At 69.3% G+C, this 54,364-nt stretch carries 59 protein-coding genes, 1 tRNA gene and 1 pseudogene; 25 read left to right on the forward strand and 36 right to left on the reverse strand.

The window, feature by feature from the left end; all coding sequences use genetic code 11:
* Positions 1-228: 228 nt before the first annotated feature.
* Positions 229-1,875, reverse strand: a complete 1,647-nt coding sequence (locus P1K89_RS30840) for a magnesium transporter CorA family protein (RefSeq protein ID WP_284620392.1) — start codon at positions 1,873-1,875, stop codon at positions 229-231.
* An 88-nt stretch (positions 1,876-1,963) separates the two neighbouring features.
* Here P1K89_RS30840 and P1K89_RS30845 point away from each other — a divergent pair, with 88 nt between their 5' ends.
* Positions 1,964-2,695 carry a type 1 glutamine amidotransferase gene (locus tag P1K89_RS30845; RefSeq protein ID WP_284620393.1) on the forward strand — a complete coding sequence of 244 codons (732 nt, stop codon included), beginning with the start codon at positions 1,964-1,966 and terminating at the stop codon, positions 2,693-2,695.
* A gap of 241 nt (positions 2,696-2,936) precedes the next feature.
* On the forward strand, positions 2,937-4,235 hold the full coding sequence (gene aceA / locus P1K89_RS30850; protein WP_439898060.1) for an isocitrate lyase: 1,299 nt from the start codon (positions 2,937-2,939) through the stop codon (positions 4,233-4,235).
* Positions 4,236-4,311: 76 nt separating this feature from the next.
* Here aceA and P1K89_RS30855 read toward each other — a convergent pair whose 3' ends face one another.
* Positions 4,312-4,989 (reverse strand): helix-turn-helix transcriptional regulator, encoded by a 678-nt coding sequence (locus tag P1K89_RS30855; RefSeq protein WP_284620394.1) that lies wholly within the window; start codon positions 4,987-4,989, stop codon positions 4,312-4,314.
* A gap of 140 nt (positions 4,990-5,129) precedes the next feature.
* On the opposite strand from P1K89_RS30855, the gene P1K89_RS30860 reads away from it, so the two are divergent.
* On the forward strand, positions 5,130-6,218 hold the full coding sequence (locus P1K89_RS30860) for a response regulator transcription factor (protein WP_284620395.1): 1,089 nt from the start codon (positions 5,130-5,132) through the stop codon (positions 6,216-6,218).
* Between the two features lie 27 nt (positions 6,219-6,245).
* Here P1K89_RS30860 and P1K89_RS30865 read toward each other — a convergent pair whose 3' ends face one another.
* From P1K89_RS30865 to gbd, 4 genes are all read right to left on the reverse strand, one after another.
* Positions 6,246-7,172 carry a hypothetical protein gene (locus P1K89_RS30865; RefSeq protein WP_284620396.1) on the reverse strand — a complete coding sequence of 309 codons (927 nt, stop codon included), beginning with the start codon at positions 7,170-7,172 and terminating at the stop codon, positions 6,246-6,248.
* Between the two features lie 13 nt (positions 7,173-7,185).
* Positions 7,186-8,061: an ABC transporter ATP-binding protein gene (locus tag P1K89_RS30870; RefSeq protein WP_284620397.1), complete on the reverse strand. Its 876-nt coding sequence runs from the start codon at positions 8,059-8,061 to the stop codon at positions 7,186-7,188.
* A complete protein-coding gene (locus P1K89_RS30875; RefSeq protein ID WP_284620398.1) occupies positions 8,061-8,411 on the reverse strand; it encodes a GntR family transcriptional regulator in 351 nt (116 codons plus the stop codon). Before P1K89_RS30875 ends, P1K89_RS30870 begins: the two co-directional genes overlap by 1 nt.
* Before the next feature lie 139 nt (positions 8,412-8,550).
* Complete coding sequence (gene gbd / locus P1K89_RS30880; RefSeq protein ID WP_284620399.1) at positions 8,551-9,699, reverse strand: 4-hydroxybutyrate dehydrogenase; 1,149 nt, start codon at positions 9,697-9,699, stop codon at positions 8,551-8,553.
* 165 nt (positions 9,700-9,864) lie between these two features.
* Between gbd and P1K89_RS30885 the strand changes: the two genes are divergently transcribed.
* Complete coding sequence (locus tag P1K89_RS30885) at positions 9,865-10,791, forward strand: alpha/beta hydrolase (RefSeq protein WP_284620506.1); 927 nt, start codon at positions 9,865-9,867, stop codon at positions 10,789-10,791.
* Entirely contained in the window at positions 10,788-11,648 is an 861-nt protein-coding gene (locus tag P1K89_RS30890) for a YbgC/FadM family acyl-CoA thioesterase (RefSeq protein ID WP_284620400.1), read from the forward strand. Before P1K89_RS30885 ends, P1K89_RS30890 begins: the two co-directional genes overlap by 4 nt.
* Positions 11,649-11,656: 8 nt before the next feature.
* Here the strand turns inward: P1K89_RS30890 and P1K89_RS30895 are convergent, their stop codons facing one another.
* The gene (locus P1K89_RS30895; RefSeq protein ID WP_284620401.1) at positions 11,657-11,953 is read right to left on the reverse strand and encodes a DUF4936 family protein; all 297 of its coding nucleotides are present in this window, start codon (positions 11,951-11,953) and stop codon (positions 11,657-11,659) included.
* Entirely contained in the window at positions 11,950-12,891 is a 942-nt protein-coding gene (gene ygfZ / locus P1K89_RS30900) for a CAF17-like 4Fe-4S cluster assembly/insertion protein YgfZ (RefSeq protein ID WP_284620402.1), read from the reverse strand. The genes P1K89_RS30895 and ygfZ overlap by 4 nt, the downstream gene beginning before the upstream one ends.
* 72 nt (positions 12,892-12,963) lie before the next feature.
* Here ygfZ and mltG point away from each other — a divergent pair, with 72 nt between their 5' ends.
* The 8 genes from mltG to P1K89_RS30940 all read left to right on the forward strand — a co-directional run bounded on the left by mltG (position 12,964) and on the right by P1K89_RS30940 (position 19,225).
* On the forward strand, positions 12,964-13,959 hold the full coding sequence (mltG, locus tag P1K89_RS30905; RefSeq protein ID WP_284620403.1) for an endolytic transglycosylase MltG: 996 nt from the start codon (positions 12,964-12,966) through the stop codon (positions 13,957-13,959).
* Between the two features lie 7 nt (positions 13,960-13,966).
* Positions 13,967-14,587 (forward strand): dTMP kinase, encoded by a 621-nt coding sequence (gene tmk, locus P1K89_RS30910; protein ID WP_284620404.1) that lies wholly within the window; start codon positions 13,967-13,969, stop codon positions 14,585-14,587.
* Between the two features lie 2 nt (positions 14,588-14,589).
* Positions 14,590-15,657 (forward strand): DNA polymerase III subunit delta', encoded by a 1,068-nt coding sequence (gene holB / locus P1K89_RS30915; protein WP_284620405.1) that lies wholly within the window; start codon positions 14,590-14,592, stop codon positions 15,655-15,657.
* A complete protein-coding gene (locus P1K89_RS30920) occupies positions 15,654-16,049 on the forward strand; it encodes a PilZ domain-containing protein (RefSeq protein ID WP_284620406.1) in 396 nt (131 codons plus the stop codon). Before holB ends, P1K89_RS30920 begins: the two co-directional genes overlap by 4 nt.
* A gap of 52 nt (positions 16,050-16,101) precedes the next feature.
* Positions 16,102-16,908, forward strand: a complete 807-nt coding sequence (locus P1K89_RS30925) for a TatD family hydrolase (RefSeq protein ID WP_284620407.1) — start codon at positions 16,102-16,104, stop codon at positions 16,906-16,908.
* Positions 16,905-17,549, forward strand: coding sequence for an ankyrin repeat domain-containing protein (locus tag P1K89_RS30930; RefSeq protein WP_284620408.1), 645 nt, complete (start codon positions 16,905-16,907; stop codon positions 17,547-17,549). Before P1K89_RS30925 ends, P1K89_RS30930 begins: the two co-directional genes overlap by 4 nt.
* A gap of 160 nt (positions 17,550-17,709) precedes the next feature.
* On the forward strand, positions 17,710-17,946 hold the full coding sequence (locus P1K89_RS30935; protein WP_284620409.1) for a hypothetical protein: 237 nt from the start codon (positions 17,710-17,712) through the stop codon (positions 17,944-17,946).
* A 205-nt stretch (positions 17,947-18,151) separates the two neighbouring features.
* Positions 18,152-19,225, forward strand: a complete 1,074-nt coding sequence (locus P1K89_RS30940) for an asparaginase (protein ID WP_284620410.1) — start codon at positions 18,152-18,154, stop codon at positions 19,223-19,225.
* A 228-nt stretch (positions 19,226-19,453) separates the two neighbouring features.
* Here P1K89_RS30940 and P1K89_RS30945 read toward each other — a convergent pair whose 3' ends face one another.
* The gene (locus P1K89_RS30945) at positions 19,454-19,723 is read right to left on the reverse strand and encodes a hypothetical protein (RefSeq protein WP_284620510.1); all 270 of its coding nucleotides are present in this window, start codon (positions 19,721-19,723) and stop codon (positions 19,454-19,456) included.
* A 31-nt stretch (positions 19,724-19,754) separates the two neighbouring features.
* Positions 19,755-20,102 (reverse strand): annotated as a pseudogene (locus P1K89_RS30950) (helix-turn-helix domain-containing protein); the annotation flags it as partial.
* 165 nt (positions 20,103-20,267) lie between these two features.
* On the opposite strand from P1K89_RS30950, the gene P1K89_RS30955 reads away from it, so the two are divergent.
* From P1K89_RS30955 to P1K89_RS30965, 3 genes are all read left to right on the forward strand, one after another.
* Positions 20,268-21,197 (forward strand): nucleoside hydrolase, encoded by a 930-nt coding sequence (locus P1K89_RS30955; RefSeq protein WP_284620411.1) that lies wholly within the window; start codon positions 20,268-20,270, stop codon positions 21,195-21,197.
* A 110-nt stretch (positions 21,198-21,307) separates the two neighbouring features.
* Positions 21,308-23,854, forward strand: a complete 2,547-nt coding sequence (locus tag P1K89_RS30960) for an Ig-like domain-containing protein (protein WP_284620412.1) — start codon at positions 21,308-21,310, stop codon at positions 23,852-23,854.
* A 114-nt stretch (positions 23,855-23,968) separates the two neighbouring features.
* On the forward strand, positions 23,969-24,202 hold the full coding sequence (locus P1K89_RS30965) for a hypothetical protein (protein ID WP_284620413.1): 234 nt from the start codon (positions 23,969-23,971) through the stop codon (positions 24,200-24,202).
* Between the two features lie 21 nt (positions 24,203-24,223).
* Here the strand turns inward: P1K89_RS30965 and P1K89_RS30970 are convergent, their stop codons facing one another.
* The 18 genes from P1K89_RS30970 to cysS all read right to left on the reverse strand — a co-directional run bounded on the left by P1K89_RS30970 (position 24,224) and on the right by cysS (position 40,628).
* Positions 24,224-24,772 (reverse strand): GNAT family N-acetyltransferase, encoded by a 549-nt coding sequence (locus tag P1K89_RS30970; protein ID WP_284620414.1) that lies wholly within the window; start codon positions 24,770-24,772, stop codon positions 24,224-24,226.
* The gene (locus P1K89_RS30975) at positions 24,769-25,374 is read right to left on the reverse strand and encodes a helix-turn-helix domain-containing protein (RefSeq protein ID WP_284620415.1); all 606 of its coding nucleotides are present in this window, start codon (positions 25,372-25,374) and stop codon (positions 24,769-24,771) included. The genes P1K89_RS30970 and P1K89_RS30975 overlap by 4 nt, the downstream gene beginning before the upstream one ends.
* A 62-nt stretch (positions 25,375-25,436) precedes the next feature.
* Positions 25,437-26,396, reverse strand: a complete 960-nt coding sequence (locus P1K89_RS30980) for a Gfo/Idh/MocA family oxidoreductase (RefSeq protein ID WP_284620416.1) — start codon at positions 26,394-26,396, stop codon at positions 25,437-25,439.
* Positions 26,396-27,241: a class III extradiol dioxygenase subunit beta gene (locus P1K89_RS30985; RefSeq protein ID WP_284620417.1), complete on the reverse strand. Its 846-nt coding sequence runs from the start codon at positions 27,239-27,241 to the stop codon at positions 26,396-26,398. The genes P1K89_RS30980 and P1K89_RS30985 overlap by 1 nt, the downstream gene beginning before the upstream one ends.
* Positions 27,241-27,654: a protocatechuate 4,5-dioxygenase subunit alpha gene (gene ligA / locus P1K89_RS30990; RefSeq protein WP_284620418.1), complete on the reverse strand. Its 414-nt coding sequence runs from the start codon at positions 27,652-27,654 to the stop codon at positions 27,241-27,243. The genes P1K89_RS30985 and ligA overlap by 1 nt, the downstream gene beginning before the upstream one ends.
* Before the next feature lie 3 nt (positions 27,655-27,657).
* Entirely contained in the window at positions 27,658-28,572 is a 915-nt protein-coding gene (locus P1K89_RS30995; RefSeq protein WP_284620419.1) for an amidohydrolase family protein, read from the reverse strand.
* A gap of 1 nt (position 28,573) precedes the next feature.
* Positions 28,574-29,488, reverse strand: a complete 915-nt coding sequence (locus P1K89_RS31000; protein WP_284620420.1) for an NAD(P)-dependent oxidoreductase — start codon at positions 29,486-29,488, stop codon at positions 28,574-28,576.
* Between the two features lie 95 nt (positions 29,489-29,583).
* Complete coding sequence (ligK, locus tag P1K89_RS31005; RefSeq protein ID WP_284620421.1) at positions 29,584-30,267, reverse strand: 4-carboxy-4-hydroxy-2-oxoadipate aldolase/oxaloacetate decarboxylase; 684 nt, start codon at positions 30,265-30,267, stop codon at positions 29,584-29,586.
* Position 30,268: 1 nt separating this feature from the next.
* The gene (locus P1K89_RS31010) at positions 30,269-31,297 is read right to left on the reverse strand and encodes an amidohydrolase family protein (protein WP_284620422.1); all 1,029 of its coding nucleotides are present in this window, start codon (positions 31,295-31,297) and stop codon (positions 30,269-30,271) included.
* 19 nt (positions 31,298-31,316) lie between these two features.
* Positions 31,317-32,006 carry a substrate-binding domain-containing protein gene (locus P1K89_RS31015; protein ID WP_284620423.1) on the reverse strand — a complete coding sequence of 230 codons (690 nt, stop codon included), beginning with the start codon at positions 32,004-32,006 and terminating at the stop codon, positions 31,317-31,319.
* 101 nt (positions 32,007-32,107) lie between these two features.
* Positions 32,108-33,028: a LysR family transcriptional regulator gene (locus tag P1K89_RS31020; RefSeq protein ID WP_284620424.1), complete on the reverse strand. Its 921-nt coding sequence runs from the start codon at positions 33,026-33,028 to the stop codon at positions 32,108-32,110.
* A 29-nt stretch (positions 33,029-33,057) separates the two neighbouring features.
* Positions 33,058-34,665 (reverse strand): MFS transporter, encoded by a 1,608-nt coding sequence (locus tag P1K89_RS31025; RefSeq protein ID WP_284620425.1) that lies wholly within the window; start codon positions 34,663-34,665, stop codon positions 33,058-33,060.
* Positions 34,666-34,742: 77 nt separating this feature from the next.
* Positions 34,743-34,835 (reverse strand) — tRNA-Ser (locus tag P1K89_RS31030).
* A 65-nt stretch (positions 34,836-34,900) separates the two neighbouring features.
* Positions 34,901-36,178 (reverse strand): aspartate kinase, encoded by a 1,278-nt coding sequence (locus tag P1K89_RS31035; RefSeq protein WP_284620426.1) that lies wholly within the window; start codon positions 36,176-36,178, stop codon positions 34,901-34,903.
* 59 nt (positions 36,179-36,237) lie between these two features.
* The gene (gene tilS / locus P1K89_RS31040) at positions 36,238-37,539 is read right to left on the reverse strand and encodes a tRNA lysidine(34) synthetase TilS (protein WP_284620427.1); all 1,302 of its coding nucleotides are present in this window, start codon (positions 37,537-37,539) and stop codon (positions 36,238-36,240) included.
* Positions 37,536-38,507 carry an acetyl-CoA carboxylase carboxyltransferase subunit alpha gene (locus P1K89_RS31045; protein ID WP_284620428.1) on the reverse strand — a complete coding sequence of 324 codons (972 nt, stop codon included), beginning with the start codon at positions 38,505-38,507 and terminating at the stop codon, positions 37,536-37,538. The genes tilS and P1K89_RS31045 overlap by 4 nt, the downstream gene beginning before the upstream one ends.
* 76 nt (positions 38,508-38,583) lie before the next feature.
* Positions 38,584-39,240, reverse strand: a complete 657-nt coding sequence (locus P1K89_RS31050) for a DNA-3-methyladenine glycosylase family protein (protein WP_284620429.1) — start codon at positions 39,238-39,240, stop codon at positions 38,584-38,586.
* Between the two features lie 5 nt (positions 39,241-39,245).
* Positions 39,246-40,628 carry a cysteine--tRNA ligase gene (gene cysS, locus P1K89_RS31055; RefSeq protein WP_284620430.1) on the reverse strand — a complete coding sequence of 461 codons (1,383 nt, stop codon included), beginning with the start codon at positions 40,626-40,628 and terminating at the stop codon, positions 39,246-39,248.
* A 200-nt stretch (positions 40,629-40,828) separates the two neighbouring features.
* On the opposite strand from cysS, the gene P1K89_RS31060 reads away from it, so the two are divergent.
* Genes P1K89_RS31060 through P1K89_RS31080 form a run of 5 tightly spaced genes read left to right on the forward strand, consistent with a single transcriptional unit; the run spans position 40,829 to position 44,029 of the window.
* Positions 40,829-41,353: a tetratricopeptide repeat protein gene (locus tag P1K89_RS31060; RefSeq protein WP_284620431.1), complete on the forward strand. Its 525-nt coding sequence runs from the start codon at positions 40,829-40,831 to the stop codon at positions 41,351-41,353.
* 40 nt (positions 41,354-41,393) lie between these two features.
* Complete coding sequence (locus P1K89_RS31065) at positions 41,394-41,963, forward strand: peptidylprolyl isomerase (protein ID WP_284620432.1); 570 nt, start codon at positions 41,394-41,396, stop codon at positions 41,961-41,963.
* 1 nt (position 41,964) lies between these two features.
* Complete coding sequence (locus P1K89_RS31070) at positions 41,965-42,468, forward strand: peptidylprolyl isomerase (protein ID WP_284620433.1); 504 nt, start codon at positions 41,965-41,967, stop codon at positions 42,466-42,468.
* Between the two features lie 14 nt (positions 42,469-42,482).
* Positions 42,483-43,250 (forward strand): UDP-2,3-diacylglucosamine diphosphatase, encoded by a 768-nt coding sequence (locus tag P1K89_RS31075; protein ID WP_284620434.1) that lies wholly within the window; start codon positions 42,483-42,485, stop codon positions 43,248-43,250.
* Positions 43,247-44,029: a M90 family metallopeptidase gene (locus P1K89_RS31080; RefSeq protein WP_284620435.1), complete on the forward strand. Its 783-nt coding sequence runs from the start codon at positions 43,247-43,249 to the stop codon at positions 44,027-44,029. The genes P1K89_RS31075 and P1K89_RS31080 overlap by 4 nt, the downstream gene beginning before the upstream one ends.
* Positions 44,030-44,035: 6 nt before the next feature.
* Here the strand turns inward: P1K89_RS31080 and clpA are convergent, their stop codons facing one another.
* Together clpA and clpS are read right to left on the reverse strand one after the other, a co-directional pair.
* Entirely contained in the window at positions 44,036-46,336 is a 2,301-nt protein-coding gene (gene clpA, locus P1K89_RS31085; protein ID WP_284620436.1) for an ATP-dependent Clp protease ATP-binding subunit ClpA, read from the reverse strand.
* Positions 46,333-46,686 (reverse strand): ATP-dependent Clp protease adapter ClpS, encoded by a 354-nt coding sequence (gene clpS, locus P1K89_RS31090; protein WP_284620437.1) that lies wholly within the window; start codon positions 46,684-46,686, stop codon positions 46,333-46,335. Before clpS ends, clpA begins: the two co-directional genes overlap by 4 nt.
* Positions 46,687-46,937: 251 nt before the next feature.
* On the opposite strand from clpS, the gene P1K89_RS31095 reads away from it, so the two are divergent.
* Positions 46,938-47,174: a cold shock domain-containing protein gene (locus P1K89_RS31095; RefSeq protein WP_284620438.1), complete on the forward strand. Its 237-nt coding sequence runs from the start codon at positions 46,938-46,940 to the stop codon at positions 47,172-47,174.
* Positions 47,175-47,274: 100 nt separating this feature from the next.
* Here P1K89_RS31095 and icd read toward each other — a convergent pair whose 3' ends face one another.
* A complete protein-coding gene (gene icd, locus P1K89_RS31100) occupies positions 47,275-48,528 on the reverse strand; it encodes an NADP-dependent isocitrate dehydrogenase (RefSeq protein WP_284620439.1) in 1,254 nt (417 codons plus the stop codon).
* A 150-nt stretch (positions 48,529-48,678) separates the two neighbouring features.
* Between icd and P1K89_RS31105 the strand changes: the two genes are divergently transcribed.
* Together P1K89_RS31105 and P1K89_RS31110 are read left to right on the forward strand one after the other, a co-directional pair.
* The gene (locus tag P1K89_RS31105) at positions 48,679-48,864 is read left to right on the forward strand and encodes a hypothetical protein (protein ID WP_284620440.1); all 186 of its coding nucleotides are present in this window, start codon (positions 48,679-48,681) and stop codon (positions 48,862-48,864) included.
* Between the two features lie 128 nt (positions 48,865-48,992).
* The gene (locus P1K89_RS31110) at positions 48,993-49,445 is read left to right on the forward strand and encodes a DUF192 domain-containing protein (RefSeq protein WP_284620441.1); all 453 of its coding nucleotides are present in this window, start codon (positions 48,993-48,995) and stop codon (positions 49,443-49,445) included.
* A 24-nt stretch (positions 49,446-49,469) separates the two neighbouring features.
* Here P1K89_RS31110 and P1K89_RS31115 read toward each other — a convergent pair whose 3' ends face one another.
* The 5 genes from P1K89_RS31115 to P1K89_RS31135 form a co-directional block, all read right to left on the reverse strand.
* Positions 49,470-50,897, reverse strand: coding sequence for a sensor histidine kinase (locus P1K89_RS31115; protein WP_284620442.1), 1,428 nt, complete (start codon positions 50,895-50,897; stop codon positions 49,470-49,472).
* A gap of 28 nt (positions 50,898-50,925) precedes the next feature.
* Positions 50,926-51,612 carry a response regulator gene (locus P1K89_RS31120; protein WP_284620443.1) on the reverse strand — a complete coding sequence of 229 codons (687 nt, stop codon included), beginning with the start codon at positions 51,610-51,612 and terminating at the stop codon, positions 50,926-50,928.
* A gap of 130 nt (positions 51,613-51,742) precedes the next feature.
* On the reverse strand, positions 51,743-51,940 hold the full coding sequence (locus P1K89_RS31125) for a hypothetical protein (protein ID WP_284620444.1): 198 nt from the start codon (positions 51,938-51,940) through the stop codon (positions 51,743-51,745).
* Between the two features lie 149 nt (positions 51,941-52,089).
* The gene (locus P1K89_RS31130; RefSeq protein ID WP_284620445.1) at positions 52,090-52,578 is read right to left on the reverse strand and encodes a DUF7931 domain-containing protein; all 489 of its coding nucleotides are present in this window, start codon (positions 52,576-52,578) and stop codon (positions 52,090-52,092) included.
* Between the two features lie 31 nt (positions 52,579-52,609).
* Positions 52,610-53,737 (reverse strand): JmjC domain-containing protein, encoded by a 1,128-nt coding sequence (locus P1K89_RS31135; RefSeq protein ID WP_284620446.1) that lies wholly within the window; start codon positions 53,735-53,737, stop codon positions 52,610-52,612.
* 65 nt (positions 53,738-53,802) lie between these two features.
* Here P1K89_RS31135 and P1K89_RS31140 point away from each other — a divergent pair, with 65 nt between their 5' ends.
* On the forward strand, positions 53,803-54,324 hold the full coding sequence (locus P1K89_RS31140) for an FKBP-type peptidyl-prolyl cis-trans isomerase (protein ID WP_284620447.1): 522 nt from the start codon (positions 53,803-53,805) through the stop codon (positions 54,322-54,324).
* Positions 54,325-54,364: the final 40 nt, after the last annotated feature.

Below are 54,364 nucleotides of genomic sequence, written 5' to 3' on the forward strand. Positions count from 1 at the left end.
CTCGCCGGCGCTGTGCGCAGTGAGCGAAGCGAACGAAGCTAAATGGACGGCGCGGCCCCGGGCTGAGGACCGCAACGGAGTCGGCCCCCCAGGGGCCGACCGCCGGACTCGGCCCGACGTGCCCGCACCCCGGGCCGCTCGGGCGCTCCACACCTTGCAGGTCCAGTGGCTCCCCGCCCAACGGCCGCAACGGGCCGGCAGCGGTCACGCACCGCAGGGCGGTTCTGCTCAGTCCCGCGGCCCCGGCCGCCAGATCGCCGCGAAGATCTTCATGCGCGTCCAGAACGACATGCGTTCGTCGCTCAATGCGTCGAGGAAATCCGACAGGCCCTTGGACTTGTTGATCGTGTAGGCGGTCAGCAGCATGGTCGCGACGAAGGTGACCGCAAAGATGGTCAGCCGGCGCCCCAGCGGCGCATCGGCTTCGGCGAGCAGGTTCATGCCGAGGAAGCCGGTCGTCACGGTGCCGATCAGGCCGAAGATCGTCACCACCGTCAGGCGCACGACGGTGTTGGCCTGTCGGCGCAGCGAGTCGGCGTCGAGGTAGTCGTTCATCTCGGCGATGCGCTGCTTGACCTCCTCGTACAGCGGATCGATCTCGAGGTGGCGAACGCACATCTGGAAGAGGGCGCGCACCTGCGCCTGTTCGGAGATCTCGTGGAACCAGTAGCGGTGGGTGAAGCGCAGGAAGACCTCGAAGCACGAGCGGATCGCGCGCTTGAACTGGCGGATGCTGTCCGGCCGCGTGATGTCCAGGCGGCGCAGGGCATCGGAGAGGCGGTCGGAGAACATCAGCAGCGCCGCCTTCTGGAAGTGCGCGATCAGGAAGAGCATGAAATGCTGGTGGCGGAACTGCGCCAGCACGCCGCGGTCGCGGCAGCCGAAGAAGGTGGAATCGGCGCGGCCGATGACCACCAGCGCGTGGCCGCAGCAGAGATAACGCGTATCGGGTGCGGCCCCGCCGCCGTGCCAGAAGCGGTCGTAGCAGAAGCGGGCCTCGAAGTCGGACAGGTGCTGCTCGCCGTAGGGCAGCGCCGCGTCGGCCTCTCCGGCGCCGGTGACCAGGCCCAGGCGCACCAGGTCCGCGCGGCTCAATCCGCGTGGCTCGTCGAGCGCCAGGTAGGCCATCATCGGCATGCGGTAGTACTCGATCTGGCGGAAGCGCAGCAGGCCGGGCTCGGCCGAATGGTGGGACACCAGGGGGCGCATCAGCCAGGCCCAGTGGGCCGAGATGCGCGGCGCCCGGTGTTCGCTGACGTGCAGCAGGAAGGCCTCGCGGTCGCGCGCGTCGGACGCGGCGAGCACTTGGCCGTCGCGCCCCAGCCATTCGACCAGCGCCAGGCTGTGCAGCGGCAGGCCGTTCGCATCCCAGCCGGCCGGATAACCTCGGCCGAAGCGGTACAGCAGTTCCTGCGCGACGTTCAGCGGCAGGTCGGCGGCCGAGACCTCCAGGTTCAGCAGCACGACGTCGACATCGAGGAAGAAATAGAGGTCGACGTGCACGATGTCCAGCCGCAGCGGCTCGTCTCCGGGCCAAGCCGCGACGCGCACCGCCGCGACGTCGCCGCGCCGGAACACCCGCATCGGCGAACCGCCGCCGGCGGCGCGTTGCGCTCGCCCGTCGCCGTAGAGAAAGCGCTGCACGTAGGGCAGGAAGGTGACGAACTCGTTGTAGTGGCGTTCGTGGAAGGTGCCGGCGGCGCCGTCGAATTCGTCGATGACCTCGCGCCACGGCGACGGCTCAGTGCCGGGTTCCCGCAGCGCCCGCCAGGGTTCGCGGGCGAACGGGCCGTCGTGGGGGGCGATCAGCCGCAGCGGCCACAGCAGCACCTGGCGCAGGTGGCGGACGGTCGGGGCCGCAGCGGTCGTGGTCATCGATGCACCCCTGAACCTCGGTTCTTACAGTGCGCTGCCTGGGTCACACTGGCGGCCATCATAGAGGGGGCTCGGACCGAGAGACAGCATGAAACCGGTACTGGTGCTGCAGCATCTTCACGACGACGGGCCGGCGTACTTCGGCGACTGGCTGGCACGCGAGGGCGTGCCGATGGACCTGCGCTGCACTGAAGCAGGACAGGACTTCCCGACGGACCTGTCGGCGCACGCGGGGCTGGCGATCCTCGGCGGCTCGATGAGCGCGAACGACGATCTGCCGTCGTTGCGGCGAGCCGAGTCGCTGATCCGCGAAGCCGTGGCGAACGGCCAGCCGGTGATCGGGCACTGCCTGGGCGGTCAATTGATGGCCCGCGCCCTGGGTGGCCAGGTGCGTCGCTCGATCGCCCCGGAGATCGGCTGGCAGGCGATCTCGCCCGACGTCGACGCCGAGGCGATGGCGGCTGCGGCCAGCGATGACTGGTTCGGGCCGGCTCCCTGGCCCAAGGTGTTCCAGTGGCACTTCGAGGCCTTCAGCCTGCCGACCGGCGCCGTGTCGCTGGCCACCAGTCCCGCCTGCCGGCACCAGGCCTTCGCGCTGGGTCCGCACCTGGCGATGCAGTTCCATGTCGAGCTCGACGCAGCCAAGCTGGCGGCGTGGTCGGCGGCGATCGGCCAGGCCTATGTCGAGGCGCACGCCCGGCATCCGGGCTGCGTGCAGAGCGTGGCTGCCATGCACGCGCAGGCGGCGACGGGCCTGCCGGATCAGCATCGCTTCGCCGAACGGATCTACCGGCGGTGGCTCGCCGGCTTCATGGTTTGATTTTCATATCGAGAAATCTGCATTTCGTAATGTGGATTGCAGCGGTGCTGCATCGCAGCAAGATTTTTCATCGTGAAGGAAGCAATTTCTCATCATGGAATCTGAAACGTAAGTCGTTGAAATCAAAAGAGAAAGTTTTTAGTCTTCTATAAGACATAAGTCTCCACAGAAGCGGGCGGCGTCGGTAGGCTTGAGCCATCCCGGTTCGCAACCGATTCCCACCGCAACGCAAGGAGCTTCCATGAGCCAGCTGACCCGCGAACAACAGATCGCCGCCCTCGAGAAGGACTGGGCAGAGAACCCGCGCTGGAAAGGCATCAAGCGCGGCTACACCGCGGCCGACGTCGTGCGCCTGCGCGGTTCGCTGCAGATCGAGCACACGCTGGCCAAGCGCGGCGCCGAGAAGCTTTGGAACCTGATCAACACCGAGCCCTTCGTCAATTCGCTCGGCGCGCTGACCGGCAATCAGGCGATGCAGCAGGTCAAGGCCGGCCTGAAGGCGATCTACCTGTCGGGCTGGCAGGTCGCGGGCGACGCCAACAGCAATGGCGAGATGTATCCCGACCAGTCGCTGTACTCGGTGGACTCGGTGCCGAAGGTGGTCAAGAAGATCAACGCCACGTTCCAGCGTGCCGACCAGATCCAGTGGAGCGAAGGCAAGAACGACACCGACTACTTCGCGCCGATCGTGGCCGACGCCGAAGCCGGCTTCGGCGGCGTGCTGAACGCCTTCGAGCTGATGAAGGCCATGATCGAAGCGGGCGCCGCCGGCGTGCACTTCGAAGACCAGCTGGCCGCCGCGAAGAAGTGCGGCCACATGGGCGGCAAGGTGCTGGTGCCGACGCGTGAAGCGGTGAGCAAGCTGGTCGCCGCGCGCCTGGCCGCCGACGTGATGGGCACGCCGACGATCCTGCTGGCCCGCACCGACGCCGAAGCCGCCGACCTCGTGACGAGCGACGTCGACGAGAACGACAAGCCCTTCTTCACCGGCGAGCGCACGGTCGAAGGCTTCTATCGCAGCCGCAACGGCATCGACCAGGCGATCAGCCGCGGCCTGGCCTACGCCGAGTACGCCGACCTGATCTGGTGCGAGACCGGCACGCCGGACCTGGCCTTCGCGAAGAAGTTCGCCGACGCGATCCACGCCAAGTTCCCCGGCAAGCTGCTGGCCTACAACTGCTCGCCGTCGTTCAACTGGAAGAAGAACCTCGACGACGCGACGATCGCCAAGTTCCAGCGCGAACTGGGCGCGATGGGCTACAAGTTCCAGTTCATCACGCTGGCCGGCTTCCACAGCCTGAACTACTCGATGTTCGACCTGGCCTACGGTTATGCGCGCAACAACATGAGCGCATTCGTCGAGCTGCAGGAGAAGGAGTTCGCCGCCGCCGAGCGGGGCTTCACCGCCGTGAAGCACCAGCGCGAGGTCGGCACCGGCTACTTCGACGCGGTGACGACGACCATCGAAGCGCAAGCCTCGACCGCCGCGCTGAAGGGCTCGACCGAGGACGAGCAGTTCTTCGACAAGAAGCACGGCTGATCCCGCTTCACACGCTGCGGTCCATCAGAAGGGGCGCGACCCGCGAGGGTCGCGCCCCTTCTTTTCATGAGGGCCGTCAGTGCGTGTTCGGCTGGAGCATCAGTCCGGCCATCGGCGGCAACGCGGCGATCCGGCGCAGCAGCTCGCGCAGGCTGGACGCGCCGGTCTTCGCGCGCACGCTGGCTATGTGCGTGCGGATGGTCGACACGCGCAGCCCGAGGCTGCGCGCCATGTCGGCGGGCGAGGCGCCCTGGCACAGCAGTTCCAGCAGGCGCGCTTCGGCCAGCGTCAGCCCGTAGACGCTCGCGAAGCACTGGATCGCCAGCGGCGAGCACACCGACGAACGCTCCAACAGCAGCAGCGCGGCGCGCACGCCTTGCCACGGCACGGGCACCACGGCGACGACCGTGCTGCGGCCCGCGCGCTTCAAGGGCACGTAGCCATGGCCGGCGCGCTCGATCGCGGTCTCGATGGCGCCTGCGAGCCTGGCCCTGCCGTCGGCCACTTCAAGGCAGCCGTCGCGGACCGACAGCGGGTGGCCTTCGCTCATCGCCGCGCGCGCCGCGATGTTGGCGAACAGCACGTTGAACCGGCCGTCGACGAGCGCCAGCGCCTGGTCGATCCGGTCGAGCACGCGCGTCAGGTCGTCGCGCACCGGCACCCGCGTCGGAGCACCCTCTGCCGGCGGGCGGTCGAGCCACTCGGGCAGCGCGCGCCGCCGGGCGCCCGCCTCGGAAAAGCCATCGGTCGACATAAACGCACGCCGTGCCCCGCCGTCAGGGCCGACGCGTCCTCCTTGCCGTTGTCGTTGGCGCCACTCTAGGACGCCTCAAGGCCGGATTCGCCCTCCCGGGAGGGGGTGACCAGGCGTGTGGTCGATGTCAAGATGCGACGATGAAGCGCGCTGCGGACCTGGCCAGGCTGCGCACCCTGGCGTCGATGGGCCTGACCGCCGAGGCCTTCATCCCGGCCTTGCTCGAGGCCTTGCACGCCATCATCCCGTCGGACCGCAACCTGTTCGACTGGACCGACAGCACCGGCCGGCTCGTGCGCTACTACTTCGAAGGCACGGTCGACCACGAGATCAACCAGCACTACTTCGAAACCTTCCACAACACGCGCGAAGCTGAGGTGATGCCCTCGTTCCGCGATGCGGTGATGGGCCGAGCCGTCGTGCACAGTGCCGAGCAGCTCGACCGGCCCGAGTTCTTCCGCTCGGCGCTCTACAACGAGATCTGGCGCCCGCAGCGCCTGCACACCCGCACCGAGGCCATCGTGCGCGGCGTGCGCGGCGAGCCGCTGGGTTCGCTGGTGCTGTACCGCGGCCCCGGCGAGCGCAAGTTCACGCGGGCCGAAGAAGCGCTGCTGGCGCAGATCGCGCCGTACGTCGCCCGCGGGCTGCAGGCGCCGACCGCCGAGCTGAACCATGCGGAGTTCGTGCCGCGCCGCGGCCGCCGGGCGTTCGCATGCATCGACGACGCGGGCGTGCTGGTCCACCTGTCGCCGGACGCCTTGAAGGTGCTGCTGCTGGCCCATGGCGGCGTGACGCCCGAGCGCGCGGCGCGCGTGCCGCAGCGCGACGACTTCCCGACGCTCACCGCGATCTGGCAGCACCACCAGCGCTCGGCCGGCCTGAGCCAGGAGAACCTGGTGCTGACCGTCGACAACGCCTGGGGCCGGTTCTCGTTCGAGAGCTGCTCGCTGAAGGGGCTGGCACCGGGGCGGCCGATGCTGCACGTGACCATCCAGCACCATGAGCCGATGGAGGTGGCCCTGCGCCGGGCGCTCGACAACCTGGCGCTGACGCCGGCGCAGAAGGAGGTCTGCCTGCTGCTGCGCACCGGCCACTCGCAGGCCGAAATCGCCGGCCTGCTCGGCGTCTCGGCGTCGACGGTGGCCGACCACGTCCGCAAGATCTACGCGCGCCTGGACGTGCACTCGGTGCAGGAGCTCGGCAGCCTGATCCTGCGGCTGGCGGCCTGAAGCCGCCGGATGGGCTTCGGAAGGTCTTCAGGCGCCGCGGGCGCGGCGCATCACCAGCAGCGCGAAACCGGCAGCGGCGACAGCGAGCGCGGCGACGAACGTCGGCGACGCCAGCTGCTGCAGCGCGTCGAGCAGGTCGCCGAAGCCCATGGCCGGCATGTTCTGCAACAGCGCGAGCGCATCGTCCGGAGACTTCAGCTGGATGCGCACCGGTCCGTCGCGATCGACCCCGATCAGCGCGCCGCCGGCCTTCTTCACCAGCCCCTGCAACGTGGCGGTGACGATCTTGCTGTCGAAGAGCTTCTCCATCACCACGCCGGCCAGCACCACCGCCGCGATCAGCGCCGGCACGCCCCAGCGCTTGAACCAGGCTGATGCCGCCATCGCGATCAGGATCAGCGGCGACAGCCACAGCGTGGCCAGCACGACGCCGACGCCGACGCGCAGCGCGAACACCGCGGCGGCCGCGAACAGCGTGCGCCAGGGCAGCGACCACCAGGCGTCGAGCCCCCATTCCTTGAGCACCAGCACCAGCCCGACGACGAAGCCGCCGGCCAGGCCGACGCCCAGCGCCAGCAGCGGCACCAGCACCAGGTGGGCGAGCAAGGTCGTGGCCAGGCTCTGCGAATGGCCGATCGGCAGCGACAGCCAGAACTCGATCGAGCGGTCCTGGTGATCGCGGCGGGCGAGACCCGGCGCCAGGAACAGCGAGGTGATCCAGGTCAGCGCCAGCGAGCCCATGCCGATCGCGGCGATGCTGCCGGCGGCAATGAGGATCGGATGCGGCACATGCTGGATCACCGTCTCCATCTCCTTGTCGGTGTCGACATCGAACATCACGGTGCCGAACGATGCCGCGGCGATGATCAGCGCCAGCGGGATCAGCATCAGCGCGAGCCAGCCGCGGCGGTGCTGCATCCATTCGCGCAGCAGCAAGGTGTTGAAGCGGTCCATCGAGGGTTCTCCTTCAGCCCTGGGTGCGGTTCATCTCGGGCGCGCGGGTCAGCGCGACGAACAGGTCGACCAGGCTCGGCCGCACGCGCTGGCCGAGCGCCGCGACGCCTTCCGGCGGCGGCCCGTCGAACAGTGCGGCCGAGCCGCCCTGCACGCGGTAGCGCAGCAGCGGGTGCGCGGCGGCGATCGCCTCGGCCTGCGCCGGGTCGTGGCTCAGCGCGACGAAGCGGCGGTCCATCTCCTCGAGGCTGATCGACAGCACCAGCTTGCCCTCGTTGAGCATCATCACGTCCGACAGCAGCGTCTCGATCTCCTCGACCTGGTGGGTCGAGATCAGCACGCTGCGCTCGCCGTCGCACCACTCGTCGATCAGCATCTCGTAAAAGGCCTTGCGCGACAGCACGTCCAGGCCCAGCGTCGGCTCGTCGAGGACCATCACCTGCGCGTCGATCGACGCGATCAGCGCCAGGTGAACCTGCACCACCATGCCCTTGGACAGCGACTTGACTCGGTCCTTCAGGCCGACGCTGGTGCGCCTGAGCAGCGCCCGCGCGCGGTCGGCCGAGAAGCGCGGATGCAGTCCGCTCATCAGGGTGATCAGCTCGTCCACCCGCGCCCAGCGCGGCAGGATCGCGACGTCGGGGATGTACGACAGGCGCTCGAGCAGCGCGACGCGCTGCTTCGCCGGGTCCATGCCCAGCACGCTGAGCCGCCCACCCTCGGCACCCTTCAGGCCGACCAGCGCCTTCATCAACGTGGTCTTGCCGGCGCCGTTGTGGCCGAGCAGCCCGACGACGCGGCCCTTGGGGACCGTGAAGCTGACCTCGTCGATCGCCACCTTCTTGCCGTAGCGCAGCGTCAGGCCTTCCGCCTGGATCAGGGCGTCCATCAGTTGTCCTCCCACTTCAGTTGTTCGGCCGTGATGCCCAGCCGGCGCAGGCGGGCGCGCAGCTGCGGCCATTCGTCGTTCAGGAAGCGGTCACGCTCGGCGCTGCGCAGGCGTTCGCGCGCGCCTGGCCGCACGTAGATGCCGAGGCCGCGTCGCGTCTCGATCAGGCCTTCCTCGCCCAGCGCCTGCAGCGCGCGGGTGACGGTCAGCGGGTTGATCAGGTAGCGGTTGGCGAGCGTGCGCACCGACGGCAGCGGCTGGCCTTCGGCCGGTTCGCCGTCGAGCAGCTGCGCGGCCAGCTGGTCGGCGAGCTGCTGGTAGATCGGCAGCTTGTGGTCCCAGGTCTGCATGGGCGGATCCGGTGTGTTGCTGATGTAGCACACCATATCAAGCCCGGCCGGGGCGGTCGCGGCCGGTGCGACCAACTGCAGGAGCGGACGACGAACTGCAGGCGACCCCGAGCTCGCTGCGCCCGCGTGCCGCCGCGTCCTACATCGACGCTTCCAGCATGCGCCGGTAGTCGCCGCGTGTCGCGATGCGCGGGTTGGTCTTGTGGCAATGGTCGGCCATCGCGCCGTCGATGATGCGTTCGAAGAGCTCGGGCGTGACCCCCATCTCGGCCAGGCCGGACGGCAGGCCGAGGCGCGCATTCATCGCCCGGATCGCGTCGACCACCTCGGTGCCCCGATCGTCGCAGCCGGGCAGGCCCATCGCGTGCGCGATGCGCTGCAGGCGGCGCTCGCGGCGGATCGATTCGGCCTCGGCATTGAAGGCGATCACCGCCGGCAGGAACACCGCGTTCAAGGTGCCGTGGTGAAGCTTCGGGTTCACCCCACCCAGGCTGTGGCTCAGGGAGTGCACGCAGCCCAGGCCCTTCTGGAAGGCCATCGCGCCCTGCATGCTGGCGCTCATCATCGCCCAGCGGGCGTCGCGGTCCTGGCCATCGCGGGTGGCGCGTTCGATGTGCGCCCAGCCGCGCTCCAGGCCGTCGAGCGCGATGCCATCGGCCGGCGGATTGATCGCCGGCGCCATGAAGGTTTCCAGGCAATGCGCGATCGCGTCCATGCCGGTCGCGGCGGTCAGCAGCGGCGGCAAGCCGGCCGTCAGCGCCGGGTCCAGGATGGCCGCCTTGGGCATCAGGTGCCAGCTGTGGAAACCGAGCTTGCGGCCGTCGTCGACGATGACGATCGCGCCGCGCGCGACCTCGCTGCCGGTGCCGGCGGTGGTCGGCACGGCGATCAGCGGCGCCACGGCTTCGCTGATCTTCGGGCTGCCGCCTTCGATCGTCGCGTAGGTCCTCAGCGGGCCGGGATGGGTGGCGAGGATCGCGACGCCCTTGGCCAGGTCGATGCTCGAGCCGCCGCCGACGGCGATCAGCCCGTCGCAGTCGTTCGCGCGGTAGACCTCGACCGCCGCGCGCACCGCGGCTTCGGTCGGGTTGCTGGGCGTGCCGTCGAAGACCGCATGCGGCATGTCGGCCAGCGGCGCCAGCGCCTGCGCCAGCACGCCGGCCGCCCGCACGCCGGCGTCGGTCACCACCAGCGGGCGGCGCATGCCGATGCGCTGGCATTCCTGCGGCAGCACGGCGATCGCGCCGTGGTCGATCTCGATCTGGGTCAGGTAGAGGATGCGGGCCATGGCGGATGTCCGGAGTGGGCGCGAAGGAAGCCACAGTATCCTTGCCGACCCGCCTTTGCCAACAGCGCCTGCGCGACATCTCTTGAAGCCCCCCGATCCGTTCCCGTCGAGCCGCCGAAGGCCCAAGGGGGCGACATGACCTCTGGCCGACTGCTGACGCCCCAGATGGCCGGCCTGCTGCAGCGCATCCAGCGCGCGAAGCGCACCCCGTTCCATGCGATGACGCCGGCCGAGGCGCGCAAGCTCTATGAAGCCGGCGCCGAGGTGCTGGAGCCGCCGCGCGCGCCGCTCAAACGCGTCGAGAACCTGACGCTGCGCGGTGCCGACGGCCAGGCGCTGGCGGCGCGCCTGTATTGCGATGCGCCCGGCACGCCACCGGCGCTGCTGTACCTGCATGGGGGCGGCTTCACGATCGGCAGCCTGGAGACGCACGACAGCCTGTGCCGCCAGCTCGCCTTGCGTTCGGCCGGCGCGGTGATCGCGCTGGACTACCGTCTCGCGCCGGAACACCGCTTTCCGACCGCCGTCGACGATGCCTGGGCGGTGATGCGCTGGCTGGCCGGGCAGGGCGGGGCGGCGCTGGGTCTCGATGCGAGGCGCCTGGCGGTCGGCGGCGACAGCGCCGGCGGCACCCTGGCCGCGGTGTGCGCGCTGCATGCCCGCGACATCGGCCTGCCGCTTGCGCTGCAGCTGCTGATCACGCCCGGCACGGTGGCGCACGCGGACACGCCGTCGCACAAGCTGTTCGCGAACGGCTTCCTGCTCGAGGCCGCGGACATCCAGTGGTTCTTCGACCACTACATCGATCATCACCACCGCCGCGACTGGCGCTTCGCGCCGATCGAGGCCGACGTCGACGACGTGGCGCCGGCCTGCGTCATCCTGGCCGAATGCGATCCGCTGGTCGACGAGGGCCTCGCCTACGCGGACAAGCTGCGCGCGGCCGGCGTCGCGGTCGAGCTGGAGCTCTACCGCGGCATGACGCACGACTTCATCAAGATGGGACGCGCGCTGAAGGAGGCCGGCCATGCCCAGGCCGCCGCTGGCGCCGCCCTGAAGGCCGCCTGGGCGCGGATGCAGGACACACCATGAGCAAACGAGAAGACTTCCGCTTCGCCGAACGCCTGCGCGTGCGCTGGGCGGAAGTGGACATGCAGAAGATCGTCTTCAACGGCCACTACCTGATGTACTTCGACACCGCCGTCGGCGGCTACTGGCGCGCGATGGCGCTGCCCTACCAGGCGACGATGGCGTACCTGGGCGGCGACCTCTACGTGCGCAAGTCGACGCTCGAGTACCACGCGTCCGCGCATTACGACGACCTCCTGGACATCGGCGTGCGCACCGCGCGCATCGGCAACTCGTCGATGGTGCTGGAGGCCTGCGCCTTCCGCGGCGACGAGCCGCTGGTCGGCGCCGAGCTGGTCTATGTCTACGCCGACCCGGCGACGCAGACCAGCCAGCCGGTGCCGCAGCAGCTGCGCGACGTGCTGCAGGCCTTCGAGGCCGGCAAGCCGATGGTCGAGGTGCGCGTCGGCGGTTGGGATCAACTCGGCAAGGAGGCCGGCGCGATCCGCACGCAGGTCTTCGTCGAGGAGCAGAAGATCCCCGCCGACATGGAATGGGACGCGGCCGACGCCGGCTGCGTGCATGCGGTGGCCTACAACCGCTTCGGCGCCCCGCTGGCCACCGGCCGGCTGCTGGAGCATGTGCCGGGTGTCGCGAAGATCGGCCGCATGGCGGTGCTGTCGTCGATGCGCGGCAGCCGCATCGGCCGCGCGGTGCTCGATGCGCTGATGCAGGCCGCGCGCGAGCGCGGCGACCGGGAAGCGCTGCTGCATGCGCAGATGTCGGCGGCGCCGTTCTATCTGCGCGCGGGCTTCCAGACACGCGGGCCGGTCTTCGAGGAGGCGGGCATCCCGCACGTCGAGATGGTGCGGGCGCTCTAGGCTCCGGATCAGGCGAGCGGTTCGAAGCGCTCGACGTGGCGCGGACTGCGAAGGCAGCCTGCCAAGGCGGCGAACGCGGCGGCCGCGCTGCCTTCGATGCGCGCCTGCAGCGCCGCATCGATCCCGCCCGGCGCCGCGTACGTCTCCATCAGCGTGATCTCGCCGTCCTTCGCTTCCGGCCGCCGCAGCAGCGCGGCCTCCAGCGTCGGCTGTTCGCTGCGCAGCGCCGCCTGCATCGCCATCACCGCCTCGCGCACCGCGGCGAGCGCGCCCGCATCGATGCGGTAGTAGACGTACAGCCTCACGCGTCCTGCGCCGGGATCGGGTAGGGCGGGGGCACCGGCCGCAGCGGCGGGCCATCGGCGCTGCCGGCATGCCAGCTGCCGCCCGCGCCGTCGGCCAGCGCCGCCAGCTTGACCTCGATCAGCGCGCTGCTCGCACCCTGCGGGCCGCGCGCCGCGTTGGCGACCTGGCCGGATGGCTGGCCCGGGTCGGCGCTGTGGAAGACCTCTTGCCCCGGCTGCAGCTCGGTCTCGCTGTCGAAGAGCCAGGCGCGTCGCTTCAAGGTGCCGCGGTACTGGCTGCGCGCGACGATCTCCTGGCCCGGGTAGCAGCCCTTCTGGAAGTTCACGCCGCCCACCAGTTCCAGGTTCACCATCTGCGGCACGAAGTGCTCGACGGTGCCGGCAACGATGCGCGGGATCGCGCTGCGCACCTCGAGCCAGGCCCAGTCCGAGGCATCGATCGCCGGCAGCGCAGGCGCTGCCGCCCCGGCCGGCTGCACCAGCAGATAACGTGCAATCGACTCGGCATCGGGCAGTCGGACGACCGTCGCCGCATCCTGCTGCGCCAGGCCCCACGCCGCGGCGGGCGAGGCCTGCCCCAGCCACGCGGACGCGGCATCGCCGGCCAGTCCGAAGACCGCCAGCTCGGCGCTGGCGTCGCTCAGCTTGCACTGCGCGCGCAGCACGAACATCGACAGCCGCTTCAGGGTCGGCGCCAGCAGGTCGGCGCTGCAGGCGAGCAGGATCTCGTCGGGCGCCGACCGCCAGACCACGAAACTGGCCAGCAGCCGGCCTTTCGCGCTGCAGTAGCCCGCGAGCCTGGCCCGGCCGTCCGGCAGGCCTTCGATGTCCTGCGTGAGCTGGCCGTGCAGGAATTTCGCGGCATCGGCGCCGCGGGCACGGATCAGGCCCCAGTCGTTCAGGCGCACGGCGCCCGAGATCGTGCGAGTCATGGTCATGCCCAATTATCATCACGCCCCCTATGACCGTTCGTGCCGGGCGGCCTTCCCGAAGCGACCGCGACCGATCGAATGAGATTCCTGCGCCGACTGTTCCTGCTGCTTGTCGTGCTGGCCCTCGCGGCCGGTGCCGCGGTGGCCTGGTGGCTGAACCGGCCGCTGCCGCTGTCCGGGCCGTCGGTGGAACTGTCGATCGAGTCCGGCATGTCGCCGCGCGAGGTCGCGCAGGGCTGGGTCACGGCCGGCGTGCAGAGCGAGCCGCTGCTGCTGTACGAATGGTTCCGCTGGTCGGGCGATGCCCGCCGCATCCGCGCCGGCAGCTACCAGGTCGGCCCCGGCACGACGCCGCGCACGCTGCTGGCGAAGATGGTGCAGGGCGACGAGGCCTACGAACGCGTGCGCCTGATCGAGGGCTGGACCTTCCGCCAGTTCCGCACCGCGCTCGCGCAGGCGCCGCACCTGAAGCCCGCGACGGCGGCGATGGACGACGCGCAGCTGATGGCCGCGCTGGGCCGCCCGGGCATCGCGCCCGAAGGCCGCTTCTTCCCCGACACCTACACCTACAGCCGCGGCGTCAGCGACTTGACGGTGTTGAAGCGCGCGCTGGCCACGATGCAGCAGCGGCTCGATGCGGTGTGGGCCGAACGTGCCCCGGGCCTGCCGCTGAAGACCGCGGACGAGGCCCTGGTGCTGGCCTCGATCGTCGAGAAGGAAACCGGCCGCGGCGAGGACCGCGCGCGCATCGCCGCGGTGTTCGTGAACCGCCTGCGCATCGGCATGCCGCTGCAGACCGATCCGACCGTGATCTACGGCCTCGGCAGCGGTTTCGACGGCAACCTGCGCAAGCGCGATCTGCAGGCCGACGGTCCTTACAACACCTACTTGCGCGCCGGCCTGCCGCCGACGCCGATCGCGATGCCCGGCCTCGCGTCGTTGCGCGCCGCCGTGCAGCCCGAAGCGAGCAAGGCGCTGTACTTCGTCGCACGCGGCGACGGCACCAGCGTCTTCAGCGACGACCTGGCCGCGCACAATCGCGCGGTGAACGAATACCAGCGCAAGACCCGGTGAGAACCTGATGCGAAGAGGGCGCTTCATCACCATCGAGGGCATCGACGGCGCGGGCAAGTCCTCGCACATCGCCGCCCTGGCGCACTGGGTGCGCCAGCAGCAGCGCGAGGTCGTGCTGACGCGCGAGCCTGGCGGCACGCGCCTGGCCGAGTCGGTGCGCGAGCTGTTCCTGCACCGCGACGACATGGACGCGCTGACCGAGGCGCTGCTGGTCTTCGCCGGCCGCCGCGACCACCTGCGCCAGGTGATCGAGCCGGCGCTGGCGCGCGGCGCGGTGGTGATCTGCGACCGCTTCACCGACGCCACGTTCGCCTACCAGGGCGCGGGCCGCGGCTTCGACCTGAGCGTGCTGGCGCAGCTCGAACAGTGGGTGCAGGAGGGCCGCCAGCCCGACCTGACGCTGTGGTTCGATTTGCCGGCCGATGTGGCCGCCGCGCGGCGCGGGGCCGCGCGCGATGCCGATCGCCTGGAGCGGGAGACGCTGGACTTCTTCGAGCGTGTGCGCAGTGGTTACGCCGCCCGGGCCGCGCAGTCGCCGCAGCGCTTCGTGCGCATCGATGCCGACCACGAGCGCGAGGCGGTGTGGCAGCAGGTCGAGGCCGCCCTGGCCGCTCATTCCTGGTGGTAGGCATGGCGACCACGAACCCCCGCCGCAACGACCCGCTGCTGCTCGGCGCCGACGAGCAGGGCGCCTGGCCGCTGCCGTGGCTCGTCGAGCCGATGAAGCGCGCGAAGGCGCTGCAGAAGGCGCACGCGCTGCTGCTGGTTGGCCAGGCCGGTGTGGGACAGCTGGAGCTGGCGGGTCTGCTCGCGCAGGCGCACCTGTGCGAGGACCCGACGCCGCGGGGACCTTGCGGTCGCTGCGCGGCCTGCCACCTGGTGCGCCGCCGCGCGCATCCGGACCTGCTGGCCGTCGTGCCCGAGGCCTGGCGCGTGCGGCTGAACTGGCTGTCGGAGGACGAGGGCGGTTCGAAGTCCGACGCCAAGCCGAGCAAGGACATCCGCATCGAGCAGGTGCGGCAGGCGATCGACTGGTCGCACCAGACCAGCGGCCGCGGCCGCGGCAAGGTGCTGCTGCTGCACCCGGCGGATGCGCTTAACGGGCCGTCGGCGAACGCGCTGCTGAAGACGCTGGAAGAGCCGGCGCCCGGGCTGAAGCTGCTGCTGACCAGCACCGATGCCGAGCGCCTGCTGCCGACGATCCGCAGCCGCTGCCAACGCGTGCAGCTGGCCGCGCCGCCGTCGGACCAGGCGGTCGCCTGGCTGCAGGCGCAGGGCGTGGCCGACGCACCGCTGCTGCTGGCGCTGGCCGGCGGCAGCCCGCTGGAAGCGCTGGACCTGGCGGCCGAAGGCTTCGAGTCGCGCCTGCTGGCGGAGCTGCCGATGCTGGTGGCCGCCGGTGAGGCCGCACCCTTCGTCGGCCGGCCGCTGCCGCGGGTGATCGACCTGCTGCTCAAGCTCGCGCACGACCTCCAGGCACGCGCCGCGGGCGGCGCGCCGCGCTTCTTCGTCGCCAGCCGCTGGCCCGCCGCGCCGGACATCGGGCGGCTCGTGGACTGGCAGAAGGCGCTGCTGCGCGCCGCGCGGCACGACGAACATCCGTGGAACGCCGCGCTGCTGATCGAGTCCTTGGTCACGCAGGCTGAGGCCTTGTGGGCTGAAACAGGCACGGCGCCTGCCCTACACTCGGCGCGATGACGATCAATCCCGGCCGCCCTCCCGCCCCCGCAGCGCCCGCCGCCGCGGCGGCCGCGCGGCCGAGCGTCATCCAGCTGGTGTTCCGCGAGAAGGGCGCGCTCTACGCCGCCTACATCCCGCTGCTCAGCGACGGCGGTCTGTTCGTGCCGACGACACGCGAGTACCGCCTCGGTGAGGACATCTACCTGCTGCTGTCGCTGCCGGACGATCCGCAGCGTTATCCCGTCGCCGGCAAGGTCGCGTGGATCACGCCGGCCAATGCCTCCGGCGGCCGCACCCAGGGTGTCGGCGTGCGCTTTCCGGCCGACGAGAAGACGCGCCTGCTGAAGCTGAAGATCGAGGAGATCCTCGGCACGTCGATCCAGTCGTCGAAGCCGACGCAGACCGTCTGACGCCTGCTGCCGGCGGGCGCCTCGCCCGCCGCGACACCGTTGCCCGCCTTCCATGTTCGTCGACTCCCATTGCCACCTGAGCTTCCCTGAGCTGCACGGGAACATCGACCACATTCGTGCCGAGATGGCCGCAGCGAAGGTCGACCGCGCGCTGGTCATCTGCACGACGCTGGAGGAATTCCCGGCGGTGCACGGCCTCGCCACGCGCTTCGACAACTTCTGGTGCTCCGCCGGCGTGCACCCGGACAACGAGGGCATCGAGGAGCCGACGCTCGACCGCCTGCTGCAGCTGGCACGCGAGCCGAGGGTGGTGGCGATCGGCGAGACCGGCCTCGACTACTACCGCCTGAACGGCCGCAGCGTCGACGACATGGCCTGGCAGCGCGAGCGTTTCCGGGTGCACATCCGCGCCGCGCGCGAGAGCCGGCTGCCGCTGATCATCCACACCCGCAGCGCGTCGGCCGATACGCTGGCGATCCTGCGCGAGGAGCAGGGCGGGGCGACAGACGGCGGGCCCGGCGGCGTCTTCCACTGTTTCACGGAGACCGCCGAGGTCGCCCGCGCCGCGCTGGACCTGGGCTTCATGATCTCGTTCTCCGGCATCCTGACCTTCCGGAATGCCGAGGACCTGCGCGAGGTAGCGCGCTTCGTGCCGCTGGACCGCTGCCTGATCGAGACCGACAGCCCCTACCTCGCGCCGGTGCCGTACCGCGGCAAGACCAACTCGCCGGCCTACGTGCCGCACGTCGCGAAGCAGGTGGCGGCGGTGAAGGGCCTGGACCTGGAGGCCGTGGCCGCCGCGACCAGCCGCAACTTCGAGCGCCTGTTCGGGCTGCCGACACCGGAGACCCTGTCATGAACCGTCGTCGCCGTTCGCTGCTCATCGCCACGCTGCCGGCAGGGCTGATGGCCACCCGCGCCGCCCGCGCCGGTTCCTACGAGGACTTCTTCAAGGCCGTGCAGCTCGACGACGCCGATGCCGTGCGGGCGCTGCTCCAGCGCGGCTTCGACCCGAATTCGCGCGCAGAGGACGGCAACGTCGCGCTGTACCTGAGCCTGCGCGACGGTGCGATGAAGGTCGCCGAGCTGCTGATGCAGGCGCCGCAGGTGCAGGTCGACGCCGCCAACGCTACCGGCGAGACGCCGCTGATGATGGCCGCGATGCGCGGCCACCTGGACTGGCTGCCGAAGCTGGTCGAACGGGGCGCCCAGGTGAACCGCGACGGCTGGACGCCGCTGCACTACGCGGCCACCGGCCCCGAGCCGAAGGCGGTGGAATGGCTGCTGGCGCGCGGGGCCCGCATCGACGCCCGCTCGCCCAACGGCACCACGCCGCTGATGATGGCCGCGCGCTACGGCAACGAGCAGTCTGCGCAACTGCTGCTGCAGCGCGGCGCCAATGCGACGCTGCGCAACCAGCTCGACCTGGCGGCCGCCGACTTCGCGAAACTGGGCGGACGCGACAAGCTCGCCGCGCAACTGGGGCAGGTGGCCCGCTGACGAAAGTCATTGCGGACCGCCGACGCGGCTGTCAGCGGAAATCCGACACGGTTCTCAGGCCGCGGCCGACTACAGCTTCTTCGCAACAACTCCTAAAGTTTCGGTACACCGTCGCCACCGGTCTTGCAGCCGACGCGACGCCCCGAGCCAAGGAGCCGCCATGTCGACGCTGCAACCGATTGCCAACCCGTTTGCCCTGCTGCTGGACCCGGAACAGGTCCTCGCCAGCATCGAGCACTCGGATCGCCTCGAACGCCTGCAGCGCCGCATCTGCCGGCCGCTGGACAAGCCGATGATTCCCGCCGCCAAGCCGGTGCGCGGCCGCGAGCTGGCCGACTTCGACGACGCGATCGATGCCGACATCGACGAGCCGGACGTCGGCGACGGCCTGAACTGATCCCCGATCTCGCGTCGCGGCCGCCTCGGCCGCGACGAGGGTGGTGTATCGCTTTCCACCCATGCGCACCGCCGCTTCTGGCGGATTTCCGCGCAAGCGCCGGTCGTCCGATCGCGCCGTTTCCTCTGAAGGCGCCTGCCGATCGTTGCCGAGTGCCGATTGGCATGGTCCCTGCACTTGATCGGGTCCCTACACAGGAGACCCCATGTTCGAGTTGCGTTCCTTCGCCGCCCGCAGTGCCGCCACGCTGCTGCTCGCCCTGTCTGCATCGATCGCCGCCGCGCAGGCCGCCAAGCCGCGCGTCGTCGTGCTCGCCACCGGCGGCACGATCGCCGGAGCGGGCGCGTCGGTGGTCAACAGCGCGACCTACCAGGCGGCCAAGGTGCCGGTCGACAAGCTGATCGCCGGCGTGCCGGAGCTGGCCGAGGTGGCCCAGGTGCGCGGCGAACAGGTGTTCCAGATCGCCAGCGAGAGCTTCACCAACGACAAGCTGCTGGCGCTGGGAAAACGTGTCGCGGCGCTGGCGAAGGACCCGGCGGTCGACGGCATCGTCATCACGCACGGCACCGACACGCTGGAGGAAACCTCGTACTTCCTGAACCTCGTCGTGCGCAGCGACAAGCCGGTGGTGGTGGTCGGCTCGATGCGCCCGGGCACCGCGATGAGCGCCGACGGCATGCTGAACCTGTACAACGCGGTGGTCGTCGCCGGCAGCGCCGACGCCCGCGGCAAGGGCGTTCTGGTGGCGATGAACGACGAGATCCACAGCGGCCGCGACGTCGCCAAGCGCATCAACATCAAGACCAGCGCCTTCGGCAGCCAGTGGGGACCGCTCGGCATGGTGGTCGAGGGCCGCACGTACTGGTTCCGCCTGCCGGCCAAGCGCCACACGGCCACGAGCGAGTTCGACATCGAGAAGATCGACAGCCTGCCGGATGTCCAGATCGTCTACGGCGCCGGCAACATGGCGCTCGAGCTCTACGACGCCGTGCAGCGCAGCGGCGCCAAGGCCGTGATCCACGCCGGCACCGGCAACGGCTCGGTGGCGAACTACGCGGTCGACAAGCTGCGCAGCCTGCGCAGCCAGGGCCTGCAGGTGATCCGGTCGTCCCGCGTCGGCGATGGTTTCGTGCTGCGCAACTCGGAGCAGCCCGACGACAAGTACGACTGGGTCGTCGCACACGACCTGAATCCGCAGAAGGCGAAGATCCTGGCGGCCGTCGCGCTGACACGCACGGCCGATCCGAAGGAACTGCAGCGCATCTTCTGGGAGTATTGAGGGGCGCAGGCGCAGGCCGTCTCGTTCGGGTGGCGTCGAGCAATCGGCGTCGTCCGTCGGCGGCCGGCCACGGCGGCCTGGCCATATGTCAAGGCCAAGTCGAAATGTCGCCCCGCTGGCTAAGTTGAAGTGTCGCATCGGGGCTGAGCGCAGCGCTCGGTGCAGGACCTTGTCCACCGGCGGCGTGGCGGTCCGCCACGCAAACGCCGACGGTGGGCAAGTCCGTGTTCAGTGCGCGGTGAGGGCAGGGCTCGGCTTTCGCGGTGCAAACGTCGGTTTCGGCTTCTTGCCCGAGCACACCTCTTCGACGACAGCGCGGATGTCCTGCGCGGTAAAGGCGCGTTGCGTCTTGGTGCCGGGGCGCCGCTCGGCGTGGTTCGCATTGGCCGGCTCGCCGCGGTGCGTTCGAGACACCACGCTGCGCCGCCAGTCGTCACGCTGCTCCTGAATGGCCTTGGCGACTTCGAGCGTCATGGCCAGGCGCTTGTTCTCGACCACAGCGCCGGAATCCAGGGTCGACAGCCGGTCGTAATTTCCGGACGGTCTCCTTGCTCAGCACCAAGCCGTGGCACTCGCGCAGCTTCTCGCACGCCAAGGTCGGCCCGAAGTCTTCGTAACGCTGCCGGATCAAGCTCAGAGCGCGCTGCGCGAGGCCAGGCTCGAGCTGGTTGTGGCTCGGCCGCCCACGGTTGCGTGAAACCACGCCCATGGGGCCTTCGGCCCGGTACCGCAACAACAGCCGCTCAAGCTGCCTGCGACTTAACCGAAGCCGCCGCGCCGCTTGGCCCACTCGAAGCATGCGGTCCTCGACCGCCTGGATCGTCTTGAGCCGATCCACTTCACGCATGCTCATCGTGATCGTCGCCACTGCCGTCATCGCCGCTCCCGCCGAGCTCCCGATGCGACAGTTCTACTTGGCGAAAACACGACATTACTAATCGGCGCCTACAACATAACAATCGACAATGATTGTTATGTCAAATTAGATTGGTCGCCATCGGAACGGCCGTCGGAACGGCCATCCAGGCGTTAGCCTTGCCGGATGACCGTTCCGACACCCATCCCCGTCCTGATCGACTGCGACCCCGGCATCGATGATGCGCTGGCCTTGCTGCTGGCGGCCGGGACGCCGGCGCTGCACATTCGCGCGGTGACCACGGTCGCCGGGAACCGCCCCGCGGCGCAGACCGCGGTGAACGCGCGCCGCGTGATGGACCTCGCCGGCGCCGATGACGTTCCGGTCTACGCCGGCTGCGCGAGATCCCTGGCACAAGCCGCCGACCGGAACAACCTCGTGCATGGCGACGACGGCCTCGGAGGCGCCGTGTTGCCGCTGCGCGGCGCGATCGCGCCCGGTCACGCGGTGGAGGTGCTGCTGCAGACGCTGGGCGCGGACGACTCGGCCGGCCTGCGGCTGATCGCCCTCGGCCCGCTGACGAACCTGGCCTGTGCCGAGCTGCAGGCGCCCGGCATCCTGCGTCGTGCGGCGCAGATCGACATCATGGGCGGCGCCGCCTTCTGTCCGGGCAACGTCACGCCGCAGGCGGAGTTCAACTTCTGGGCCGATCCGTTGGCCGCGCAGATCGTGCTCGCCAGCGGCGCTCGGCTGCGCATCTTCGGGCTCGACGTGACGAACCAGGCGCGCATGAGCGCCGAGTGGATTCACTCGCTCGCCGCGCTGCCCGGCGCCGCGGCCGCTGCCGCCCACACGATGCTGCGCGCCTACAGCGGCGTCGATCCGTTGCTGCACGATGTCTGTCCGGTGGCCGCGGTCTTCGCGCCGGAACTCTTCGGCGGCAGCCGGCACCGGGTGGGCGTCGAATGGCGCGACCGCACCGCCGAGGGACGGCTGCTCGTCGACGAGGCCGCCTCCGCGTCCGGCGAGAGCGGCGAAGCCGACGTCATCACCCGGGTCGATGCGCCGGCGCTGCTGGCGCGGGTCGCGGGCGCGCTGCGACGACTCGGGGAATGAAACACGGCACGGCCGCCGGCCGTGCAAGGCGTCGCGCGGACGACGGTCAAGCTGCCGCGTCGCGGGGTCGATAGGACGAAGAATCCCGCCATCCCCTTCCCGCGCGCAACATGCCTACCGTTTCCGAAGCCCTCAACGTCCAGACCTCCGGCGACTACCGCGCCGATGCCCTGTTCGGCACGTTCGCGAACTGGAACTACCTGACGCCGGACATCACGCCGGCGGCTAACACGCTCTACTTCACCTTCACGATCGGCTCGCAGATCAACGCCGCGGCGCCGGATGGCTCGCCGATGGCCTTCAACGCCGACCAGGCGGCCGCGGCGCGCGCGATCCTGAGCTACTGCGCCGGCATCACCGGCATCAACTTCGTCGAGACCAGCGATCCGACGAAGGCCGACTTCCATTTCGCCAATGCCAATCTGACTGGCGCGACGACGGTCGGCCTGTGCCAGACGAGCCGCAGCTACGGCCAGAGCGGCCAGAACCTGACCTCGTTCAGCGCCGAGGCGTACATCTACCTCGACGACGCCGAATGGGCGGCGACCAACGTCGATCCGGACGCAGGTGAAGAGGCCTACGAGTACCTGCTGCACGAGATCGGCCATGCGCTCGGCCTCGACCATCCCTTCTCGGGCAACAACAACCTGCCTGCGGCCGAGGACAACACCAACAACACGGTGATGTCCTATACCCACGCCGGCGCCAACAAAAGCACATTCCAGGCTTATGACCTGCTGGCGCTGGCCTGGATCTACGGGGGCGACGGGCTCGGCGGCACCTGGGGCTACAACAGCACGAATGGCCTGACGCTGACACCCGCGCCGGCACCGGCGCCCAGTCCCAGCCCGAGCCCCAGCCCAAGCCCAAGCCCGAGTCCGAGCCCCAGTCCGAGTCCGAGTCCTTCGCCCGCTCCCAGCCCGAGCCCTGCCCCAGCGCCGGCACCGTCTGACACGACCGCGCCGCGCCTGGTCGCGGTCAGCCCCTCCGATGGCGCGACCGGCGTGTCGACGTCGTCGGCCATCACGTTGCGCTTCGACGAAAGCGTCTACGCGAACAGCGGCTCGATCGTGCTGAAGACAGCCAGTGGGGTCACGGTCGAGACCTTCGCCGTGGCCAACTCGCCGCGCGTCAGCTTCGACGGCCTCCTGCTGACCATCACGCCCAGCGTGGCGCTGTCCTACGACACCGCCTACCGGCTCGAGCTGCCGGCGGGCGCGGTGCGAGACGCCGCCGGCAATGCCTATGGCGGCCTGGCCGACTACGACTTCGTCACCGCGCCGCCGCCCGACCTCGTCGCGCCGACGGCGATCAGCTTCTCGCCCAGCGCCAATGCGCTGGGTTTCGCGATCGCCGACAACCTGCAGATCGTCTTCAGCGAATCGGTGCGCGCGGGCAGCGGCCGCATCGAGCTCAAGAAGGCCGATGGCACGCTGGTGCAGGCCTTCGACGCCGCCAGCAGTTCCCGCCTGGTCTTTTCCGGCGCGACGTTGACGATCGATCCCAACAATGCGCTGGCCTACGGGACGACGTACCGGCTCGACCTGCCGGCAGGCAGCGTGCTCGACCAGGCCGGCAATGCCTACGCCGGCGTGGTGTCGCACACTTTCACGACCGTTGCCGCGCCGGACAAGACGGCCCCGGTGCTGGTCGAGGCGTCGCCGGCCAACGGCAGCAGCGGTGCCGCCGTCGGCGCCGATCTGCAGCTGCGTTTCAGCGAGTCGGTGGTCGCCGGCAGCGGGACGATCTACCTGAAGGCGAACGACGGCCGCACCATCGAGCAGTTCGCCGTCGCTTCGAGCCCGCGCGTGCACTTCGATGGCGATAAGCTGGTCATCGACCCGACCGCGGATCTGCTGCTCGGGACGACCTACCGCCTCGAGCTCGGCGCCGGCACGCTGAAGGACCTCGCAGGCAACGGCACGTCGACGCTGGTAAAGGTGCAGTTCACGACGGTCGCGCCGCCGGCCGCGCTGGATCTGCGCGGGACCGCAGGCGCCGACGACCTGCTGGGCGGCCAGGGCAACGATCGGCTGGACGGCGTCGGTGGCGCGGATCGTCTGCGCGGCGCCCAGGGTGACGACGACCTGCGCGGCGGCGATGGTGTCGACACGGCGGCCTACAGCCTCGATCGCGCGAAGTACCAGATCACGGCCGACGGTGCCGCATGGCGCATCAAGGCGCTGACGGGCGACGAGGGCAACGACCTCACCACCGGCATCGAGCGCCTGGACTTCACCGACCAGGGGCTCGCGCTCGACCTGGGCGGTGCCGCCGGCACCGTCGCGAAGATCGTCGGCGCCGTGTTCGGCAAGGCGGCGCTCGCCGACAAGACCATCGTCGGCATCGGCCTGGCGTTCGCCGACAGCGGCATGGCGCCCGATGCGCTCGCGGGGCTCGCGGTGTCCACCGCCGAGTTCACCGCGCTGGCCGGCGGCAGCAGCCATGCGGCCCTGGTGACCGAGCTCTGGGGCAACGTCATCGGCGGCACGCCGGATGCCGCCTCGCTCGCTCATTTTGTCGGCCTGCTGGACCGCGGGGAGTTGTCGCCGGGCGCGCTGACCTGGCTCGCCGCGGAATCGGCGCAGAACGTCGCGCAGATCGATCTCGCCGGCCTCGCGCTCACCGGTCTGGCCTATCTCCCGTTCGAGGGCTGAACCGATCCGGGACTCGTTATGTCAAATTTTTCGACAACTGGCATAATGTGCACCGGTCGGTCTTTGCCTGCTTGAAGCGCCCTGCTTCGACGGACCGCGCCTCAGCACCCGCCCATGTCCAAAGCCGACACCAAGACCTCCATCGACGCCGACGGTCTGCGCTATCGCAGCAAGACGCCCGGTTCCCCGTTCACGGCGGCCGGCGCGTTCGGCGCGGCCACCATGTCCTGTTTCCTCTGCGGCAAGCATCGGCCGCGCAGCGCACTGAAATCGCGCCGCCTGCTGGGCAAGGCGCAGTTCGTCTGTTCGCCGAGCTGCAAGGAAGCGGACAACCCGGCCAAGGGTTGAAGCCGGCCTCGGGCGGCGCGCTCAGTCGATCGCGCCCTCACCCACCGTCTTGAAGTACAGCGTCGTGCCGCAGCGCCCCCCGCGCGGCCACAAGGCGTAGCCGGGAATCTCGCCGACGCGCTGCCAGCCGAGCCGGCCATACAGACGCTCCGCGTCGCCGCCGGTGACCGTGTCGAGCACCAGCAGGTCCTTGCCGGCGAGGGCCGCGGCCTCTTCGGCCGCCGTCATCAAGGCCGCGCCCAGCCCCCGCTTGCGCGAACGCCGGTGCACCAGCATCTTGGCGATGTCTCCTCGGTGCGGCTGGTTGTCGGGCTGTGCCAGCACCACCTGCACCGTGCCGTCGATCAGCCCGTCGGCATCCCGCGACACCAGCACGATGCGTTCGCCCGCCGCGGCGCTTTGCAGCACACCGCGCCAGAAGGCCCGTGCATGGTCGCGCGGCAGCGGCCACATGAAGGACACCGACGCACCGCCGTCGACGCAATCGATCAGCACGTCGCTCAGCTGGTCGATCGCCGCGTCGTGGTCTGCCGAGGAGTCGAGGCGGCTGATGATCGGGGCGGCGGTCATGCGGTTCTCCGAGAGACGTGGGTGTCGGTGGTGATCGCGACGAGGTAGCGCGCGGCCCGTCGGCCGGGATTCGAGAAGACGATCGGTCGGTCGAGCCGCATCGCGAGGCAGTCGCCCGCGGCCAGCTCGTGCGACGTGTCACCCAGCGTGATGTGCAGCGTGCCGGCGATGAGCCAGATCTGCTGGTGGATCGCGACATCCCGCGGGCCGCTTTCGTAGGCCACGCGGGCACCGGCCGGGAATTCCACCTCGACCAGCTGCAGCGGCGACGGATAGGCGGCCGGCGACAGATTGCGACGCAGGTAGCCGGATTGCGGATCGCGCCATTCGGCCTGGTCGCGCCGGCGCGCCAATGGCTGCGCATCGCGCGCGCCGGGTTCGGCAAACAGGTCGGCGAGCATCACGCCGAGGCCGGTCGCCAACTTCTCGAGCACGACGGCCGTCGGGCTGGCCTCGCCGCGCTCAATCAGCGAGATCATCGAGCGGCTGACGCCGCAATGCGTGGCCAGTGCGTCGAGCGACTGCCCGCGTTCGGCCCGCAGTTCTCGCACGCGGCGGGCGATGCGGCGGTGGACGTCGCGGGCGTCTGATCCATCCTTCATGATGGAAGAAAGTGTCCATCATGCTGGAGGAGGCCGTCAACCCCCGGCGGGCAGAACGCGCGTCAACTGCGCCCGAGCTGCTCCTCCAGCCGGTGCAGCACCTGATAACACGGCAGCACCTGCGCGACGCTGGCATTCGGCTCGCGGCCCTCGCGGATTGCCGCGAAGAATTCGCGGTCCTGCAACTCGATGCCGTTCATCGAGACATCGACCTGCGAGACGTCGATCTTCTGGTCCTTGCCGTCGACCAGGTCGTCATAACGCGCGATGTACGTGCCGGTGTCGCCGATGTAGCGGAAGAAGGTGCCGAGCGGGCCCTCGTTGTTGAAGCTCAGCGACAGCGTGCAGATCGCGCCGCTGGCGCTCTTCAGCTGGATCGACATGTCCATCGCGATGCCGAGCACCGGGTGGATCGGGCCCTGGATGGCGTTGGCCTGCACGATGGGCGCGCCGGTCTGGTAGGCGAACAGGTCGACGGTGTGCGCCGCGTGGTGCCACAGAAGGTGGTCGGTCCAGCTTCGAGGCTGGCCCAGTGCGTTCATGTTCGTACGGCGGAAGAAGTAGGTCTGCACGTCCATCTGCTGGATGTTGAAGTCAGCCGACACCACCTTCCTGTGCACCCACTGGTGGCTGGGGTTGAAGCGCCGGGTGTGGCCGCACATGGCGACGAGGCCGCTCTGCTTCTGCAGCTCGACCACCGCCTGCGCGTCCTTCCAGCTGTCGGCCAACGGAATCTCCACCTGCACATGCTTGCCGGCCTTCAGGCAGGCAATGGCCTGCGAGGCGTGCATCTGCGTCGGCGTGCACAGGATCACCGCATCCACCTCGGCCAGCGCCAGGCTGTCGGCGAGCTCGGTCGTGCAGTGCCCGATGCCGTACTTGGCCGCGACCTCCCGGGTCTTGTCGAGCTCGCGGCTGACCAGCGATACGACCTCGACCCCGTCGATCAGCTTGATCGCGTCGAGGTGCTTGATGCCGAACGCGCCGGCCCCGGCCAGCGCGACCTTGATCGTCTTGCTCATCAGGTGTTCTCCAGGATCAGGTGCCCCACGGCCGTGTTCGATGCCGGCACGTGGTAGAAGCGATGCACCACCGTCGGCGTGCGCCCTTCGGCCATCGCGCCGCGCGCGATCAGCCACATCACCAGCTCGATGCCCTCGCTGCCCGCCTCGCGCACGTAGTGGATGTGCGGCACCGCGGCCTGCCCCTCGGGGTCCGCGATCAGGCGGTCGAGGAACGCGTTGTCGAACTCGCGATTGATCAGGCCGGCCCGCGGACCCTGCAGCTGGTGGCTCATGCCGCCGGTGCCCCAGATCTGCACATTGAGGTCCTCGTCGAAGGACTCGATGGCCTTGCGGATCGCCTTGCCCAGCATGAAGCAGCGCCGGCCGGAAGGCACCGGGTACTGCACCACGTTGACCGCGAACGGGATCACCGGGCATGGCCACGCGTCGGGCTGGCCGCACATCAGCGACAACGGCACCGTGAGGCCGTGGTCCACGTCCATCTTGTTGACGATCGTGAGGTCGAAGTCGTCCTGGATCACCGACTGCGCAATGTGCGACGCGAGCTCCGGATGGCCGATCACCTTGGGCACCGGACGCGGTCCCCAACCCTCGTCGGCCGGGTTGAACTCGGCCGCGCAGCCGATCGCAAACGTGGGGATCATCTCCAGGCTGAAGGCGCTGGCGTGGTCGTTGTAGACGAGGAAGATCACGTCCGGCCGGTGGTCGCGCATCCACTGCTTCGACGGCTCGTAGCCCTTGAACACCGGCTGCCAGTAGGGTTCGGCGCTCTTGCCGAGGTCGAGCGCGGCGCCGATCGCCGGGACGTGAGACGTATAGACGCTCGCGGTGATGCGGGCCATCAGGCACCTTCCTTCTTCTGCGTCGCCGGCTGCTCGCCGATGTACCGATTGCCTTCCGGCGAGCGCCCGCCGTTGAGCATCATCTTCGCGTAGGCCTCCTGCGACATGCCGGTCATCGTCGCGGCCATGTACTGGAAGCTCTTGCCGTCGGTGGCGCCGATCTTCGCGAGGAAGTAGATGTTGCCGCCGAGTGAGATGCAGCGGTTGAGGTCGCGTGCGAGCACGGCCTGCTTCTGGTCCTCGGTCATCGGCCACTCGTCCAGGTACGCCCGCTCGTTCGCCTTGAAGCGTTCGCGGTTCGCGGCCTTCATCAGCGACATGCAGAACTGGTTCAGGTGGTAGCCGAGGCGCGACTGCTCGGCATCGAAGATGGTCGTGCCGGGCACGTCCTTGTAGGGTTTGTCGAGCGACATGGCTCAGACCTCCTCGGGCCAGTACAGGCGCATCGGGTTTGCGACCAGCAGCTTCTTCTGCAACTCGTGCGTGGTGGCGATGTGCGGGATGAAATCGACGAGCAGGCCGTCGTCGGGCATGTGGTCCTTCAGGTTCGGATGCGGCCAGTCGGTGCCCCACAGCACGCGGTCCGGGAAGGTCTCGACGATGCGACGCGCGAAGGGCACGACGTCGCGGTAGGCGGCTTGCTCGCCGTTCAGTGCGGGTGGGCCCGACACGGACAGCCGCTCGGGGCAGCTGACCTTGCTCCAGACGTTGGGGTGCTCGCGCATGAACTTCACGAACAGCTCGAACTCGGGGCCGTCGACCGGCTTCGTGACGTCGGGTCGGCCCATGTGGTCGACGACGACCGTCGTGGGCAGCGCGGTGAAGAAGTCCCACAGCTCCGGCAGATCCTGCGCCTCGAAGTAGATGACGACATGCCAGCCGAGCTTCCCGATGCGGCCGGCGATCTCCATCAGCTCGTCCTTCGGCGTGAAGTCGACCAGGCGCTTGACGAAGTTGAAGCGCACGCCGCGCACGCCGGCCTCGTGCAGCGCCTGCAGCTCGGCGTCGCTGACGCTGCGCTTGACCGTCGCCACGCCGCGGGCCTTGCCGCCGGACGCCCGGCAGGCATCGGCCATCGCGCGGTTGTCGGCACCGTGGCAGGTGGCCTGCACGATCACGTTGCGCTCGAAGCCCAGGTGGTCGCGCAGCGCGAAGAGCTGCTGCTTGGACGCGTCGCAGGGCGTGTACTTGCGCTCGGGGGCGAAGGGGAACTCGTCGCCCGGTCCGAACACATGGCAGTGCGCATCGACGCTGCCTGGCGGCAGCACGAAGCGCGGCTTGCTCGGACCGGCGTACCAGTCGAGCCAGCCAGGCGTCTTTTCGAAAGCCATCTCAATCCTTCTTGAGCTGAGCCAGGATGCGGTCGGCCTCGGTGCGCCAGTCGGCGCTGCGGGCGAAGCCGGGCGTGCCGCGTTCGCCGAAGAGACCGGCGTCGGCCAGGTCCGCGATCCAGGCCTGGCGTTCGGCCGTACCGGCGGCCGACCACGGCTCCAGCCCGGCCTCGCGCACGGTGACGGCCACCTCGCGCACTTCCTCGCTGCGGCGCCGGCCGTGTTCGATCACGCGCTGGAAGAAGTAGGCGCCCTGCTTCTCCCAGTCGATGCCGGGGAAGGTCTCGGCGAGCGACGCCAGCACCTGGTCCTCCACGCCATAGTGGCGCGCCGCGGTGAAGCTCTCGATGATCATCGCCTCGAGGCCCTTGATCATCACGCTGCGGCACATCTTGGTGGCCGACGCGATGCCGAGCCGCTCGCTGGCGATCTTCGGTGCGAAGCCCAGCGCCTGCAGCGCCGGCGCGAGCTCCGAGGCATGGCCGCCGCCCAGCAGCAGCGGCACGCGGATGCGGTACGGCGGCACCGAGGTCATCACCGCACCCTCGACGTAACGTCCACCGGACGCGTCCACGAGTCCGGCGGCACGAATCTTCGCGCCCGGCGATGCGGAGTTGAAATCCAGGAAGAACGCGCCGCGCCGGATCGCCGGCGCGACAGCTTCGGCGACCGCCACCGCCTGGCTGGCGGTCACCGCGCTCAGCACGAGATCGGCATCGCGCGCGATCTCGGCATGCGAGCCGGCCAGCGCGACGCCGTGCTGCGCGGCGTGGGCCCGCATCGCCTGAGCGCCGTCGCCAGCGAGCTTCAGGTCGAACGCGCTGACCGCGACGCCGCGTGCGCGCAGGTCCTCGGCCAGGATGCGGCCGACCTCGCCGTAGCCGACGATGCCGACATGCCACTGCAGCGCGTCCATCGGATCGCTCCTTCGTCGATCAGTCCAGCGACGCCAGCGCGACGAGGGTCTTCAAAGACTTCATTCACGGGTCTCCAACGACATCTATCCCTCGGTCAATCGATGTAGCGCAGCCCGGCCTTCTCGAGCGGCTCGCGCATCTTGTACATGTCCAGCCCCAGCACGCCCGCAGCGAGCTTGGCGCGCTTGTCGGCCTCGTTGGCCTCGCGCTGGGCGGCGGCTTCGGCGGTGGCCACGGCCATCGCGGCGGGTACGCAGACCACGCCGTCGTCGTCGGCGACGATCACGTCGCCCGGGTTCACCCACGCACCGGCGCAGACCACCGGCACGTTCACCGAACCCAGCGTCGCCTTGATCGTGCCCTTGCTGCTGATCGCGCGGCTCCACACCGGGAAGCCCATCTCGGTCAGGTCGCGCACGTCGCGCACGCCGGCATCGATCACCAGGCCGCGCGCGCCGCGGGCCAGGAAGGACGTGGCCAGCAGGTCGCCGAAATAACCGTCGGTGCACTCGGCCGTGACCGCGGCGACGACGATGTCGCCGTCGCGGATCTGTTCGGCCGCGACGTGCATCATCCAGTTGTCGCCGGGATGCAGCAGCACCGTCACCGCGGTGCCCGAGATGCGCGCTCCGGCGTAGATCGGCCGCATGTACGGCTTCATCAGGCCGACGCGGCCCATCGCCTCGTGCACCGTGGCCGAGCCGAAGCGGGCCAGCGCATCGGCCGCCGTACGGTCCGCGCGAACGATGTTGCGCTTGACGACACCCAGTTCGTACATCTCATTGCCCCTTCGCCTTGAGCGCGGCATCCAGCCGCGGGAATACGCGTCGCGCATTGCCTTCGTAGACCTTGTGCTTGTCCTCCGCACTGAGGATCGTCGAGGCCTCGATGTAGCGCTTGGTGTCGTCGTAGTAGTGGCCGGTCTCGGGGTCGATGCCGCGCACCGCGCCGATCATTTCGCTGGCGAACAGGATGTTGTCGACCGGGATCACCTTGGTCAGCAGGTCGATGCCCGGCTGGTGGTAGACGCAGGTGTCGAAGAAGATGTTCTTCAGCAGGTGCTCCTGCAGCAGCGGCTTCTTCAGCTCCTGCGCCAGCCCGCGGAAACGGCCCCAGTGGTAGGGCACCGCGCCGCCGCCGTGCGGGATCAGGAACTTCAGCGTCGGGAAGTCCTTGAACAGGTCCGAGGTCAGGCACTGCATGAAGGCCGTGGTGTCGGCATTCAGGTAGTGCGCGCCGGTGGTGTGGAAGCAGGCGTTGCAGCTGGTGGAGACGTGGATCATCGCGGGGATGTCCAGCTCGACCATCTTCTCGTAGATGGGGTACCAGTGGCGGTCCGACAGCGGCGGCGAGGTCCAGTGCCCGCCCGACGGATCGGGGTTCAGGTTGATGCCGACGAAGCCGTACTGCTTCACGCACTTCTCGAGCTCGGGGATGCAGGTCTTCGGGTCCACGCCCGGCGATTGCGGCAGCATCGCGGCGCCGATGAAGTGGTCGGGGAACAGCTGGCTGACGCGGAAGCAGAGCTCGTTGCAGATCGCCGCCCAGGTCGACGAGACCTCGAAGTCGCCGATGTGGTGGGCCATGAAGCTGGCGCGCGGGCTGAAGACCGTCAGGTCGCTGCCGCGCTCGCGCATCTTCGCGAGCTGGTTGGCTTCGATCGACTCGCGCAGCTCGTCGTCGCTGATGCTCAGCTCCGCCACCGCGGGCTTCGACGCGGGATCGGCGATGCCGGCGATCTGGCGGTTGCGCCAGACCTCCAGCGCCTTCGGCGCGGTGGTGTAGTGGCCGTGCACGTCGATGATCATCGAAAGGTCTCCAGGTTCGTCATGCCGGCTCCATGCCGTGGCGGCGCTTGGTCTCGTCGGCGGCCGGCGAGCGCATGAAGTCGAGCAGCCGGCGCACCGCATCCGCGCGGGGCGAGTTGATGCCGATGCCGGCCGAGAAGGTGGTCAGGATCTGGATCGCGGGCGGCAGCGGGCCCAGCACCTCGATCCCGTCCAGGTGCATCAGCTCGCTCAGTTGCTGGAAGCCGAGCGCCACGTCGCCGCGCGCGACCAGCGCGCCCACCGGTACGCCCGGGGGTGCCTGCACGATGCGGTCCTTGATGCGTTCGGCGATGCCCCAGGTCTCGAACAGTCGCGCAAGGTGCACACCGCTGGGTCCGGTGGAATAACTCAGATTCGGTGCGTCCAGCACCGCCTGCCGCACGGCGGCTTCGGTCGACACGTCCGGCCGCGGCGCGCCGGCGCGCACGGCGATCGCGACGCCCGAGCGCACCAGGTCGACCCGGCTGCCGGCCGCCAGCGCGCCGCCGGCGATCAGCGCGTCGATCGAGTTCGACGCCAGGAAGACCACGTCGAAGGGCTCGCCGCCCTGCACGCGCTTCGCCGCGTCGACGCCGCCGACCGATTCGATCGCCACCGGACCTCCGCCCTGGCGCTCGAAGGCAGCGGTCAACTCGGCCAGCACCTGGCGGGTGGCCATCGACGAGATGCCGCGGATGGAGGATTGCATGGGCGGCGATTCTGGCCACCCGAGCGATGCCGTCCTAGCAGATCCTTCCGATACCAGCTATCGCAAGCCGGCATGACGCGCGGTCGATGCCGCGCCGGCGGTCAGCCCGGCTGCGACTGCGCCGCCGTGCCCTGCGGCAGGCTCTTCGCCAGCTCGACCAGCACCCTCGTCGTCTGCCGCATCAGCGGGCCGGGCCGCTTGTGTGCCGAGACCGCCAGGCACAGCACGCTGGTCAGCGGCGGATCGGTCAGCGGCCGCGCGACCAGCTCATCGGCCCGGCCGCTGGCGGCCACCGCGCTCGCGGTCAGCACCGCATGGCCGTAGCCGGCACAGACGAGGTCGATGATCGCGGCGACGCTCGACACCTCCCAGGCCACGTCCAGCTTCAGCCCGATCAGCGCGGCCTGCGTCTCCAGCAGCCGCCGGATCACGTGCGCGCGCTCGGGCAGGATCAGCGGCAGGCCGGCCAGCTCGCGCATCGGCACCGGGCCGCGGGCGACATCGGGGCCCGCGTGGGCGACGAGGCACAGCGGCTCGTCGAGCACCGGCGTGATCTCCAGTGCCGGCTGCGCTTCGGGGTTGTAGAGCAGGCCGACGTCGACGCGGCCCGTCATGATCCACTCGACGATGTGCGTGGACAGGCCCTCGACGATCGCCAGCCGCGCCCCCGGCAGCTTGCGCTTGAAGGCATCGACCAGCGGCAAGGTCAGCTGTCGGCCGATCGTCGGTGGCACGCCGACGCTGACCTGCCCGACCGGCGCATCGCGCGACGCGCCCATGTCCTCGCGCGCCTGCGATACCGCCTGCAGGATCGAGATGCCGTGCTCGAAGAGGCGCCGGCCGGCCTCGGTGAGCACCACGCCGCGGCCGTTGCGCAGCAGCAGCGTCTCGCGCAGGTCGATCTCCAGCGCCCGCACCTGCCGACTCAGCGCCGGCTGCGCGATGTCCAGCACCAGCGCGGCCTTGCTGAAGCTGCCGAGCTCGGCGACGTGCACGAAATATTCGAGCTGCTTGAGGTTCACGCGCGCATTGTGGTGCAGCGATTCACCGCTCAGACGCCGGGCGTGGCCGGCGGTGGGCGCTCCATCGACTCGCCGACGTAGCGCTTCAGCGCCGGCGGCTCCGGCCCGAGGTGGAACGCGAGCCGCTTCGCACGCAGTGCGGCATCGGACGCGCTGAAGCGCACCAGCCGCCGCTGGTGCTCGACCCAGTTCTCGTCGACGAAGTATTCGATGTAGCGGCCGACCGCTTCCGAATCGCGGAACAGGCCCCAGGACAGCGCGCCCTGGCGCAGCCGCGCCTGCCGCGTTTCCTGCATCACGGCGATGAACTCCACCGCGCGCGCCGGATCGATGTGGTACTCGAGCGTCACCATCACGGGGCCCTCCTGCGGGCCGATCGGCGCGGCCGGCTCCGGCAGCGTGCGCGTGGGCACCGGCGTGAAGTCCAGCTCCTCGCCGTGCTCGATGCGCAGGCGCTGTGTCAGCAGCAGCGCGACGATGCCGAAGACCGCCGCGGCGATCACGCTGGTGCGCACGCTGGTCCAGGCGGCGATCTGCCCCCAAAGCACCGCGCCGAAGGCCGAGCCGCCCATCAGCGCGGTCTGGTAGATCGACATGCCGCGTGCGCGCACCCAGTCCGGCAGCGCCATCTGCGCCGACAGCGTCAGCGAGTTGGCCACCGAGATCCACGCCGCACCGACGATCACCATCGCCGGCAGCGCGACCCAGACCTCCGGCACCAGCACGATCAGCACGCTGAAGGCGGCATGGATCAGGGTGCCGTAGCGCACGAACTGGTCGCGGCTGAAGCGCGCGCGCAGCGCCGGGAAATACAGCGCCGCGACGATCGCGCCGCCGCCGACGCAGGACAGCATCACCGTGAAGGTGGCCGGCCCGCCGCCGTGCAGCTGGCGCGCGACCAGCGGCAGCAGCGCGACGAGGCCGTAGGCCTGGATGAAGAACACGAAGATGCGCAGCAGCACGACCTTCAGCCGCGGCGACTGCATCGTGAACGCGAGCCCCGCGCGCATCGCCCCGACGAATCGTTCACCAGGCAGCGGGCTGGTTTCCTGCACCGTGCGCCAGCGCAGGATCAGCACCATGGCGATCGCCGCGAGCACTGCGTTCAGCACGAACACGGCCGCCGGGTTCACCAGCGAGATCAGCGTGCCCGCGGCCACCGGCCCGATCACCCGCGACAGGTTCATCGAGATGCCGTTGAGCGCCAGCGCCGCCGACAACTGCGGCCGCTCGACGATCTGCGGCACGATCGCCGCGAACACCGGCCAGCGCATCGCGAGGCCGATGCCGTTGAGCGCCGTCAGCGCCAGCAGCAAAGGCGCGTTCAGGGCGCCGAGGATCGACAGCAGCGCCAGCAGCAGCGCGACGAACAGCACCCACAGCTGCGTGCCGGCGAAGTAGCGGCGGCGGTCGATGATGTCCGACAGCGCGCCGCTCGGAATGCCGAGCAGGAACACCGGCAGCGTCGAGGCGGTCTGCACCAGCGCCACCATCACCGGGTTGGTCGTCAGCGACGTCATCAGCCACGCGGCCGCGACGTCGTTCATCCACATCGTCAGGTTCGCGGCGAGCCAGGCGAACCAGAGGCCACGGAAGACCGGATTGGACAGGGGCGCGAGCGCGGCGGGCGTAGGCATCGGCGGCTGGAAAGGGCCGCAACGCGGCCAAAGAAAAACGCCATGCAGCGCGAGCCGCATGGCGTTTCAGGTTTGGTTGGCGGAGTCGGAGGGATTCGAACCCTCGATGCAGGTTTTGCCCACATACTCCCTTAGCAGGGGAGCACCTTCGGCCACTCGGTCACGACTCCAGGCCAGCGCGCATTCTAGCAGCGGGATTTCGCTGTTTCGGTGCGCGGCAATCGAGTTGTTGCGGTCACTGGCCCGACGTGTCGACCGCGTCGAGCCCGAAGGACTTGTGCAGCGCGCGCACCGCGAGCTCCATGTACTTCTCGTCGATCACCACCGAGGTCTTGATCTCGCTGGTGGTGATCATCTGGATGTTGATGCCCTCTTCGCTGAGCGTGCGGAACATCTTCGCGGCGACGCCGACGTGGCTCTTCATGCCGATGCCGACGATCGACACCTTGCAGATCTTCGGGTCGCCGAGCACCTGGGTCGCGCCGGTCGACGGCGCCACGGTGCCCTTCAGGAGGTCCAGCGTGCGCTGGTAGTCGTTGCGGTGCACGGTGAACGAGAAGTCTGTGCGGCCGTCGTGCGACATGTTCTGCACGATCACGTCGACATCGATGTTCGCCTCGGCCACGGCGCCGAGGATCTGGTACGCGATGCCGGGCTTGTCGGGCACGCCGACCACGGTGAACTTGGCTTCATCGCGGTTGAACGCGATGCCCGAGACGACGGCTTGTTCCATCTTTTCGTCTTCCTCAAAGGTGATCAGGGTGCCGGACTTCGCTTCTTCGTCGATCGCGATGTCCCAGGGCGTGAAGCTCGACAGCACGCGCAGCGGCACGCGGTACTTGCCCGCGAACTCGACCGAGCGGATCTGCAGCACCTTCGAGCCGAGGCTGGCCATCTCCAGCATTTCCTCGAAGCTGATCGTATGCAGGCGCTGGGCTTCCGGCACCACGCGCGGGTCGGTGGTGTAGACGCCATCGACGTCGGTGTAGATCAGGCACTCGTCGGCCTTCAGCGCTGCGGCCACCGCGACCGCCGAGGTGTCCGAGCCGCCGCGGCCGAGCGTGGTGATCGAGCCTTCTTCGTCGATGCCCTGGAAGCCGGTGATGATGACCACCTTGCCCTCGGCCAGGTCGGCCCGCACGCGCGCGTCGTCGATGCTCTCGATGCGCGCCTTGGTGTACGACGAATCGGTCTTCACCGGCACCTGCCAGCCGGTGTAGCTGACCGCGGGCATGCCCTCGGCCTGCAGCGCCAGCGCCAGCAGGCCCACCGAGACCTGCTCGCCGGTGGAGGCGATCATGTCGAGTTCGCGCATCGCAGCAGCGTCGATCGTCGCCGGCTGCACCTCTTTGGCCAGGCCCAGCAGGCGGTTGGTTTCGCCGCTCATCGCGGAGGGGACGACCACCATCTGGTGACCGGCGCGAGCCCATTTGGCCACGCGCTTGGCGACGCTCTTGATGCGCTCGGGCGAGCCCATCGACGTTCCGCCGTACTTGTGAACGATCAGTGCCATGTGACGAGGGAGTGTCGGGACGCTGTGGACGCGGGCCCCGGAGCGCGGAGTCGGCGATTTTAGCTGCTGCGGTGCACCAACCACCGCAGGCTGCGCTGCGGCGTTCCGGGCGCAGCGACCGCGCGGGCGTCGATGCCGAGACCGGGCACGAAGAGCAGCCGGTCGCGGCACCACAGCAGCGGCGCCTGGCGCTGGTCCGGGGGGATGCCAGCCTGCTGGTACTGCTTCTTCAGGCTGCGCGCGGGCGTGCGCGGTGCGCGCTGGAACGATTCGCCGCCGCCGCGCGGGCGCAGGACAACCTCATGCAGGTCGTCGATCGCCAGGCCGCCGCTCATCACGACGCGCACGTCGATCGCGCCACTCCAGCCCGGCACCTCGTGTTGGCCCGGTGCGGACAGGTCGAGGGTCAGCGCGTCCGCACCGGCGGCCGCCTCGCCGACGATGCGCAGCCGGCCGCGATAGCAGCGCAATTGCCGGTGCGCATCCAGCGGCCACGAGCCGTGCCGGGACTGCGGCAGTTCGACGAGCAGGCGCTGCACGAGGCTGTCGGGCGGCGCGTTCAGCCAGTGGCGCAGGAGGTTCGCACGCCGCGGTGCCGACAGCGCCAGCCACGCGGCCACGTCCAGTTCGTGCGCATCGCCGACGTCGCGCAGATCGGCATGCGCCGTCTCGCGCAGCACGGCCGCCGCTTCGGCAGCACGCGCCGCGACGGCAGCGAATGCCACCTCGGCCTGCGGGAACTCGCGGGAGAGCTGCGGCCACAGGCTCGTGCGCAGGCGGCTGCGGGCGAAACGGGGATCGTTGTTCGATGGATCCTCGATCGCGCGCAGTCGGTGCTGTCGGACATAGGACTCGATGGCCGTGCGCGATCGATCGAGCCAGGGACGCGCCCAGATCATGTCGTCGCGTTCGATGGACCGCGGCATCGCCGCCAGCCCCCGCGGGCCGGCGCCGCGCAGCGCCTGCAGCAGCACGGTCTCGGCCTGGTCCTGCCGGTGCTGGGCCAGCAGCACCAGTGAAGCGCCCTCCTCGCGTGCCATGCGGCCCAGGGCAGCGTAACGCTCGCGCCGCGCCCAGGCCTCGACGCTGTCACCCGCGGCCGGTGAACCGTTCAATCGATGCCAGCGCAGGCGGAGCGGCCAGCCCCGCCGCTGCCAGCGCCCGCACAGGCGGATGGCCGAGCGCACCCAGTCGTCGGCGGCGGCCTGAAGCCCGTGGTGCACGTGCAGCGCGACGACATTCAGGCCGAGCGCCCGGGCCGCCCGGACCGTCGCATGCAGCAGCGCGAGCGAATCCCGACCTCCGCTGAAGGCCACCGCCACCGTGGTGGCGACGACCGGCGTGTCGGGAGAAGCGCTCAACGCTCCTTGGTATCGGCGTAGCGGCCGTAGGCCTGCAGGCGGTCGTAGCGCCGCTGCAGCAGGTCCTTCACCTTCAGGTCGGAGACCTGGCGCAGCGCATCGACGAGCGCGCGCTTCAACTGCGAGCACATGTGGCGCGGATCGCGGTGAGCGCCGCCGACCGGCTCGCTGACGACCTTGTCGATCAGGCCCAGCGCCTTCAGCCGGTGCGCGGTGATGCCCAGCGCCTCGGCCGCGTCGCTCGCGCGTTCGGAGGTCTTCCACAGGATCGACGCGCAGCCTTCCGGCGAGATCACCGAATAGACCGAGAACTGCAGCATCAGCACCTGGTCGGCGACGCAGATCGCCAGCGCGCCGCCGGAGCCGCCTTCGCCGATGATGGTGGAGATGATCGGCACCTCCAGCTGGCACATCTCGAAGATATTGCGGCCGATGGCTTCGGACTGGCCGCGCTCCTCGGCGCCGATGCCGGGATAGGCGCCGGGTGTGTCGACGAAGGTGAACACCGGCAGGCCGAACTTCTCGGCCAGCTTCATCAGGCGCAGCGCCTTGCGATAGCCCTCGGGGCGCGACATGCCGAAGTTGCGCGATGCGCGCTCCTTCGTATCCCGGCCCTTCTGGTGGCCGATGACCATGCAGGGCTGGCCGTTGAAGCGCGCCATGCCACCGGCGATCGACGCATCGTCGGCGAAGGCGCGGTCGCCGTGCAGTTCCTGGAAGTCGGTGAAGATCTCGCCGACATAGTCCAGCGTGTAGGGCCGCTGCGGATGGCGTGCGATCTGCGTCACCTGCCACGGGGTCAGGTTGGCGTAGATCTCCTTGGCGAGCTGCTGGCTCTTCTTGTCGAGCCGGTCGATCTCTTCGGAGATGTCGACGGCCGATTCGTTCTGCACGAAGCGCAGCTCGTCGATCTTGGTTTCGAGCTCGGCGATCGGCTGCTCGAACTCGAGGAAGTGTCGTTTGCTCATCCGCCTTGGCAGGTTGATTGCACGGGGGCCATGCCGGTTCGATTCCTGGCTCGAAGCGCGCGCGGGCTTCGCCGAATCAATAGTCGACCGGGAGGGGGTCGAGACTGCGCCAAATGTACCATGTGGCCACCGAGCGATAAGGCGCCCAGGCCTCGCCCACCTCGCGCGCTTCGGCCCGCGACACCGGCTCGCCGCTGAAGTAGTTCAGGCTGATGCCCTTGATCAGGCCGAGGTCGTCGACCGGCAGCACGTTCGGCCGCATCAGGTGGAAGATCAGGAACATCTCGGCCGTCCAGCGGCCGATGCCACGGATCGCCACCAGTTCGTCGATGATGGCCTCGTCGTCCATCTGCTGCCACAGCTTGACGTGCACCGCGCCGGACTCGAAGTGCCGCGCCAGGTCGGCGAGGTACTCGGCCTTGCGCGCCGACAGCCCGCACTCGCGCAGCACTGGCGCATCGAGCTTCAGCACCGCGGCCGGCGACAGCCGCGTCGACACGCCGCCGACGGTCGATGCGAACCGGTCCCAGACCGATTGCGCGGCCTTCACCGAGATCTGCTGCCCGACGATGGATCGCGCGAGCGTGGTGAACGCATCGCCGCGGCTCTGCAGCCGCGCCTCGCCGAACTGCGGAATCAGCTTCTTCATCACCCGGTCGCGCTTGCCCAGGTGCTTGCAGGCGTCGTCCCAGTAGTCGGGCGTGACGCCCGCGGCACTGCTCTTGGTCGGCACGCTGGTCAGGCCCGGAACCAGGTGGTGCCCTGCGGCGAATCCTTCAGCTCGATGCCTTGCCCGGCCAGCTCGCGGCGGATGCGGTCCGCCTCGGCGAAGTTCTTCGCCTGCTTGGCCGCGGTCCGCGCGTCGATCAGCGACTGGATGGTCGCTTCGTCGAGCGCGCTGCCGGCCTGCAGGTAGGCGCGCGGCGCCTGCTGCAGCACGCCAAGCGTGCCGGCCAGCCGGCGCAGCAGCGCCGCCGTCTGGGGGCTGCGCGTGCGGTTCAGCTCGGTGGCCAGCTCGAACAGCACGGCCAGCGCGGCCGGCGTATTGAAGTCGTCGTCCATCGCCGCGCGGAAGTCGGCGGCCTGCGGCTGCGTCCAGTCCATCGGGGTGTCGTCGGCCGCCGGCAGGTCGATGCCGTCGAGCGCCGTGTAGAGCCGGCGCAGCGCGACGCGCGCGTCCTCGAGGTTGACGTCGCTGAAGTTGAACGGGCTGCGGTAGTGCGTGCGCAGCATGAAGAAACGCAGCGTCTCGCCGTCGAACTTCTGCAGCACGTCGCGGATGGTGAAGAAGTTGCCGAGGGACTTCGACATCTTCTCGTTGTCGACGTTCAGGAACCCGTTGTGCAGCCAGTAGTTGACGAAGGGCTTGCCCAACGCCCCCTCGCTCTGCGCGATCTCGTTCTCGTGGTGCGGGAACTGCAGGTCCATTCCGCCGCCGTGGATGTCGAAGTGCTCGCCCAGCACCGCGCAGGACATCGCCGAGCACTCGATGTGCCAGCCCGGCCGGCCGTCGCCGTAGGGGCCGGGGTACTTCGCGTCGGCCGGCTCGTCGGCCTTGGCCGCCTTCCACAGCACGAAGTCGAGTGGATCGTCCTTGCCGTCGGCCACCGCAACGCGTTCACCCGCGCGCAGTTCGTCGATCGACTTGCCGGACAACTTGCCGTAGCCGGCGAACTTGCGCACGGCGTAGTTCACGTCGCCGTTGTCGGCGCGATAGGCCAGGCCCTTCTGCTCGAGCGTGCCGATCAGCGACAGCATCTGCGGCACGTACTCGGTGGCGCGCGGCTCGTGCGTCGGCGGTGCGATGCCGATGGCGCCGATGTCCTCGCGCATCGCGGCGATCATCTCGTCCGTCAGCTGGCGGATCGTGATGCCGCGCTCGACCGCGCGCTTGATGATCTTGTCCTCGATGTCGGTGATGTTGCGCACGTAGGTGACGCGGTAGCCGCTCGCCAGCAGCCAGCGGTAGACGACGTCGAAGGCCATCATCATGCGCGCGTGGCCCATGTGGCACAGGTCGTAGATCGTCATGCCGCAGACGTACATGCGCACGTGGCCGGGCTCGATCGGAACGAACGGCTCGATGCGGCGGTTGAGCGTGTTGTACAGGCGGAGGCTCATCGGCGGGACTGAACAAAACGGCCGACAGGTGGCGTGCGGGACGCCGGGTCGGCCGGTTGGTGTGCTTCGGAGGCTTGCCGCGGCGCCCCTGCGGTGTTCGGGGCGATGCGCCGGCGGCCAGTCATACAATCGATTCAGTATAGCGGCGCACCGCTGCGAGAACGCTTCGCAGCGCGCCGCATCGGTCACACACGGACCCGATGCCCCGACCCCATTTCCTCTTCCGTTCCCTCGCGGCGATCGCCGCGTTGTCGGCTGCCTGCGCGGTGCACGCGGCCGAGGGGCCGGACGTCGCACGTGAGATCGAGCGCCTCTACCGCGGCGGCGACACCACGCTCGCCTTCCAGCGCCTCGATGTCGCGCTCGCGGCCCAGGCGAACAGCCCACGGCTGCGTTTCCTGCGCGGCGTCATGCTGTCCGAGACGCGCCGCGAGGCCGAGGCCATCACCGTCTTCGAGCGGCTGACGCAGGACTACCCGGAGCTGCCCGAGCCCTACAACAACCTGGCCGTGCTGCATGCCGCGCGAGGCCAGCTGGACCGTGCGCGCGAGCTGCTGGAGCAGGCGCTGCGCTATGACCCGGCGTACTTCGCGGCGCTCGAGAACCTGGGCGACGTGTTCGTGCGGCTCGCCCAGCGGGCCTACGAGCAGGCCAGCGCGAACCCGCGCGCCGAGCCCGGCCTGCAGCGCAAGCTGAAGCTCGCGCGCGACGTCGGCGCACGCTGAACGCCCTTTCCCTCCCACCCCTTTCAGGAGACCGTCCCGGATGCGATCCACCCTCACGCGCTGGACCTTCGCGCTGGCCCTCGGCGTCGGCCTTTGCGGCGCCGCGGCGGCGCAGAAAGTGCGCCTGACGACCAGCGCCGGCGACATCGTCGTGCAGCTCGACGCCGAGAAGGCGCCGAAGTCGACCGCGAACTTCCTGCAATACGTGAAGGCCGGCCACTACAACGGCACGATCTTCCATCGCGTGATCGACAACTTCATGATCCAGGGCGGCGGCATGACCGCGGACATGAACGAGAAGGCGACGCGCCCGCCGATCGCGAACGAAGCGCGCAACGGGCTGTCCAACGAGCGCGGCACGATCGCGATGGCCCGCACCGCGGACCCGAACTCGGCGACCGCGCAGTTCTACATCAACGTGCGCGACAACCCCTTCCTCGACGCCGCGAATGCGCGCGACGGCCATGGCTACACCGTCTTCGGCCGCGTCGTCGAGGGCATGGACACCGTCGTCGAGAAGATCAAGACCGCACCGACCGGCATCAAGAACGGCCACGAGAACGTGCCGCTGAAGGCCATCGTGATCACCAAAGCCACCGTGGAGAAATGACATGACCAAGACCGTCGAGATGACCACCAGCGCAGGCACGCTGCGCATCGAGCTCGACGACGCGAAGGCTCCGGCCAGCGTCGAGAATTTCCTGGCCTACGTGCGCGCCGGCCACTACGACGGCACGGTGTTCCACCGCGTGATCAAGGGCTTCATGATCCAGGGCGGCGGCTTCGCGCCCGGCATGCAGCAGAAGCCCACGCGCGAAGCCATCGCCAACGAGGCGGGCAACGGGCTGAAGAACCAGAAGTACACGCTGGCGATGGCCCGCACCAGCGCGCCGCATTCGGCCACCGCGCAGTTCTTCATCAACACCGCCGACAACGAGTTCCTGAACTTCAAGTCCGAGTCGCCCCAGGGCTGGGGCTACGCGGTGTTCGGCAAGGTGGTCTCGGGCACCGAGATCGTCGACCAGATCGAACGCGTGGCCACCGGCCGCAAGGGCTTCCACGACGACGTGCCGAACGAGGACGTCGTGATCCAGAAGGTCGTGGAAGTCGCCTGAGGTCGACCCCCGACGTGATCGGCACGCTGCGCGCAGATCCGGCTTGGGCAGCGATCGACCTGCTGTCGGACGTGCATCTGCACGCGGCGATGCCGCGTACTTTCGAGGTCTGGCGCCGTCACCTGCTGACGACGCCGGCCGACGCAGTGCTGATGCTCGGCGACCTGTTCGAGGTGTGGGTCGGCGACGATGCCCGCTTCGGCGGCTTCGAGCGCGATTGCGCCGACGTGCTGCGCGAAGCGTCGTCCCGGCGCGCCCTCGCCTTCCTGCCGGGCAACCGCGACTTCCTGGTCGGCGATGCCTTGCTCGCCGAGTGCGGCGTGCGGCGCCTGCAGGAGCCGACGTTGCTCGACGCCTTCGGCCAGCGCCTGCTGCTGACGCACGGCGATGCGCTGTGCCTGGCCGATACCGACTACCAGCAGTTCCGGCGCCTCGTGCGCAGCGATGCGTGGCAGCACCGGTTCCTCGCGCTGCCGCTGGCCGAGCGCCAGGCGCAGGCGCGCGCGATGCGCGACGCGAGCGCTGCACACCAGGCCGGCCTGGCGTCCGAACAATGGTCCGATGTCGACGACGCCGCGGCGGCGGCGTGGCTCGTCGACGCCGGGACTGACGTGATGGTGCACGGCCACACGCACCGGCCGGCCGTTCACCAGCTGGCCGATGGCCGCCGGCGCTACGTGTTAGGCGACTGGGACCTCGACGGATCGCACCCGCGCGCTCGCATGCTTCGGCTGACAGCCGCGGGACTCGCCGAGCTGGACCTCGCATCCGGGCGCGCATGAAGGGGTTGCTTGCCCGCTGGCGCGCGCATCGCGAAGCGCGCGCGATCGAACGCCGCGCGATCCCCGACGAGCTCTGGGCGCTGACGCTGGCGCGCCTGCCCTTCCTCGGGCGCCGCTCGGACGACGACCTGCAGCGGCTGCGCGAGCTCGCCAGCCTGTTCCTCGATCAGAAGGAGTTCAGCGGCGCCAACGGCCTGGTGATCGACGACGCGATGGCGGTGTTCATCGCCGCGCAGGCCTGTCTCCCGGTGCTGCGCCTCGGCCTCGCGCCCTACCGCGGCTTCGTCGGCATCGTCGTGCATCCGGACGAGGTCGTGGCGCGGCGCGAGGTCACCGACGACGATGGCGTCGTGCATGCCTACGACGAGGTGCTCTCCGGCGAGGCGATGGAAGGCGGCCCGGTGATGCTGTCCTGGCACGACGTGCACGAAGCCGGCACCAGCGCGGAGTGGAGCTACAACGTCGTCATCCACGAGTTCGCCCATGTGCTCGACATGGGCGACGGCGAGGCCGACGGCGTGCCGCCGCTGCCGAGCGCCGCCGACCGGGACGCGTGGACCGCGCTGATCGATGCCGACTACGAGCGCTTCTGCGCCCGCGTCGACGCCGGCGAGGACACGGTGCTGGACCCGTACGGCGCCGAAGGCGTCGACGAGTACTTCGCCGTCGCCAGCGAAGCCTTCTTCGTCAACCCAAAGGCAATGCGCGCCGAGCACCCCGAGCTGTACGGGATGCTGGCGCGCTACTTCGATCAGGACCCGGCGAGCCACGCCGGGTGATCGTCCTCAGGCCGGCGTCGGCTCGGTCTTCGGCTTGTCGCTGCGGCGCGGCGGCTGGATGTCCAGCTGCACTTCGCCAGCGTCGTCGACGTCCACCGTCAGGCGGCCGCCGTCGACCAGCCGTCCGAACAGCAGTTCGTCGGCCAGCGCACGGCGGATCGTGTCCTGGATCAGGCGCTGCATCGGCCGTGCGCCCATCAGCGGGTCGAAGCCCTTCTTGGCCAGGTGGCCGCGCAGCTTGTCGGTGAAGGTGACCTCCACCTTCTTCTCGGCCAGCTGGCTCTCGAGCTGCAGCAGGAACTTGTCGACCACGCGCAGGATGATGTCCTCGTCCAGCGCCCGGAAGCTGACGGTGGCGTCGAGCCGGTTGCGGAACTCGGGCGTGAACATGCGCTTGATGTCGGCCATCTCGTCGCCCTGCTCGCGCTTGGTCGTGAAGCCGATCGTCGACTTGTTCATCGTCTCGGCGCCCGCGTTCGTCGTCATGATGATGATGACGTTGCGGAAGTCGGCCTTGCGCCCGTTGTTGTCCGTCAGCGAGCCGTGGTCCATGACCTGCAGCAGCACGTTGTAGACGTCCGGGTGCGCCTTCTCGATCTCGTCGAGCAGCAGCACGCAGTGCGGCTTCTTGGTGACCGCCTCGGTCAGCAGGCCGCCCTGGTCGAAGCCGACGTAGCCCGGGGGCGCGCCGATCAGGCGGCTGACCGCATGGCGCTCCATGTACTCGGACATGTCGAAGCGCAGCAGCTCGATGCCGAGGATGAAGGCCAGCTGGCGCGCGACCTCGGTCTTGCCGACGCCGGTGGGGCCGGAGAACAGGAACGAGCCGATCGGCTTGTCCGGCTTGCCGAGGCCGGAGCGGGCCATCTTGATGGCCGCCGCCAGCGCATCGATCGCCGGGTCCTGGCCGAAGACCACGCTCTTCAGGTCGCGATCGAGGTTGCGCAGCTTGCCGCGGTCGTCGTTGGACACGGACGCCGGCGGGATGCGCGCGATCTTCGCGACGATGTCCTCGACCTCGCTGCGGGTGATGGTCTTCTTCTGCTTGCTCTTGGGCAGGATGCGCTGCGCCGCGCCCGCTTCGTCGATCACGTCGATCGCCTTGTCGGGCAGGTGCCGGTCGTTGATGAACTTGGCCGACAGCTCGGCCGCCGCCTGCAGCGCGCCGAGCGCGTACTTGACGTTGTGGTGGTCCTCGAAGCGCGACTTCAGGCCCTTCAGGATCTCGACCGTCTGCTCCACCGTCGGCTCGACCACGTCGATCTTCTGGAAGCGCCGCGACAGCGCCGCGTCCTTCTCGAAGATGCCGCGGTACTCGGTGAAGGTGGTCGCGCCGATGCACTTCATCGCGCCGTTGGACAGCGCGGGCTTGAGCAGGTTGCTGGCGTCCAGCGTGCCGCCCGAAGCCGCGCCGGCGCCGATCAGCGTGTGGATCTCGTCGACGAACAGGATCGCGTTCGGCTGGTCCTTCAGCTGCTTGAGCACACCCTTCAGGCGTTGCTCGAAGTCGCCGCGGTACTTGGTGCCCGCCAGCAGCGCGCCCATGTCGAGCGCATAGACAGTCGACTCCGCCAGCACCTCCGGCACGTCGTTCTGCGTGATGCGCCACGCCAGGCCCTCGGCGATCGCCGTCTTGCCGACGCCGGCCTCGCCGACCAGCAGCGGGTTGTTCTTGCGCCGGCGGCACAGCACCTGGATCACACGCTCGACCTCGGCCTCGCGGCCGATCAGCGGATCGATCTTGCCGTCGCGGGCCTGCTGGTTCAGGTTCTGCGTGAACTGGTCGAGCGGCGAGCCCTTGGTCTCGGTCGCCTCTTCCTTCTCGCCTTCGCCGCTGCTCTCGTTGGACTTGGTCGGCTCCGGCGGCTCGGACTTCTTGATGCCGTGGGCGATGTAGTTGACGACGTCCAGGCGCGTCACGCCCTGCTGGTGCAGGTAGTAGACGGCGTGCGAATCCTTCTCGCCGAAGATCGCCACCAGCACGTTGGCGCCGGTGACTTCCTTCTTGCCCGAGCCGGTCGACTGCACGTGCATGATCGCGCGCTGGATCACGCGCTGGAAGCCCAGCGTCGGCTGCGTGTCGACCTCTTCGGTGCCGCCGACGGTCGGCGTGTTTTCCTTGATGAAGGTCGTCAGGCTCTTGCGCAGGTCGTCGATGTTCGCGGCGCAGGCCTTCAGCACTTCAGCGGCGGAAGGGTTGTCCAGCAGCGCCAGCAGCAGGTGCTCGACGGTGATGAACTCGTGGCGCTGCTGGCGTGCTTCAACAAACGCCATGTGCAGGCTGACTTCAAGCTCTTGCGCAATCATGCGGCCTCCATAATGCACTGCAGCGGATGCCCGGCTCGGCGGGCGGCGGCGAGAACCAGTTCGACTTTCGTCGCGGCGACGTCCTTGGTGTAGACGCCGCAGACGCCGCGTCCCTCGTGGTGGATCTTCAGCATGATCTGCGTGGCCGTCTCCAGATCGCGCTTGAAGTATTGCTGCAAAACCATGACCACGAACTCCATCGGGGTGTAGTCATCGTTCAGCAGCACCACCTGGTACATCTGCGGCGGTTTCGTCTTGGCCGTCTTGCGCTCGGCCACCACCGCACCCGCATCGTCCCGCCGCGGCACGACGGGCGGCGCGGGCGGTGGCGGGGGGGTCGAATCGGGCATGGTTCATTCTATCGAGTTGGGTGTCTGGCGAGGTACAGCCTTCGATGTTGCGGCGGCCGCGCCAGAAGCAAGCCGTGAAAAGCGGCGCGGCAGCTCGCCAGATGCCGGCACCGCGGTTTCTGCGCCGGCCCCCCGGGGGCGGCTTGTAGGGAGACCACGACAGCCTTCGGTCCAGATCGCCGCCTTGACGTGCATCTTTCGTGCCGACCAGAATTTTCCTGCGCAACACAAGATTGCTCAGGGAGTTCGACGTGAAGCAGACCGGAACGGTTAAGTGGTTCAACGACGCCAAAGGATTCGGGTTCATCGAACCCGATACCGGCGGCCCCGATGTTTTCGCCCATTTCTCGGCGATCGAGATGGAGGGCTTCCGAACCTTGAAGCAAGGCGGCAAGGTCCAGTTCGAGATGGTCCAGGGTCCGAAGGGCCAGCTGGCCCAGGGAATCCAGCCGGTGGCAGCCGACAACCGGGTACCCAGCGAGGCTTGACGGCCGGGGCGCGGCAGCCTGACGCTGCGGCGGCTCCGGAGCTCGACTCGAAAAAAAAGGCCCGCTCGCGCGGGCCTTGTTCGTCGTGGTGCCGAGCGGCTTACATGTGCTCGATCATGACCTGGCCGAAGCCCGAGCACGACACCTGCGTCGCGCCGTCCATCAGGCGGGCGAAGTCGTAGGTCACCTTCTTGCTCAGGATCGCCTTCTCCATCGACGAGATGATCAGGTCGGCCGCCTTGGTCCAGCCCATGTGGCGCAGCATCATCTCGGCCGAGAGGATCTCGGAACCCGGGTTGACGTAGTCCTTGCCGGCGTACTTCGGCGCCGTGCCGTGAGTGGCCTCGAAGCAGGCGACGGAGTCGGACATGTTCGCGCCCGGGGCGATGCCGATGCCGCCGACCTGCGCGGCCAGCGCGTCGCTGACGTAGTCGCCGTTGAGGTTCAGCGTCGCGATTACCGAGTACTCGGCCGGGCGCAGCAGGATCTGCTGCAGGAAGGCGTCGGCGATCGAATCCTTGACGACGATGTCCTTGCCGGTGCGCGGATTCTTGAACTTGCACCACGGGCCGCCGTCGATCGGCTCGGCGCCGAACTCGCGCTGCGCCAGCGCGTAGCCCCAGTCGCGGAAGCCGCCTTCGGTGAACTTCATGATGTTGCCCTTGTGCACCAGCGTCACGTTGGGCTTGTCGTTGTCGATCGCGTACTGGATCGCCTTGCGTACCAGGCGCTCGGTCCCCTCGCGCGAGACGGGCTTGATGCCGATGCCCGAGGTTTCCGGGAAGCGGATCTTCTTGACGCCCATCTCCTCCATCAGGAACTTGATGAGCTTCTTGGCCTTGTCGCTCTGCGCCTCGTACTCGATGCCGGCGTAGATGTCTTCCGAGTTCTCGCGGAAGATCACCATGTTGGTCTTCTCCGGCTCCTTCAGCGGGCTGGGCACGCCCTTGAAGTACTGGATCGGGCGCAGGCAGACGTAGAGGTCCAGTTCCTGGCGCAGCGCGACGTTCAGCGAGCGGATGCCGCCGCCCACCGGCGTCGTCAGCGGGCCCTTGATCGACACCACGTACTCGCGCAGCGCGGCCAGCGTCTCCTCCGGCAGCCAGACGTCGGGGCCGTAGACCTTGGTCGACTTCTCGCCGGCGTAGATCTCCATCCAGTGGATGCGCTTCGAGCCGCCGTAGGCCTTCGCGACCGCCGCGTCCACCACCTTGATCATGACCGGCGTGATGTCGAAGCCGGTGCCGTCGCCCTCGATGTACGGAATGATCGGCTGGTCGGGCACGTTCAGGGAGAAGTCCGCATTGACAGTGATCTTCTGCCCGCCCTCGGGCACCTTGATGTGCTGGTACATGTGGTTTGGCTCCGCGCGCTGCGCTTGACGTTGGGGTAAACCGGCAAATTTTATGTCACCGGTGCTGTCAACCGACCCTTCCGGCGACACGTTTCGTGGGTGCCTTCCCAATGAAGGAAGGTGAATTCAACTTTCGAAAGGCATTCACAAATGAACAAGCTCCTGGCCGCCCTGATCGCCGCCGCTTTCGCCACCACCGGCGCTTTCGCTGCCGACGCCAAGAAGGAAGAGAAGAAGGCCGAGGCCCCGGCCGCCGCCGCTTCGGGCGCGAAGAAGGAAGAGAAGAAGGCCGAGCCGGCCAAGAAGGAAGCCAAGAAGGAAGAAGCCAAGAAGTAATTCTTGCTTCGACCCGGTCGCCCTCGCGGCGACCGGCTTCGACGAGACGCCCGGCCCCGCCGGGCGTCTTCGTTTCCGGCCCCGTTGTCGCCCCGAGATAATTGCGCCGACCGCCCTCTCCGCCTGCCATGACGCCGATCCGCCCTCGCCTTGCTTCCTTCGTGCTGGCCGTTGCCGCGCTTGCCGGCCCCGCCCTGGCGCAGCAGCCGCAGCAACTGCCGACGGTGAAGCTCAATGCCGGCATGCACAACATCCAGGCCCAGGTGGCCCAGACCTTCGACCAGCGCCAGGTCGGCCTGATGTACCGTCGCGAGATGCCAAGCAACGAGGGCATGCTCTTCGTGTTCGAGGAACCCTCGAAGCAGTGCTTCTGGATGCGCAACACGCTACTGCCGCTGACGATCGCCTTCGTCGCCGACGACGGCACCATCGTCAACCTGGCCGACATGCAGCCGCTGTCCGAGGCCTCGCACTGCTCGGCCAAGCCGGTGCGCTACGCCCTCGAGATGAACCAGGGCTGGTTCGCCAAGCGTGGCATCGCCCCCGGCGCGAAGCTCGGCGGCGCGCCGTTCTCGAAGTAGACGTCGACCTTTCGGCCGGCCGCTTCAGGCCGCGAGCCGGATCGTGAAGCGCATGCCCGGCACCGCCGGGCGGGTGGCGGCATCGAGCCGGCCGCCCATGCGCTCGATGATCTCCCGCGCGATCGCCAGGCCCAGGCCGGTCCCGCCGTCGTTGCGCAGGTCGGCGCGCTCGCCGCGCCAGAACGGTTCGAACAGGCGCGGCAGCAGCTCGGGTGCGACGCCCAATCCGTCGTCCTCGACCTCGACGGTCGCCCCGTCGCCGCTGTCGGAGGGCTGCACGCGCAGCACGATGTGCGGGCCGCCGTACCGCAGCGCGTTGTCCAGCAGATTGACGACCACCTCGCCGAACCACAGCGGGTGCACGCGCGCGGCCACCGGCGCCGGTGGTGCGTCCAGCACCACGCTGCGGCCTTCGCGCAGGCCGCGCAGCACCAGCGGCTCGGTCGCTTCGCGCAGCAGTGGCACCAGCTCCTGCGGCGCATGGTCGGCATCGACGCCCAGCGCCGTCTCGGAGCGGGCCAGGCTCAGCAGCTGGCCGATGAGCCGGGCCATGCGATCGCTCGACGCGAGCAGCTGCGCCAGCACCGGCTCCCAGCGCGGTTCGCTGCCGTCCGACGCCAGGGCGGCGAGCTCCAGCTGCAGGTCCTGCACCAGCACGCGGATGCCGGCGACCGGCGTGCGCAACTGGTGCGCCGCGTCGGCGATGAAGCGGCGCTGCACGGACATCGTGTGCTGCACGTTGTCCAGCAGCGTATTGATGCGCTCGATCAGGGGCACGGCTTCGGCGGGCACGTCCTGCAGCGGCAGCGGCCGCCAGTCCTGCGCATCGCGGGCCGCCACCTCGGCGGCGACATCACGCAGCGGCTGCAGGCCGCGCCGGATGCCCCACGCCAGCAGCGAGAACGTCAGGGAGCCGAGCGCGACCGACGGCAGCACGATGCCGATCTGGATGTCGCGCGTGGCCTGCGCGCGCTTGCGCGTGCTCTCGACGACGACGATCGACACCGCGCGGTCGAGCATCGGCGACATCACCGAGAAGACGACCCCCCGCACCGGCTCGCCGCCGTAATGACCGTCGAACACCGTCGGCTGGCCGGTGCTGCGGCGGTGCCATTCCGGCACCGGCACCTGGCCGTCGCCGGCCAGCACGTTGCCGTCGGCATCGACCATCGCGAAGGCATTGCGGTCGGCGCGGTCCCAGGTGATCAGCTCCATCGCTTGGCGGCTCAGGTCGAGCAGCGGGCCGCGATCGGTCCACACCACCTTGGCCGCCAGCGCGCTCGCTTCATCCTGCAGGCCGCGGTCGAACGCGGCGTTGGCGGCGGCGCGCGCCAGCAGCAGCGCCCCGGCGACGGCCACGACCATACCGAGGGCCCAGACCCAGAACAAGGGCTGCAGCAACTGGCGTCGCAGGCTCGGGCCATGCCGGCGCCCGGCGGACGGGGAGCTCATTGGCTTGGTGTCGTCGGGAGACGCTCGTTCAGGCCGGGCTCTCGCCGGCCAGCGCCGGCTCCATCACGTAGCCGAAGCCACGCACCGTCTTGATCACGACGCCCAGCTCGGCGAAGCGCTTGCGCAGCCGGTGCACGTAGACCTCGACCGAGTTCTCGCTGAAGTCCGACTCCCAGCTCGACAGGGTCGAGACGATGCTCTCCTTCGGCACGACGCGGCCGGCACGCTGCATCAGCAGCTGCGTCAGCGCGATCTCGCGCGGGCTCATGCGCACGCGCTCGCCGCGATGGGTGAGCTCGCGGTTCGCGACGTCCAGCGTCAGCTCGCCGACCACCAGCACCTCGTCGATGCGGCCGTCGGCCCGCCGCTTCAGCGCGCGCACGCGTGCCACCAGCTCGGGCAGGTCGAAGGGCTTGACGAGGTAGTCGTCGGCGCCCGCATTGAGGCCCTGGACCCGGTCGTTCAGGTCGTCGCGGGCCGTCAGCAGCAGCACCGGCAGGCGCGCACCACGGCTGCGCCAGTGCCGAAGCACCTCCATGCCGTCGCGGCGCGGCAGCCCCAGGTCGAGCACCGCCAGGTCGTAGGCCACCGCCAGGCCCTCGGCCATCGCCTGCTGCCCATCCCCCAGCACGTCCACGCGCCAGCCTTCGCGTTCGAAGGCCCGGCCGATGCCCAGGCACAGCGCACTGTCGTCTTCCACCAGCAGGATTCGCATGGGCCAGCATGCTAGCGAGGCGCCGGCGCGACCGTGAGCGGGAAGGCCCGCACACCTCTTCGCACACTGGCGCTTCGGGCATGAAAAAAGCCGCCCGAGGGCGGCTTTTTCGTATCGGCTGAAGGCCTGATTACTTGCTGGCGGCGGCCGAAGCGGCATCGGCGGCAGCCGGAGCCGAAGCGGCTTCCGAAGCGGCCGGAGCGGGCATCGGGGCCGGAGCCGGGGCAGCGACCGGAGCGGGCGCGGGAGCCGGCGCCTCTTCCTTCTTGCCGCAAGCGGCCAGCGCGACGGCAGCAACCAGGGAAGCCAACAGGAGCGACTTGTTCATTTGTGTCCTTCAGTGAAAAGTGTCGACCAATTACCGGTAACGGTTCTGACTGATCCTGCGGACCAGCGTGTTCAGAGTCCGGGACTGAGAGAGCTCGAGCCTCTCTTGAGCCCAGCCCGCGATTATAGCCATCATCCTAGGGACGAACCCTAGAGTCCCAATACGGTTGCGGGCCAGGCCGGTTCGCAGCGTTGCGCCAGCGCGTCACAGGCTTCTTCCAGCTGCCGGAGTTCGGGCGGGGCCTGGAGCCGGCGTCCCCGCCAGTGTTCGCGGTCCAGCCACTCGATGGCCTGTCCGCCGGCCAGCAGCCAGCTCGGCAGCTCGGCCCGCTCGCTGTCGGCGGGCCGCCAGGCCTGGATGCAGTGCGACCAGTCGCGCCGCCACGCGGCCAGGCGCGGATGCCGCCGCATCAACTGGTCGTAGTCGAGGGCCATGAAGCGGATCTGCCGGCCGGGCGCCTGCGCCCAGCGGGTCAGCGCCTGCATCACGGCCGGCTCCTCGAACGGCCAGTCCACGAAGTCGGGGTCGATGCACCACACCAGGCGCGGCGCCGCCGAGGGCAACGCCAGCAGCTGTTCACGCAGCGCGCTGATGCAGGCATCGCGGCCCTCGAGGCGATCGTCACGGGCATCGGTCATGTGTCGGCTCCGTCCTTGGCTGACAGCGGAATCACGCCGGCTCCGCGTGCAGCCAGCCGGCCTCGGCCCAATCATCCAGCAAGGCGCGGGCGTCGGCGCTGGCACGCGCCCATGCGCGCGCATCGAGCCGGCGCTGGTCGGCGAGCTGGCGCATCAGGCGTGCGTCGCTGCCGGCGGCGCGGAAGGCCTCGCCGTTGATGAACACGTGGTGGGCGTCGTACATCATGCGCGTGCGCCGATCGAGCGCCAGCGCGCCGCCGTTCGCCGGCAAGGGGCCGCCGCCATCGAACCAGACCTGCGGCTTCGGCTCCGTCAGCCGCACGCCCAGCGCCCTGGCGAGCAGCTTGGGATCGGCCAGCGCGCGCCGCAATGCGCGGCCGGCGAAGTCGGCCAGCTGCGCGGGAATCGCCGCGGGCGTCGCGGTCGCCGCCTGGCCCGCGTCGCGGTACAGCGGATCGTCGTCATCCGGCTCGAGCTCGTCGGCCAGCTGCTGCAGCAGCTCGGCGGCCAGCACGTCGCGAGACGGCACGCGGAAGCCGACCGAGCAGGTCATGCATTCGTCCTCGGCGATGCCGTCGTGGCCCCACAGCGGCGGCAGGTACAGCATGTCGCCGGGCTCGAGCACCCAGTCCTCGGTGGGCTCGAAGCGGCTGAGGATCTTCACCGGCAGGCCCTCGACCAGCGAGCGATCCGTCAACGGTCCGATGCGCCAACGCCGCCGGCCCTGCACCTGCAGCAGGAACACGTCGTAGGAATCGAAATGCGGCCCGACGCCGCCGCCCGCCGTGGCGAACGACACCATCAGGTCGTCGAGCCGGGCCTCGGGCACGAAGCGGAAGCGGTCGAGCATCGACCGCGCGCCATCGTCGTGCAGGTCCAGGCCCTGCACCAGCAGGGTCCAGTCGCGCCGCGACAGCGCCGGCAGTGCGCGGCGCGTGAACGGGCCGCGCTTCATGCGCCACCGCGATCCTTCGCGCACCACCAGCCGCGACTCGACGTCGTCGCGCCCCGCCAGGGCGAACAGGTCGGCGCGCGCCAGCGGCGGCTGCACGTGGCCCCAAGCCTGGCGCACGAGCAAGGGCTTCTTCTGCCAGTGCCGGCGCATGAACTGCGCCGGAGACAGGCCGCCGAGCAAGGCGGTCGCAGCATTCACATCCATGCAGCGATTGTCGCCAAGCCCGCGTGCACGCCGCCTTGACCGGATCGGTGTGCGATCATGCTTCGATGCTGATTTCCAAGCCCTGCGTCGTCAGCCTGACCTGGACCCTGGCCGACGGCCAGGGCGAGGCGATCGACGAACTGAACGAGCCGATGGAGTTCTTCTACGGCGGCGACGACCTGCTGCCCAAGCTCGAGGAAGTGCTCGACGGCCAGACTGCCGGCTTCGAGGCCTTCGTGCGCCTGGAACCCGACCAGGCCTTCGGCGACTATCGCGCCGAGCTGGTGTGCTTCGAGGACCGCGCGCTGTTCCCCGAGGGGCTGGAGGAAGGCATGCAGTTCGACGGCCTGCCCGAAGGCGCGCAGACGGTGGGCATGCAGCCCGACACGATCTACACCGTCACCGAGGTGTACCCGACCCACGTCGTGCTCGACGGCAACCATCCGCTCGCGGGCATGTCGCTGCAGCTGCACGTCAAGGTGATCGACGTGCGCGAGGCGAGCGACGAGGAGCGCGAGTCCGGCTCGGTCGCCGAGGGCCTGCTGAGCGTGCTGGCCGGCGGATCGGGCTCCGACACGCTGCATTGAGGCGTTAGGCGCCGGCGCGACCGTCATCGCGCCGACACAT

The organism is Aquabacterium humicola (assembly GCF_030167915.1).
In the GTDB taxonomy this organism is placed as follows: Bacteria; Pseudomonadota; Gammaproteobacteria; order Burkholderiales; family Burkholderiaceae_C; genus Pseudaquabacterium; species Pseudaquabacterium humicola.

Coding starts and splice junctions, on each gene's coding strand:
- P1K89_RS30840 (WP_284620392.1), bottom strand. CDS start 1,875: ATGACCACGACCGCTGCGGCCCCGACCGTCCGCCACCTGCGCCAGGTG.
- P1K89_RS30845 (WP_284620393.1), top strand. CDS start 1,964: ATGAAACCGGTACTGGTGCTGCAGCATCTTCACGACGACGGGCCGGCG.
- aceA (WP_439898060.1), top strand. CDS start 2,937: ATGAGCCAGCTGACCCGCGAACAACAGATCGCCGCCCTCGAGAAGGAC.
- P1K89_RS30855 (WP_284620394.1), bottom strand. CDS start 4,989: ATGTCGACCGATGGCTTTTCCGAGGCGGGCGCCCGGCGGCGCGCGCTG.
- P1K89_RS30860 (WP_284620395.1), top strand. CDS start 5,130: ATGAAGCGCGCTGCGGACCTGGCCAGGCTGCGCACCCTGGCGTCGATG.
- P1K89_RS30865 (WP_284620396.1), bottom strand. CDS start 7,172: ATGGACCGCTTCAACACCTTGCTGCTGCGCGAATGGATGCAGCACCGC.
- P1K89_RS30870 (WP_284620397.1), bottom strand. CDS start 8,061: ATGGACGCCCTGATCCAGGCGGAAGGCCTGACGCTGCGCTACGGCAAG.
- P1K89_RS30875 (WP_284620398.1), bottom strand. CDS start 8,411: ATGCAGACCTGGGACCACAAGCTGCCGATCTACCAGCAGCTCGCCGAC.
- gbd (WP_284620399.1), bottom strand. CDS start 9,699: ATGGCCCGCATCCTCTACCTGACCCAGATCGAGATCGACCACGGCGCG.
- P1K89_RS30885 (WP_284620506.1), top strand. CDS start 9,865: ATGGCCGGCCTGCTGCAGCGCATCCAGCGCGCGAAGCGCACCCCGTTC.
- P1K89_RS30890 (WP_284620400.1), top strand. CDS start 10,788: ATGAGCAAACGAGAAGACTTCCGCTTCGCCGAACGCCTGCGCGTGCGC.
- ygfZ (WP_284620402.1), bottom strand. CDS start 12,891: ATGACCATGACTCGCACGATCTCGGGCGCCGTGCGCCTGAACGACTGG.
- mltG (WP_284620403.1), top strand. CDS start 12,964: ATGAGATTCCTGCGCCGACTGTTCCTGCTGCTTGTCGTGCTGGCCCTC.
- tmk (WP_284620404.1), top strand. CDS start 13,967: ATGCGAAGAGGGCGCTTCATCACCATCGAGGGCATCGACGGCGCGGGC.
- holB (WP_284620405.1), top strand. CDS start 14,590: ATGGCGACCACGAACCCCCGCCGCAACGACCCGCTGCTGCTCGGCGCC.
- P1K89_RS30920 (WP_284620406.1), top strand. CDS start 15,654: ATGACGATCAATCCCGGCCGCCCTCCCGCCCCCGCAGCGCCCGCCGCC.
- P1K89_RS30925 (WP_284620407.1), top strand. CDS start 16,102: ATGTTCGTCGACTCCCATTGCCACCTGAGCTTCCCTGAGCTGCACGGG.
- P1K89_RS30930 (WP_284620408.1), top strand. CDS start 16,905: ATGAACCGTCGTCGCCGTTCGCTGCTCATCGCCACGCTGCCGGCAGGG.
- P1K89_RS30935 (WP_284620409.1), top strand. CDS start 17,710: ATGTCGACGCTGCAACCGATTGCCAACCCGTTTGCCCTGCTGCTGGAC.
- P1K89_RS30940 (WP_284620410.1), top strand. CDS start 18,152: ATGTTCGAGTTGCGTTCCTTCGCCGCCCGCAGTGCCGCCACGCTGCTG.
- P1K89_RS30955 (WP_284620411.1), top strand. CDS start 20,268: ATGACCGTTCCGACACCCATCCCCGTCCTGATCGACTGCGACCCCGGC.
- P1K89_RS30960 (WP_284620412.1), top strand. CDS start 21,308: ATGCCTACCGTTTCCGAAGCCCTCAACGTCCAGACCTCCGGCGACTAC.
- P1K89_RS30965 (WP_284620413.1), top strand. CDS start 23,969: ATGTCCAAAGCCGACACCAAGACCTCCATCGACGCCGACGGTCTGCGC.
- P1K89_RS30970 (WP_284620414.1), bottom strand. CDS start 24,772: ATGACCGCCGCCCCGATCATCAGCCGCCTCGACTCCTCGGCAGACCAC.
- P1K89_RS30975 (WP_284620415.1), bottom strand. CDS start 25,374: ATGAAGGATGGATCAGACGCCCGCGACGTCCACCGCCGCATCGCCCGC.
- P1K89_RS30980 (WP_284620416.1), bottom strand. CDS start 26,396: ATGAGCAAGACGATCAAGGTCGCGCTGGCCGGGGCCGGCGCGTTCGGC.
- P1K89_RS30985 (WP_284620417.1), bottom strand. CDS start 27,241: ATGGCCCGCATCACCGCGAGCGTCTATACGTCTCACGTCCCGGCGATC.
- ligA (WP_284620418.1), bottom strand. CDS start 27,654: ATGTCGCTCGACAAACCCTACAAGGACGTGCCCGGCACGACCATCTTC.
- P1K89_RS30995 (WP_284620419.1), bottom strand. CDS start 28,572: ATGGCTTTCGAAAAGACGCCTGGCTGGCTCGACTGGTACGCCGGTCCG.
- P1K89_RS31000 (WP_284620420.1), bottom strand. CDS start 29,488: ATGGACGCGCTGCAGTGGCATGTCGGCATCGTCGGCTACGGCGAGGTC.
- ligK (WP_284620421.1), bottom strand. CDS start 30,267: ATGTACGAACTGGGTGTCGTCAAGCGCAACATCGTTCGCGCGGACCGT.
- P1K89_RS31010 (WP_284620422.1), bottom strand. CDS start 31,297: ATGATCATCGACGTGCACGGCCACTACACCACCGCGCCGAAGGCGCTG.
- P1K89_RS31015 (WP_284620423.1), bottom strand. CDS start 32,006: ATGCAATCCTCCATCCGCGGCATCTCGTCGATGGCCACCCGCCAGGTG.
- P1K89_RS31025 (WP_284620425.1), bottom strand. CDS start 34,665: ATGCCTACGCCCGCCGCGCTCGCGCCCCTGTCCAATCCGGTCTTCCGT.
- P1K89_RS31035 (WP_284620426.1), bottom strand. CDS start 36,178: ATGGCACTGATCGTTCACAAGTACGGCGGAACGTCGATGGGCTCGCCC.
- P1K89_RS31045 (WP_284620428.1), bottom strand. CDS start 38,507: ATGAGCAAACGACACTTCCTCGAGTTCGAGCAGCCGATCGCCGAGCTC.
- cysS (WP_284620430.1), bottom strand. CDS start 40,628: ATGAGCCTCCGCCTGTACAACACGCTCAACCGCCGCATCGAGCCGTTC.
- P1K89_RS31060 (WP_284620431.1), top strand. CDS start 40,829: ATGCCCCGACCCCATTTCCTCTTCCGTTCCCTCGCGGCGATCGCCGCG.
- P1K89_RS31065 (WP_284620432.1), top strand. CDS start 41,394: ATGCGATCCACCCTCACGCGCTGGACCTTCGCGCTGGCCCTCGGCGTC.
- P1K89_RS31070 (WP_284620433.1), top strand. CDS start 41,965: ATGACCAAGACCGTCGAGATGACCACCAGCGCAGGCACGCTGCGCATC.
- P1K89_RS31080 (WP_284620435.1), top strand. CDS start 43,247: ATGAAGGGGTTGCTTGCCCGCTGGCGCGCGCATCGCGAAGCGCGCGCG.
- clpA (WP_284620436.1), bottom strand. CDS start 46,336: ATGATTGCGCAAGAGCTTGAAGTCAGCCTGCACATGGCGTTTGTTGAA.
- clpS (WP_284620437.1), bottom strand. CDS start 46,686: ATGCCCGATTCGACCCCCCCGCCACCGCCCGCGCCGCCCGTCGTGCCG.
- icd (WP_284620439.1), bottom strand. CDS start 48,528: ATGTACCAGCACATCAAGGTGCCCGAGGGCGGGCAGAAGATCACTGTC.
- P1K89_RS31105 (WP_284620440.1), top strand. CDS start 48,679: ATGAACAAGCTCCTGGCCGCCCTGATCGCCGCCGCTTTCGCCACCACC.
- P1K89_RS31110 (WP_284620441.1), top strand. CDS start 48,993: ATGACGCCGATCCGCCCTCGCCTTGCTTCCTTCGTGCTGGCCGTTGCC.
- P1K89_RS31115 (WP_284620442.1), bottom strand. CDS start 50,897: ATGAGCTCCCCGTCCGCCGGGCGCCGGCATGGCCCGAGCCTGCGACGC.
- P1K89_RS31120 (WP_284620443.1), bottom strand. CDS start 51,612: ATGCGAATCCTGCTGGTGGAAGACGACAGTGCGCTGTGCCTGGGCATC.
- P1K89_RS31125 (WP_284620444.1), bottom strand. CDS start 51,940: ATGAACAAGTCGCTCCTGTTGGCTTCCCTGGTTGCTGCCGTCGCGCTG.
- P1K89_RS31130 (WP_284620445.1), bottom strand. CDS start 52,578: ATGACCGATGCCCGTGACGATCGCCTCGAGGGCCGCGATGCCTGCATC.
- P1K89_RS31135 (WP_284620446.1), bottom strand. CDS start 53,737: ATGGATGTGAATGCTGCGACCGCCTTGCTCGGCGGCCTGTCTCCGGCG.
- P1K89_RS31140 (WP_284620447.1), top strand. CDS start 53,803: ATGCTGATTTCCAAGCCCTGCGTCGTCAGCCTGACCTGGACCCTGGCC.